This is a genomic window from Sandaracinobacteroides sp. A072, assembly GCF_052616365.1.
The window spans coordinates 335,166-390,738 of the sequence record NZ_JBQXGU010000001.1 but is presented as its reverse complement, the minus strand read 5'-3'; the positions used below and the strand labels follow the sequence as shown (position 1 = coordinate 390,738).

Genomic DNA, 55,573 nt, shown 5'->3' with positions numbered 1-55,573 from the left:
TGCGCGGTCATGGCTACGCAACTCATCGACCGAATCCGCACCCATCTCGCCGAATCCGGCCTGAGCCGTTCCGCCCTTGCAAAGGCGGCGGGTCTCCACCCCAATTCGCTGCGCGCGCTCGACAAGCCGGACTGGAACCCGACGGCCGAAACGCTGACGAAGCTGGACGCCTATCTCACCCAGTCCTCCGCTTCGCCGCTGGTTCCGATCGAGGAGATCATCGCCGAAGCGCGCAATGGCCGCATGTACATTCTGGTCGACGACGAGGACCGCGAGAATGAGGGCGACCTGATCATCCCGGCGCAGATGGCGACGCCTGATGCCGTGAACTTCATGGCCACCCATGGCCGCGGCCTCATCTGCCTTGCCATGACCAAGGCGCGGGTGGACCAGCTCGGCCTGCCGCTCATGTCCCGCTCCAACCAGACCCGGCATGAAACCGCCTTCACCGTCTCGATCGAAGCGAAGGAAGGCGTGACCACGGGCATTTCCGCCGCCGACCGGGCGCGCACCATCGCGGTTGCAACCGATTCGCTGAAGGGCGCCGAAGACATCGTCACGCCCGGCCATGTCTTCCCGCTGGTGGCCCGCAACGGCGGTGTGCTGGTGCGCGCCGGCCACACCGAGGCCGCTGTCGACGTGTCGCGCCTGGCCGGGCTGAACCCCGCCGGCGTGATCTGCGAGATCATGAACGAGGACGGCACCATGGCCCGCCTCGACGATCTCATTCCCTTCGCCCGCAAGCATGGGCTGAAGATCGGCACCATCCGCGACCTGATCGCCTATCGCATGCGGCATGACCATCTGGTGCGCTGCACGGCCGAAGCCAGCTTCGAAAGCGAGCATGGCGGCCATTGGGTTGCCCGCACCTATGTGAACACCGCCGACGGCGGCGAACATATGGTGCTGCAGAAGGGCAAGGTGGAAGCCGGGCAGCCGACACTGGTACGCGTCCATGTCACCAACCTGTTCCAGGATCTCTGCGCCGAGGTCGGAAGCCGCAGCAACCTCATTTCCAAGGCCATGGAGTCGATTGCCGATGAAGGCGCGGGCATCCTCGTCATCATCCGCGATTCCCGCCCCGACGGGCTGACTCAGCAGATGCGCGCCAAGGGCCAGGGCGAGCCCTTCCAGGTGCGCGACTATGGGGTGGGCGCCCAGATCCTTGTCGATCTCGGCGTGACCGACATGGTCCTCCTTGCCGGATCCCGCCGGTCCTATGTCGGCCTCGAAGGCTATGGCCTCAGGGTCGTGGACGAACGCCCCCTCATTTCCTGAACGCACTCCCTGAAAGGCAGCACATGGCCCGCATCCTCATCGTCGGCGCCGGCTTCTACCGGCACATCTATGACCTGCAGTTGAAGGGCGCGCGCGACGCGATCGAGGCCGGCGGCCACCAGCATGAGCTGGTGGAAGTGCCGGGCGCTCTGGAAATCCCCGCCGCCATCGCCATGGCGGCGGAAACCGGGCGCTATGATGCCTATGTCGCAATCGGCTGCGTCATCCGCGGGGAAACCTATCATTTCGAGGTTGTCTCGAACGAAAGCGCGCGTGCTGTCATGGCGCTCACGCTCGACGGCCTTCCCATCGGCAATGGCATATTGACGGTGGAAAACGAGGCGCAGGCCCTGGTCCGCGCCGATCCGGCGCAGAAGAACAAGGCAGGCGAAGCGGTTGTCGCCGCCCTCGCCCTTCTCGAGCTGAAGCTGAAGTTCGCCTGACCCCATCCGGAATCCGGCCTGGCCCTCAGGCTGGCCGGGTAACGGACACGATCTTCAGCGAGCGCTTGCGACCGTCGCGGTCGGGCCAGTCGATGACCTGCCCTTGCGACAGGCCGATCAGCCCGGCCCCGACCGGGGTGAGGACAGAGATGCGCCCGGCCGCGATGTCGGCCTCTGCCGGCCAGACCAGCGTTACGGTGCGCGTGCGGCCGCTGCCTTCATCCTCGAACACGACTTCCGAGCCCATGCGCACGGTGCCCGGCGGGACGCTGCCATCCTTCACGATGCGGGCGCGTTCGATTTCGCCCAGAAGCAGCTCGGCAACTTCAGGCACCCGGTCCTCGGCATCGGTGGCAAGCCCGGCGAGGGAATCGGCCTCGGATTCGGACAGGATAAGGGCAGGCCTCGCGGCCCGGCGGCGGTTTGTCGTCATGATGGTCTCCATGATGGCCATGCAGGCAGGCGCGCAGTTCGTGCGGCGGGCCCGCTGGCATGTGTTCGTCTGTTCGGATTCTATGGTGCGCCGGCCTGGCCGGCAGCGTCAGGCCCCGGTCTTGCCGGGGCGCGCCCGCACGCTGCGGGGGCCTGGCAAGCCGGGGTCAGGAACCGGCGATGATCTGTCCGCCGTGAAGGACACGGTGCAGGCGAAGGGCGCGTTTCATGGCGTGAATATGGGCGCGGCCCGCCCGCTGGTCAATGTCCGGCCAGATCGTGGCTGGTGCCCCCTGCGGCGCAGGGTAGCTTGAAAGCGGCGCGCCCCCCTGCCAAGGGGCGATGATGGCACAAGATCATGCGACGGACATGTCGCGAATCCGCAATTTCTCCATCATCGCCCATATCGACCATGGGAAGTCCACGCTGGCAGACCGGCTGATCCAGGCCTGTGGCGGGCTGACCGACCGCGAAATGTCGGAACAGGTGCTCGACAATATGGATATCGAGCGCGAGCGGGGCATCACCATCAAGGCCCAGACCGTGCGGCTCGACTACAAGGCCAAGGATGGCAAAAGCTACATCCTGAACCTGATGGACACGCCCGGCCATGTGGACTTCGCCTATGAAGTCAGCCGGTCTCTCGCCGCCTGCGAAGGGGCGCTGCTGGTGGTGGATGCAGCGCAGGGCGTGGAAGCCCAGACTCTGGCCAATGTCTACCAGTCGATCGAGCATGACCATGAAATCGTGCCCGTCATCAACAAGGTCGACCTGCCTTCGGCCGAGCCTGAAAAGGTGAAGGCCGAGATCGAGGACATCATCGGCCTCGACGCCTCGAACGCCGTTCTCACCTCCGCCAAGACGGGCCTTGGAATCGGCGATGTGCTGGAGGCCATTGTCGAGCGCGTGCCCCCGCCGAAGGGCGACATCGAGGCCCCCCTGAAGGCCATGCTGGTCGACAGCTGGTATGACCCCTATCTCGGCGTCGTGATCCTGGTGCGCGTGATCGACGGGCGCATCACCAGGGGCCAGATGATCAAGTTCATGGCGACCGGCACGACCCACCTGGTGGATCGCGTGGGCGCCTTCCGCCCCAAGATCGAGCAGCTGCCGCAGCTCGGGCCGGGTGAGATCGGGTTCATCACCGCACAGATCAAGGAAATCGCCCAGGCCCGCGTCGGCGACACCATCACCGACGCCAAGCGCCCGGCGGCAGCGGCGCTGCCCGGTTTCCGCGAAGTGCAGCCGGTGGTCTTCTGCGGCCTGTTCCCGGCCGATGCCGCCGATTTCGAGAAGCTGCGGGAATCGATCCACAAGCTCAGGCTCAACGACGCCAGCTTCTCCTTCGAAATGGAAACGTCGGCGGCGCTGGGCTTCGGCTTCCGCTGCGGCTTCCTCGGCCTGCTCCACCTCGAGATCATCCAGGAGCGGCTGAGCCGCGAATATGACCTCGACCTCATCACCACGGCGCCCTCGGTCGTCTATAAGGTGCACATGACGGACGGCGAGGTGATCGAGCTGCACAACCCGGCCGACATGCCCGACCCGGTCCGCATCGATCATATCGAGGAACCGTGGATCGAAGCGACCATCTATGTCCCCGACGATTATCTCGGCCCCATCCTCAAGCTCTGCCAGGACCGGCGCGGCATCCAGAAGAACCTCACCTATGTCGGCGGGCGGGCGCAGGTCGTCTATGAGCTGCCGCTCAACGAAGTTGTCTTCGATTTCTACGACCGGCTGAAATCGATCAGCCGGGGCTATGCCAGCTTCGATTACCACCAGATCGGCCACCGCGAGGGGGATCTGGTGAAGATGTCGATCCTGGTGAATGCCGAGCAGGTGGACGCCCTGTCGATGATCGTCCACCGCGACGCCGCCGAAACCCGCGGTCGCCACATGTGCGAGCGGCTGAAGGACCTGATTCCGCGGCATCTGTTCAAGATCCCGATCCAGGCCGCGATCGGCGGCCGTGTCGTGGCGCGGGAAACCATCGCGGCGCTGCGCAAGGACGTGACCGCCAAATGCTATGGCGGGGACATCAGCCGGAAACGCAAGCTTCTGGAAAAGCAGAAGGAAGGCAAGAAGAAGATGCGCCAGTACGGCAGTGTCGACATTCCGCAGGAAGCCTTCATCGCCGCCCTCAAGATGGGCGAGGACTGAAGCCGGGCGCAGGCTGATAATGGGCTAGCGCTGAAGCGGCCAGGCCAGCGCTGCCCGGCTGCTTCAGGCCCGCCTCAGATGCGCAGGCTCTGGAAAGCGCGTTCGCCCCTGAGCGCGCCCCACCAGCTGAGCGGGTTCAGGCTTTGCGAGCCGTCTAGGCTGAAGGTCGTGAATTCGGCGCGGCCGACGATATTTTCCCACGGCACCAGCCCCAGCCCGCCCAGTTCGGGCGGAACGCGGCTGTCCATGGAATTGTCGCGATTGTCCCCCAGCAGGAAGAGATGCCCTTGCGGCACCGTGATGGGGCCGAAATTGTCGCGCTCGGTGTCCGCCATGTCGAGCGTCTGATAGGAAACCCCGCCCGGCAGCGTCTCCTCGAATGTGGGGAAGCGGCAGACGGCGCGGCCGGCCTCGTTGGTGGCGCGATATTGCGGCATGTAGGGGCAATCGGTGTTGGGGGTGACGGGCAGCACCGTATCGGGCCGGGCCTCGCGCTTAAGGGGCATGCCGTTCAGCCAGATCGCGCCATCGCGCAGTTCCACAGTATCGCCCGGCAGGCCGATCACGCGCTTGATCCAGTCGGCCCCGTCGGACGGGCTTTTCACCACGACGATCTCGCCGCGCTCGGGCATGCTGCCGAAGATGCGCCCCTCCATGTGCGGCAGGATCGGCAGCGAGGGCGACAGATAGCTGAAGCCATAGGGATATTTGGTGACGATCAGCCTGTCCCCCACCAGCAGGTTCGCCATCATCGATTCCGAGGGAATGTAGAAGGGCTTGGCGAGAAAGCTGTGGATGCCGAGCACGATGAGGATCAGCCAGATCCACTGCCGGATCTCCCGGCTCCAGTTGAAGGGCTCCTTGCCGGGCTGGCTTCCGGGGATCGGTTTCTGGTTCGCGGATGCGTTCATGCGGGGCTCGCGGTTATGAGCACGATGGCCTGTGCCCAGGGGTGATCATCTGTCAGCGTGAGGTGGATGCTGGCCCTATGCCCCGGCGGCGTGATGGCGGCAAGGCGAAGCGCCGCCCCGCCCGTCAGCGCCAGCGTCGGCTGGCCGGTGGGCAGGTTCACCACACCCATGTCACGGAAGAAGACACCCTGCCGGAAACCGGTGCCCAGCGCCTTGGCGCAGGCCTCCTTGGCGGCGAAACGCTTGGCGTAGGTTCCCGTGCGGGTCAGTTGCCGGCGGTTGGCCTTGGCCTGCTCCGTCTCGGTGAAGATCCGGTCGATGAAGCGCTGGCCGAAGCGGGCGATCGAGGCCTCGATGCGCTCGATGTTGCACAGGTCGTTGCCGAAGCCGATCACCAGCATCAGCTGGCGGCGCCCAGCCGCGCCGCCGACATGCGCGCGCGCATTTCATGGATGGCGGCATCGAGACCGCGAAACACCGCTTCCCCGATGAGGAAATGACCGATGTTGAGTTCGGCCAGTTCGGCAATGGCGGCAACGGGGCCGACATTGGCATAGGTGAGGCCATGGCCCGCATGCACCTCCAGCCCGCAGGCCGTGGCATGGCGTGCGGCGTCCAGCAGCCGTTGCAGTTCGGCGCGGCTGTCGCCGGCTTCGCCTGCATGGGCATAGGGGCCGGTGTGCAGCTCGACGACAGGCGCACCCAGCGCCGCTGCCGCTTCGATCTGCCGCACTTCGGGCGCAATGAACAGGGAAACGCGGATTCCGGCATCGGCAAGCCGCGACACGATCGGTTTCAGCCCGGCCAGCGTGCCGGCCGCGTCAAGGCCGCCCTCGGTCGTGCGCTCGGCACGGCGCTCAGGCACGATGCAGGCGGCATGCGGTTTTGTTGCAAGGGCGATGCCGAGCATCTCGGCGGTCGCTGCCATCTCCAGGTTCAGCGGCAGGCTGATCTCGGCGACAAGGCGCAGGATATCGGCGTCGGTCATGTGGCGGCGATCTTCGCGCAGATGCGCGGTGATGCCATCGGCGCCGGCGGCAGCGGCCGCATGGGCGGCACGAAGCGGGCAGGGATGATCGCCGCCACGCGCGTTGCGGATGGTGGCGACATGGTCGATGTTGACCCCCAGCCGCAACAGACCCGTCATGCGGCGCGGCTTCCCGGCTTCACCGCCGGAATGGCGGCAAGTTCCGGCGGCAGCGCATCGGGCTGATAGCTCGGGACCGAAAGGCGGATCAGCGGCGTGAAGGGCACGCCAAGGTCTGCCTGCCCGTTCGAGCGGTCGACAAGGGCGGCGGCATGGATCACGCGACCGCCCGCCGCCTCGACGGCGCGGATCGCTTCGCGGCTGGACAGGCCGGTGGTGACCACATCCTCCATCAGGATCACGGGCGTGCCTGGCTCAAGCCGGAAGCCGCGCCTCAGCTCGAACGTGCCCGTCGGCCGCTCGACGAACATGGATTGCAGCCCGAGGGCGCGCGCCAGTTCATGGCCGCAGATCAGGCCGCCCATGGCCGGTGCGATCACGGCCTTCGCCTCGGCCTTCACTGGCTCCGGTATCTTGCCGGCCAGTGCGCGGGCCAGACGCCCGGCGCGGGCCGGGTCCATCAGCACGCGCGCGCATTGCAGATAGCGGGGCGACCGCAGGCCGGAGGACAGGATGAAATGCCCTTCCAGAAGGGCGTCCGCCGCGCGGAATTCGGCCAGGATCTCGTCGTCAGTCATGCTGTTCTCGCTCATGCCTGCGCACCTAGCGGTTGCACGCCGCCAGTTCCAGAGGCGGGGGCGCCATGCGGCACCGTGAACCCCCATGCCTTCCGGCGGGATGCTCAGAAATCATAGACGAAGGTCACCCGCGTCACGGTGTCGAGCTTTTCGAGACCGGGCGGCGGGCTGTCTTCCCAGGCAAGGTTGAAGGCAAGCCGGGCCGAAAGCGCGCCCATCAGCTTCGATGTAAGCGCCGCTGTGTTGCCGATGGTCGTAGTGCCATCGACAAAGACGGAGGTATCGTTGCTGAAGGCGGTGGTGTCGGAAAGCTGCCAGAGGAAGCGGGAGGCGCCGCGAACGGCAAAGATGTTTTCATCCCTGTCCACAAAGACGGTCTGGCGCAGCGCCGGGCCGGCTTCCAGATCCCATTTCACCGTGTCGGACCGGATCGCATTCCAGCCGAAGCCCGCCGACTCCGAGAAACGCCGGCGGATTCCCGCCTCGCGGTTGCGCTCATATTCCAGCCTGCCCCAGAGGTAGGTCCGGTCGGACATCTTCCAGTCCATCTGGTAGCCGGCGAGATAGCGTTCCTGGTCGGTCGAGCCGCTGCTGCGCTGGAAATCGGCGATGGCGTCGAACCGGTGCCGCCAGTTCACCCCGTCCCGCCGCAGCGAAAGGCCGGCGGTGAAGGTGCGCGTATCGCTGTTGCCCGTGGCAAGGGAGGCGCCAAGCTGGCCCGAGCCGGACCAGTTGTCGAAGACGCCGGCCGAAAGCAGTTCCGCCTCGCGTGCGGCCGCCCGCTCCTCGGCGATGGCGGAGACGATGGTGTCGATCTCGGCAGAAGAGTCCGGGTTGGTTTCCTTGGCCACGCCGACAACGGCATCGATGCGCGCCTTGTCACCCGATCGCGCCGCCGTTTCCACCATCGCGCGAACGGCGGGTGGCAGGCTGCCGGCGGCTGCCGGCGCTGCGGCAAGCAGGGCGAGGCAGATGATGGAATGACGCATGATGAAAACGCTCCGGGATCCGAACAACAAATATCTCTGGGCCATCAATGCCACATATGGGCTTGCCGAAAAAGCGGCAGGCCCGCGCTTTACCCCTGCAGGCGACTTCAGCCCCGCGGACGCCATCAACCCTGCAGACGATCGACGGAGACGACGAGCGCCGGCGCCCGCAGGCCGCGTTCAAGCTCCATCAGATGCTTCAGGTCGTCAACTTCCACATCCATCACATAGATATGATGGGCGCGGTCACGCTCGCGCAGTTGCAGGTTCACGATATTCGCCCCCTGCTGCGCGAGGATCGCGGTCACCTGCGCCAGCGCGCCCGGCTCGTTCATCAGCACGATCTCGATCCGGCCAGTGCCCGAACGGACATCGGGCGACCATTTCAGGTCCACCCAGTCGCCATTTTCGGCAGCGGCCAGGCTCTTGCAATCGATGGTGTGCACCATAAGCCCCTGCCCCGGCACACGAAGGCCGACGATCCGGTCACCCGGCACGGGCATGCAGCAGGGCGCCATTTCCATGACACCGGCATGGGCCTCGCCATCCACCACTATGGCGCTGTCTGGCGTGCTGGGGGCCTGTTTGCGCCGGGCCTTGCGCGGCGCGGACGAGCCGGGGACCAGGGCATCGAGCAGCTGCGCGTCGGTGACGCTCTGGTCGGCCATGGCCACGAACAGGGCGGGCTGGTCCGGCAGTTTCAGACGCTTCAGCGCCTCCGAAAGCGCTTCGGCGCCGATGTCCACCTTCAGCCGCCGGATCGTGTCATGGAACAGCGCCTCACCCGTCTTCAGCTGGGCGGCGCGCAGGCGCTGGCGCTGGTGGCGGCGGACAGCGGAACGGGCCTTGGCCGTCACGACGAACTGGTCCCAGGCGGAATCGGGCGTCTGGGCGGATGAGCGCAATATCTCCACCTGGTCGCCATTCTGCAGCCGGGTGCGAAGCGGCACGACCTTTCCGTTCACGCGCGCGCCGACACAGGTGTCGCCAAGCGTGGTGTGGACCGCATAGGCAAAATCCACCGGGGTCGCGCCACGCGGCAGCTGGATCAGCTCGCCCTTGGGGGTGAAACAGAAGAGATGCTCCTGGAACATCGCGATCCGGGTGTGCTCCAGCACTTCTTCCGGGGACTGGGCATGCTCCAGTATCTCGATCAGGTCAGTCAGCCAGGGATAGTTGACCGATCCGGCGCCCGTCTTCTGCTTGTAGGCCCAGTGGGCCGCCATGCCGAATTCCGCCTGGGCGTGCATGTCGGCATCGCGGATCTGCACCTCGATCCGGATGCGCGCCCGGTCGAGCAGCGTGGTGTGCAGCGAGCGGTAGCCGTTCCGCTTGGGGTTCGAGATATGGTCCTTGAAGCGGCCAGGAACGGCCGGCCAGCGGCGGTGCAGCGCGCCCAGCGCTCTGTAGCAATCCTCCGGGTTGCGGGTGATGACGCGGAAGGCCATCACATCGGACAACTGCTCGAAGCTGACGTGCTTGTCCTGCATCTTGCGCCAGATGGACCATGGGCGTTTTTCACGGCCACGCACATCATCAACCACAATTCCGGCCGTCTCCAGCGTGTGGCGGATTCCGCTCTCGATCCGCTTCACCATGTCGCCGCCATCGGCGCGCAGCGCCTCCAGCCTCTTGGTGACGGACTGGTAGGCCTCCGGCTCAAGCTCCGCGAAGGACAGCTCCTTCAGCTCGTCCATGAAGCCATACATGCCGATCCGCTCGGCAAGCGGGGCATAGATGTCCATCGTCTCGCGGGCGATGCGGCGGCGCTTTTCCGGGTTCTTCAGGAACCTGAGCGTGCGCATGTTGTGCAGCCTGTCGGCCAGCTTCACCAGCAGCACGCGGATATCGTCGGACATGGCAAGCAGGAAGCGCCGCAGGTTTTCCGCCGCGCGCTCGCTTTCCGTCTGCGCCTCGATGCGGCTGAGCTTGGTGACGCCATCCACGAGACGGGCCACATTCTCCCCGAACAGACGCAATATGTCCTCGCGGGTCGCGACCGTATCCTCGATGGTGTCGTGCAATATGCCCGTCACGATCGTCTCGTCATCGAGGTGCAGGTCGGTCAGGATGCCCGCCACCTCGATCGGATGCGAAAAATAGGGATCGCCCGATGCGCGCAGCTGCGACCCGTGCGCCTTCATGGAAAAGACATAAGCACGGTTCAGAAGATCCTCGTCCGCATCCGGATCATAGGCCTTCACACGTTCGACAAGTTCATACTGGCGCAGCATCGCCTGCAACTATGTGGGTGCTGGCGACAAAGGAAAGCGAAAACTGTGCGTGCCGGCGCATGGCCGCCATGCGGATGCCGCCGCAGGAAGCGCTGTGGGCGCAAGTGCTGCGGGCGGAATGGTGCGGGCATGAAAAAGGGCGTGGCAGACTGGCTGCCGCGCCCTTGATCGAGGGAAAGGCCCGCGAGAACGAGCCTCGCAGTCGGGCCTTATTCGTCAGGCCTTATTCGTCAGGGCCGAGATTCTGGTTGCGCGGCGGGGCCGCAGCGGTCTGGCGCAGGGCCTCTGCGGAAGCCGCCAGCGAGCCGATTTCGTCGGCCACATCGTCCTCGTCGATATGCACCTTCTGCATGTCGGAGACGATCCTGTCTTCGAGCGCGGCGGGGGAAATGGTCTCTTCCGCAATCTCGCGCAGGGCGACGACGGGGTTCTTGTCCCGGTCGCGGTCGATCGTCAGGTCCGCGCCGCCGGAAATCTGGCGGGCGCGCTGCCCGGCGAGCAGAACGAGGTCGAAACGGTTCGGCACCTTTTCGATGCAGTCTTCAACAGTGACGCGAGCCATCGGAGCCTCTTGGCGACAGATTATGGGAAAGAAACGCAAGTAGCCGCGCCATGCCTTCAGGTCAAGGCCGCAGTCCCGCGCATACTTGACGATCCGCACGGCCGGCGCTAGGGGCGCGCTTCGCATTCGGCCCCGCATGCCCGGTGAAGCGGCGGCCCGACTCTCCATTCAAGGGGATTCGCGCGGTTCCGGGCAACGGCTGCCCCGCATGGGGCCAGCCACGCCCCATGGCAATCCCGCCGGGGCCAGCGAAGGATGAACATATGTCGAAGCGCACGAGCGCCAAGTACAAACTTGATCGCCGCATGGGCGAGAATGTCTGGGGCCGCCCGAAGTCCCCGGTCAACCGCCGCGAATATGGCCCAGGCCAGCATGGCCAGCGCCGCAAGAGCAAGATGTCGGACTTCGGCCTCCAGCTCCGCGCCAAGCAGAAGCTCAAGGGCTATTACGGCGACGTCACCGAAAAGCAGTTCCGCAAGGTCTATGCCGAAGCCGTCCGCATGAAGGGCGACACCTCGCAGAACCTGATCGGCCTGCTCGAGCGCCGCCTGGGCATCATCGTCTATCGTGCCAAGTGGGCGCCCACCGTGTTCGCCGCCCGCCAGCTGGTCAACCATGGCCATGTGCTGGTGAACGGCCGCAAGTGCAACATTGCCTCGGCGCTCCTGAAGCCGGGCGACGTGATCGAACTCGGCCCCAAGGCGCGTGAAATGGTGCTTGTGCTCGAAGCCGCCCAGTCCTCCGAGCGTGACGTTCCGGAATATGTCACGGTCGACGGTCTCAAGGCCAGCTACGTCCGCGTGCCGACGCTGGACGAAGTGCCCTATCCGGTGAAGATGGAACCGAACCTGGTGGTCGAATTCTACAGCCGCTGAGGCTGAACCGGCCACAGGCTTACGGATTATGGATCAGGGCGGGGTTTTCCCCGCCCTTTTTCATTGGCTCCTGTGCATCGACCGTTAGCCTGCGAAAATCGGCGCAAACTCCCGGATCAGGGCCCGACAAGCGACAGGGGCGCAAGGCAGCCAAGGCGCAAGAGTCGCCGCGCCTTCGCCGCTGCCTCGCTGTCCCGCTCAGTGGATAGAGCGCCATCACCTGCGATGCCCGGGCAGGAAGCGGTGGCGAGCCGGTCGATTCCGGCGCGGCACAGAAGCAGCGAAATCCCGAGGGCCGCACGTTCCGGCAGAGGGCGCGCCCGATCCGGAATCAGAAGCATCGCCTGCGCGCCATCCACGTCCGTCTGCGCGCGCACCAGCGCCTCTCTGCTGACGGCATCCCCCGCATCAACGGCCGCGCGAATGGCATCAGCCGCCACATACAGCCTTTCATCGACAAGGCCTGCAGGTGGAAACGCCACGGCAGGCGGGCCGGCCCCATCCAGCGCAGCACAGCCACCCAGCAACAGGGCGGTGGCGATAACAGCAAATCGCATCGGCTATCTCCCACAAGAAAAGATAACCAATATGGTTTTATTTGCCTGTAGGACAGATTGCCGTCCAGCCGGCTGTATTCGCCGTCAGGCCATAATATGCGGCCTTCGCCGCAGGACTCTGATTTGCGGCCTTCGCCGCAGGACTCTGATTTGCGGCCTTCGCCGCAGGGCTCTAATTTGCGGCCTTCGCCGCCTTGCGGGCATCGGCGATGGCGGCCTTCAGCCCCTCATAGCCGACCGCGCCCGAAAGGATCTGGCTGCCGATCACATAGCTGGGCGTTCCCGTCAGCCCCAGCGCGCGGCCAAGGCCGAGATTCTTTTCGATCTCGTCCTTCAGTTCACGCGACTCCAGGTCGCGCGCGACACGGCTTTCATCCAGCCCGGCAGACCGGATGGTGCGGATCAGCCGCTCCTGCCCAAGCGCCCCCTGCCCCCGGAACACGTCGCGGTAAAAGCGCAAGTAGCGGTTCTGGCGCGCGGCCGAAAGGCTCGCCATGGCATAGCGTTCGCTCTCAGGCCCCAGCACCGGCATGTCGCGGAAGACAACCTTCAGCCCAGGGTCTTCCTCGAGCAGCCGTTCGACATCTGCGGCCGAGCGGCGGCAATAGGGGCAGTTGAAATCGAAGAACTCCACCAGCACCACATCGCCATCCTCCGCGCCCGCCCAGGCGCCGGCAAAGGGGGTTTCAATGGCTTCGCGGTTGCTGGCCAGAAGCTTCTCCACCTCCTTCTGCTGCAGGCGGTTGATGGCTTCCGGTATGATTTCCGGATTTTCCAATATGGTTTCACGGACGATGGCTTCGATCTGCGCGCGCCCCGGCTCGGCCTGGCGGCGCCCTTCGCCCATGAAGTTGATGACGGCCAGCATGGAAAGGCCGCCGACGAAAAGCCCGCCGGCCCACCAGCCCCAATGCGCGGGGCGAATGGACCCCAGGTGCCGCGCCAGGCCCGCGGGCTTCGCCGGCCCGGTTCCAGCTGCCGGCTGTTCGTCCTTGTCCGTCATCGTCTGCGCCTGTCCTTCTGGTCCTCGGCCTGGTTGCGCGCGTGCTGAAGCAGATCCTCGGCATTGCGCCATTCCGGCGTATCGCGCGGAAGACCGGCCGCCGCCTGCGCCGCCGCATTCACGATGGCGCGCGGGTCGCCCCCGGTAAGCATGAGCCGCTCAGCGGTTGCAAGGGCCGTGCGCGGCCTGTCGCCGCGCCGCTCGTAAACCGTGCCGAGCTGCAGCCAGGCGAAGGGGTTCTGGCGGTCACGCTGGAGGGCGGCGCGAAGGACCGATTCGGCCTCGGCCCAGATTTCCGGCCGGCCATCGCGCTCGGCCTGCTGCACCAGCGCATGGCCCAGCATCGAGGCGATGAGCGGCTCGCCATTCGCCATCTCGACGGATTTGCGAAGCGGCGGCAGCGCCTCTTCCACCCGGCCCGATTCCAGCAGCACCTGCCCCTTCATTTCAAGCACATAGGGGTCACGCGGGGCAACCGCCAGAAGCGCGTCCAGCTCGGCCAGCGCCTTGTCCGATTCCGCGCGCTTGTGAAAGGCATAGGCCCGCGCCATGCGCGCAGGCGCGCTCTGGTCTGTCAGCGGATAGGCCCGCAGCGTGTCATCCGGCTCCGAGACATAGCCGATCAGCTTGGCGCGGATGCGCTGGTAGCGCGCCTGCAGCGCCGGGTCCGCGCCCTTTTGCCAGTGGGGGGAGCGTTCGAGCACGTCCTGCAGCTGGGCGATCCGGTCGCCCGAAAGCGGGTGGGTGCGGTTATAGGCATTGTCCTGACGGATCGCGAGGCGATATTCATCGCCCTGCAGCTTGCGGAAGAAGCTGATCATGCCCTGGCCGTCCACCCCGGCCTTTTCCAGATACTGGGCGCCCGCCTGGTCGGTGCGACTTTCCTGCTCGCGGCTGAACGCCAGGAACTTGCCCATCGCGGCCTGCTGCCCGGCCATCATCGCCGCCATGCCGGCATCGCCGGCGCCGGCCGCGATCAGCGCGGCCCCCACCACCAGCGACATCAGCGTGATGTTGGTGGCCGGCCGCGCGCCTTCGTTGAACCGCACGGCATGGCCGCCGGCCACATGGCCCAGTTCATGCGCCAGAACGCCCTGCACCTGCAGCACATCCTCGGCGGCGACGATCAGCCCGGAATGGAAATAGACCTGCTGGCCAAGGGTGGCGAAGGCGTTGATGCTGGAATCGCCCACTAGGCCTATGCCGACCGCCCGCGGATCAAGGCCCGCCGCCTCCATCAGCGGCGTGCCGATATCGCGGAAGAAGGCCTCTGTTTCGGCATCGCGCAGCAGGGATTGCGCGCTGGCGGCAGGCGCAAGGATCTGGGCCACCAGAAGCAGCAGCATCGCCAGTGCGGCGGAAAAGAGGCGGGCGCCAGTCATCGCGGATCGTTCCGTGGGTTGCCGTTCAATGCCCGCCATGTCTAGAGGGTCAGCTTTCCATCGCCTGAACAAGCGAGAGATCGAACCGATGAAACTGATCGCCGGCAACTGGAAGATGAATGGCCTGAAGGCCTCCGTCGCCGAACTCGAGACTCTGGTGGCGGCCAGCGTGCCCGCGGGTGTCGAGCTTCTGCTCTGCCCGCCGGCAACACTGGTGGCGGGCTTTGCCGCAAAGGCCACCGGCTCGGCCGTGCGGATCGGCGCACAGGATTGCCACCGCCTGCCCTCTGGCGCCCACACCGGCGACATTTCCGCCGAGATGCTGGCCGATGCCGGGGCGACCCACATCATCGTCGGCCATTCCGAACGGCGGGCCGACCATGGCGAAACCGACGAGATCGTGCGCCACAAAGCCGAAGCCGCACGCCGCGCCGGCTGTGTCGCAATCCTGTGCGTTGGCGAAACGCTGGCGGAGCGCGAAGCCGGCCGCACGCTGGCGGTGATCGCCGCGCAGCTCGAGGGCTCCGTCCCGCCGGGCGCGAAAGCCGAAACCCTGATCATCGCCTATGAGCCTGTCTGGGCCATCGGCACCGGCCTCACGCCGACGGCCGCACAGGTCGCCGAAGTGCACGCCGCCATCGCCGGCCAGATCGGCAAGGGCATCCGCATTCTTTACGGCGGCTCGGTAAAGCCGGGCAACGCCGCCGAACTCATGGCCATCCCGCATGTCGACGGGGCGCTGGTGGGCGGCGCGAGCCTGAAGGCCGCCGATTTCCTCGCCATTGCCGAAGCGGCTGCGGGAGCCGGGGCGGGGGCATGATCCTCGTCATCGACAATTACGACAGCTTCACCTTCAACCTCGTCCATTTCCTGATGGAACTGGGCGTGGCCGTGGAGGTGCGGCGCAATGACGCGCTGTCGGTCGACGCGGCGATGGCGCTCAGGCCCGAGGCGATTCTCCTCTCGCCCGGCCCCTGCTCGCCAACCGAAGCCGGCATCTGCCTCAATCTCATCAAGGCCGCCGCCGATGCGCGCCTGCCGCTCTTTGGCGTCTGCCTTGGCCATCAGGCGCTGGGCCAGGCCTTTGGCGGCAAGGTGGTGCGCGCGCCGGTGCAGATGCACGGCAAGACCTCGCCCATCCACCATCAGGGCCGCTCGGTCTTCGCCGGGCTTCCCAGCCCCTTCACCGCCACCCGCTACCACAGCCTGATCGTCGAGCGCGAAAGCCTGCCCGAAGCGCTGGAGATCACCGCCGAAACCGCCGATGGCATCATCATGGGCCTTCAGCACCGCACGCTGCCGCTGCATGGCGTGCAATTCCACCCGGAATCGATCGCGACCGAGCATGGCCACCGGCTGCTGGCCAATTTCCTCGACATCGCCGGCATCGCCCACCGCGATCCCGAGGGGCTGCACCCGTGACCGCCCTGCCCGATCCCTCCCGCCCGCTCGACCCCGGCGCCATCGCCGACGCGATCGAAGCGATGCTGGAAGGCACGGTTCCGGATGACCGGATCGCGGCCTTTCTCCTGGCGCTGGCGGAACGCGGGGAAACGCCCGGCGAAATCGCCGCGGCCGCCGGCGTGCTCAGGCGGCACATGCTGCCGGTTTCCGCCCCCGAGGGCGCGATCGACGTGTGCGGCACGGGCGGAGACGGCGCCCACAGCCTCAATATCTCGACAGCGGTCGGTTTCGTGGTGGCGGCCGCGGGCGTTCCGGTCGCCAAGCATGGCAACCGGGCGGCCTCCTCCCGCTCGGGCGCGGCCGATGTGCTGGAAGCGCTGGGCTGGAAGGCGGGGCTTGCGCCCGACCGGCTGGAACGCTGCCTCGACGATGTCGGCATCGTCTTCCTGCATGCCCAGCAGCATCACCCCGCCATGGCCCGTGTCGCCCCCGTGCGCCGCAGCCTTGGCCGGCGCACCATCTTCAACCTGCTCGGCCCGCTCGCCAATCCGGCGGGCGTGAAGCGCCAGATGCTGGGCGTGTTCGCGCCGCACTGGCTGGCCCCCATGGCCGAAGCCGGGGTCCGACTGGGCGCGGACGCGATGCTCACCGTCCATGGCGGCGGCCTCGATGAAATCGCGGTCCATGCGCCAAGCCGGCTGGTGTGGCAGCAGGGCGAACAGCGTACGGACGAGACATTCGAGCCGGACCGCCTCGGCCTCGGCCCCCATGCGGCTGAAGCGCTGGCCGGGGGCACGCCGGAAGAAAATGCCGAGGCCCTGCGGGCACTGTTCGAAGGCCGGGGCCGCCCGGCCTATCACGCCATCGTCGTCGCCAATGCCGCCGCCGCCCTGCGGCTTGCCGGCCGTGCGAAGGGTTGGCCGGAAGCCATCGCCATCGCGACGAAGGCCCTTTCCAGCGGTGCGGCGGCCGACCGCCTCGCCCGTTTTCTCAGCTTTCGCTAGGATCATTCCATGGGAGACCGTCTCGCCCCCATTCTGGATGCCAAGCGCGCGCATGTCGCCGCGCGCAAGGCCATCCGCCCGCCCGAAAGCCTCGACCCCGATGCCAACGGCCCCGTGCGGGGCTTTGCCCGCGCGCTGCTGATGGCCCGCATCGGCGAGCGGGTCGGCCTGATTGCCGAGGTGAAGAAGGCCAGCCCCTCGAAGGGCCTTATCCGGCCGGATTTCAACCCGGCCGCCCTTGCCGCCGCCTATCAGGCCGGCGGGGCCACCTGCCTGTCCGTGCTGACCGACGAACCCTATTTCCAGGGCCATGACAGCTATCTGGCCGAAGCGCGCAACGCCGCGCCCCGGCTTCCGGCCCTGCGCAAGGATTTCATCGTCGATCGCTACCAGATCGCCGAATCCCGCGCACTGGGCGCCGATGCCATTTTGCTGATCGTGGCCGCCCTCGACGATGCGCAACTGCAGGACTTCGAGGCCGAGGCGACCGCCATGGGACTCGACGTGCTGGTGGAAGTGCATGACGAATCCGAGCTGGATCGCGCCCTTGCCCTGAAAACGTCCCTCATCGGCATCAACAACCGCAATCTGAAAACCATGGAAACCAGCCTGTCCGTCACCGAGGCGCTGGCGCCGCGCGTGCCGGCCGACCGCATCCTCGTTTCGGAATCGGGCATTGCGCTGCACGAGGATCTCAACCGGCTGGGCCGGGCGGGCATCACCACCTTCCTGGTGGGCGAATCGCTGATGCGCGAGGATGATGTGGAAGCCGCCACGCGGCGGCTGCTGACCGGCCTGTGAACGCCGGCGCGCCTGTGAAGGGGGGGCTTACCCATCTCGATGCAGCAGGCAATGCCCGCATGGTGGATGTGGGCGAAAAGGCCGCCACCGCCCGCGTCGCCATTGCCGAGGGCCGCATCAGCCTGTCGGCGCAAGCGCTCGACGCCATTGTCAGCGGCGCGACGAAGAAGGGGGATGTGCTGGCCGTCGCCCGTGTGGCGGGCATCATGGCCGCCAAGAAGACGTCGGACATCATCCCGCTGTGCCACCCCTTGCCGCTCAGTTCGGTGACGGTTCAGCTCGAACCGGGCGAAGACCATGTCCGTGTCGTAGCCGAAGCGCGGACCACGGGGCAGACAGGCGTGGAGATGGAGGCGCTGACGGCGGCCTCTGTCGCCCTGCTCACCATCTATGACATGGCGAAGGCGCTCGACCGGGCAATGGTGATCGAGGGCGTCCGCCTGCTGGAAAAACGCGGCGGCAAATCCGGCGACTGGCGTGCCGGCTGACCATCTGATCGAGGCCGACACCGCTCTGGCGCGGCTGCTGGCGCTGGCCCGGCCGACCGCGACCGAGGATGTCGCCATCGCGGAGGCCGGCGGGCGACGCCTTGCCGCCGATGTCACGGCGCGGCTCACCCAGCCGCCTGCCGATCTCAGCGCCATGGATGGCTATGCCCTGCGATTCGAGGATCTGCCCGGCCCGCTGCGGATCGTGGGTGAATCCGCCGCCGGCCATCCCTGGCACGGCGTGCTGCAACCGGGCGAGGCCGTGCGCATCTTCACCGGCGCCCATGTGCCGGCAGGCGCCGACACGGTCGCGGTGCAGGAAGATGCAGAGCGGGTCGCCGACAGTGTCGCCTTTCCGCGGGAAGGCCCGCCGGGGCCGGGCGCCCATATCCGGCGCCGGGGCATCGATTTTGCCGAGGATGCGCCGCTGGCAAGGCGGGGCGACCGCATCGGCCCGGCCCGCCTTGGCCTGCTGGCGGCAGCCGGCCTGCCCACACTGCCCGTCCATCGCCGCCCGCATGTGATGCTGCTGTCCACAGGCGACGAGCTTGTCGCCCCCGGAACGCTGCCGGGGCCGGGGCAGATCGTCGGCTCCAACGGCCTGATGCTGGCGGCCCTGCTGCGCGCCGCAGGGGCGGACGTGACAGACCTGGGGCTGGTTCCCGACAGCCGCGCGGCGCTGGCCGACGCCATCCGCGCCTCGGCTGGCGCCGACATTCTCGTCACCATCGGCGGCGCCTCTGTCGGCGATCATGATCTGGTGAAGCCGGTGCTGGAGGCGCTCGGCGCCCGGATCGATTTCTGGAAGATCGCGATCCGCCCCGGCAAGCCGCTGATGGCGGGAACGCTCGGGGACATGCCGGTGATGGGCCTGCCGGGCAATCCGGTTTCGGCCTATGTCTGCGCCCGCATCTTCCTGTTGCCGCTGCTGCGCCACATGGCGGGCGACCCGTCGCCGGAAGAGCAGCCGCGCATGGCCCGGCTGGAAACCGGCGTTGCCGAGAACGGCCTGCGCCGGGACTATATGCGCGCCATCGTAACGCAGCGCGATGACGGCCTGACCGTCCGCCCCGCAGGCGCGCAGGACAGTTCGCTCCTGTCCGTGCTCGCGCGCGCGAACGCGCTTCTCATCCGCCCCGCGCGTGCGGAGGCGGCCCCGGCCGGCACAAGCGTTCCCGTAATGCTTCTCGAAACGCCCGACTGAGACGCCCTGTTGCCCATGGGCGGAGGCCATGCCACGCCAGCGCTTGACTTGTTTCGAATGGTTCCCCTAATGTTCCACCCATGTTCCGGTGGAGGACCTGATGCTGACAGCAAAGCAACATGAACTTCTTCAGTTCATCCAGTCGCGGCTGGCCGAAACCGGCGTCTCCCCCTCCTTCGAGGAAATGAAGGAAGCGCTCGACCTGAAGTCGAAGTCGGGCGTCCACCGGCTGATCCGCGCCCTGGAAGAGCGGCAGTTCCTGCGCCGCCTGCCCAACCGGGCCCGCGCGCTCGAAGTGCTCCGCATGCCGGGCGATGCCCTGCCCGGCGACAGGCGCGGCGGCGTGACCGACATCGCCTCGGCCCGGGCACGGCGCGCCGCGCGCCAGCCTGCGGCAAGCGCCCCTGCCCTCAGCGTGCCGCTTGTCGGCCGCATCGCGGCCGGCCTGCCGATCGAGGCTGTCGAGGATCACGAACAGCTCGCCGTGCCGACCGCCCTTCTCGGGCCGGGCGAACATTATGCCCTCCAGGTCACGGGCGATTCCATGATCGAGGCAGGCATCTTCGATGGCGACTTCGCCCTCATCCGCCGCTGCGAGGATGCGCAGGATGGCGACATCGTCGTCGCCCTCATCGACAATAATGAGGCAACGCTCAAATATTTTCACCGGGACAAGGGCATGATCCGGCTCGACCCGGCCAACGCCGCCCATGATCCGCAAGTCTATCTGCCCTCGCGCGTGCGCATCCAGGGCCGGCTCGCGGGGCTTCTGCGCCGCTACTGAGCGCAGCCTTCGGGCGCGACGGGGGCGTGCACGACGGGGGCGGGCGCACGGCAGGCCCCGCTGCTCCCGTGCAAGACCGTCAGCGCTGAGGAACCGCCTTCAGTGCCGCCACGAAGGATTCGCGCCAGCTGGTCACATCATCGCGCATCACGCCATCCAGAAGGGCCGAATTGCGCCGTACCCGCTCAGCCCGTTCCATCGCCATCGCCTGCCGCAGCGCATCGGCGATCTCCTCGGAACTATAGGGGTTCACCAGCAGGGCGTCCTTCATCTGCCGGGCAGCGCCGGCAAAGCGGGACAGGATGAGCACGCCCGGATCCTTCGGATCCTGCGCGGCCACATATTCCTTCGCCACCAGGTTCATGCCGTCGCGCATGGGTGTCACCAGCCCGATGCGGGCACTGCGGTAGATGCCGGCAAGGTCGCGCCGCGAATAGCCGCGGTTCACATAGCGGAGCGGCACCCAGTCCACATCGGCATGGGCACCGTTGATACGGCCCGAAAGCTGATCGAGTTTTTCCCGGATTTCCCGGTAGGTGCCGATGGTGTTCCGCGAGGGGGGCGCGATCTGCAGCAGGAACACCCGGTTCAGCAGGTCGGGGTTGTCGGCGAGAAAGCGCTCATAGCCGGTGAAACGCTCTTCGAGGCCCTTGGAATAATCCAGCCTGTCCACACCGATGATCATGTGGCGCCCGGCAATGCTTGCCCGCATGCGTCGCGCCATCGCCCGCGCCTCATTGCTGCGCGCCGCCTTCTGGAAGGCCTCGGCATCGATCCCGATCGGGAAGGCTGCGGCCTTCACGCACTGGCCATAGGCATGGGCAGTCCCGTCCGGCTCCACCCGGCCGCCGGCCTCGCGCAGGCAATAGTCGGTGAAGGCGGACATCCATTCTTCCGTCTGGAAACCGATGAGGTCATAGGCGAACATGGATTCCACCAGCGCCTCATGATGCGGCAAGGTCGCCAGCAGGCGCACCGGTGGCCATGGCGTGTGCAGGAAAAAACCGATCCGGTTCCTGACGCCGCGCGCCCGCAGTTCCCGCGCAAGCGGGATCAGGTGATAGTCATGCACCCAGATGATGTCATCCGTCTCCAGCATGGGGCAGAGCGTGTCGGCGAAACGCCGGTTCACGCGGGCATAGCCGCTGTCGAACTGGCGGTCATATTCGGTGATGTCGATGCGGTAATGGAACAGCGGCCACAGCGTGCGGTTGGCGAAGCCGTTGTAATATTCGTCCACATCGCGTGGCTCGAGGTCGATCGTCGCTGTCGTGACGCCCTGGGCGCGGCGGAAATCAAGCTTGCCGGTGAATTCGGCCACCTGCTCGCCCGACCAGCCGAACCAGATCCCGCGCGACTGGCGCAGCGCCGCAGCCAGCGCGACGGCCAGCCCGCCCTGGCTTCCGGTGCTGTCGATGGCGGGCGGGCTGACCCGGTTCGAGACGACGATGAGCCTGCTCACCGGACGGCCGCCCACGGCCGCGACAGGAGCGCCGCGCAGTTGATGAGACCCACGAGCGAATAGGTCTGCGGAAAATTGCCCCAGAGTTCGCCGGTCACGATGTCACTGTCTTCCGACAGAAGCCCCGAATGGGTGAGCCGGTTCAGCATCGATTCGAACAGTGCCTTCGCCTCATCGGTGCGCCCTGAGAGGTGCATCGCCTCGATCAGCCAGAAGGTGCAGAAGTTGAAGGCGGTCTCTGGGGTGCCGAAATCGTCCGGCTCGATGTAGCGCAGCATGCTGTCCCCCCTTCGCAGGCCGCGCTCCACGGCCGAGAAGGTGGCTGCGAAGCGCGGATCGTCCACGTCGAGGAAGCGCAGGTCCAGCATCTGGAGCAGGCTTGCGTCCACCTCCGCGGTTCCGAAACTGGCCGAGAAGGCGCCAAGGTCCTGGCTCCAGGCGTCCGTCTCGATACGCTTGCGGATGATCCCGGCGCGATCGCGCCAGTGGCTGGCCCGGTGCGGCAGGCCCAGCGCGACGGCGGCGTTCGCCAGCCTGTCGCAGGCGGCCCAGCACATCAGCGCCGAATAGGTGTGGACACGCGCGCGGGTGCGATATTCCCACAGGCCTGCATCGGGCTGGTCATGCAGGGCGAAGGCGCGCTCGCCCACCCGCTCCAGGGCTTCGAAATCGGCCGCGTCTCCGGGGCGGAACAGCCGCTGGTCGAAGAAGGCCTGGACGGAGGACAGGATGACCTGCCCATAGACATCATGCTGCAGATGTTCATGCGCCTGGTTGCCGTAGCGCACCGGCCCCATGGCGCGATAGCCCGGCAGGTCAGGCGCGACATGCTCTGTCAGCGTCTGTTCCATGCCGATGCCGTAAAGTGGCTGGATATGCCCACCGCCGGCCGCGTCCACGATGTTGCGCAGGAAGCCGAGGTAGTTTTCGAGCACGTCGAGCGCGCCCAGCCGGTTGAGGGCCTGCACCGTGTAATAGGCATCCCGGATCCAGCAGTGGCGGTAATCCCAGTTGCGGCCCGAACGCGGCGCCTCGGGGATGGAGGTGGTGAGCGCGGCCATGATCGCACCCGTTTCCTCATAGACACAGAGCTTCAGCGTGATGGCGGCGCGGATCACCACCGTCTGCCAGTCCAGCGGCAGGGCAAGGCCCCGCACCCAGTCCTGCCATTCCGCGACGGTGGCGTCGTGCATGGCGCGCACCGTTTCCCGGAGATCCCCGCTGAAGGGCTCGTCCGGCCCAAGGAACATCACCCGCACCCCTTCCAGCCGGTGCCAGCGCTCGTCCAGGACATGGCCGACGGGAATGTCGGTCGTCAGCCTGAGGGGCAGGCTTTCCAGCAGGTAGCGCACATGGTTGGAGCCTGCCGTGGTGCGCGGGGTCCGCGCGCCATGGCCCATCATGGGCCGCAGGCGCACGCGGATACGGGGCGCGCCCTTCAGCGGCCGCAGCACCCGCACGAAGGCCGTGGGCCGATAGGTGCGCCCCTGGCGGACATGGCGTGGCGCAAAATCCACGACCTCCACCTCGTCCCCCGTTTCCGAGACAAGCACGGTGCGCAGCACCGCCGTGTTGCGGATGTAGGACTGACGCGCGCAGGAAAAGCCATCGAGATCGACCGACCAGTGGCCCGCGACATCCGCATCCGCCGGGTCGCGGCCGCCAAGCAGGGCCGGAAAGAGCGGATCGCCATCGGGGCGCGGCATGCAGGCCCAGACCATGCGGGCCTGCCGGTCGATGAGGGCAGAAACCGTGCAATTGCCGATGGGCGCGAGATCGAGCGTGCCCCAGGGGCCTTTCCCCTCGCCCGAGGGTGCGGCATTCATGGCGCGCCCCCGCTGTCCTGCCCGGCGGCCTTCAGGCTCGAAAGCCAGCGTTCGACAGACCGCACATCGGGCAGCGCGTGGCGCGCGACGGTGCCATGGGGCGCCGGCCCGACACGAATGCCATGACCACCAAGCGCCTGGACGGCGGCGAAGGCGCTTTCGTCCGTGTCGTCATCGCCCACGAAGACGGGATGGGCGCCCCGGAAGGGCGATGCGGCCATGAAGGCCGCGACGGCATCGCCCTTGTCGGCGCCCGGAAGGCGCAACTCGATCACCATCTTGCCGGTCTGTTCCTTCAGCCCCAGTTCCCGCGCCAGCGTGCCTGCCTTTTCGCGGGCAAGACGTTCCAGTTCCGGCGCGCCGCGATAATGCAGGGCCAGCGCCAGCCCCTTGTCTTCGAGCAGCAGGCCGGGCGCGGACTGCGCCAGCGCCGCAAGCCGCAGCCGGGCGGCATCGAGTGCCGGCGCGGCGGCGGGCCGCTCGATGCGGCCGTCCGTGTGGCGGCGCTCCAGCCCGTGCACGCCGGCAAGGGCAAGCCCCTGCACCGGGACGAGCCGGTCAAGCATGGCGATGCTGCGTCCGCTGACAATGGCGAGCCGGCCATCCAGCCCGGCCTGCACCCCTTGCAGGGCACGGGCCATGCCATCTGTCATCCGGGCCGCATCGGGCGTGGGCGCGAGATCTGCGAGCGTGCCGTCGAAGTCGAGAAACAGGGCCGTGCCGCGGCCCAGCGCCGGCGGAGCCAAACCGGGCGCATGTCCGGGCGCAAATCCGGGCCCGGAACCGACCGCACCGGCCGTGCCATTCCTGGCGGAGAGGATTTCCATGTGCCCAAGCTAGGGCGCATGGCGCTGCATTGCAACAAAGGCCCGATACGCACGCCGCCGGCTCGCACGCCCGGCCCGCGCGCGCCCCATGTGCGACGCGGCGCGAAGGTCAGAAGCGGGCGCGCAGGCCCGCCAGCGCCAGCCGGGGCGCACCGGGGCGCGCGCCTGCCGGCGAGAAGGAGGCGGCGTAGCGCTCGTCGAACAGGTTCTGCACCGTGACAAAGGCTTCGAGGCCGGGCGTGATGTCGAAGCCGGCAGCCAGATCCACCAGCAGCCGTTCGTCGACAAGGCCGGTCGCGGGGATCGCCCCCTGCCCGGCTTCGGCGCGGGCTTCCGACACCCAGTTGAGGCCGATGGAAAGCCGTGCACGCTCTGCCTCGATTCCGGCCGTCAGCGCCAGCTGGTGTTCGGGCATATAGGGTAGCCTGTCACCCTTCTGCACCGTGCCCCAGGGCCCGTAGCCGGACGCGAAGCCCGACTGGAACCGGGCGTCGGTGTAAGTGTAGGCGAGGGTCACGGGGAAGGAGAGGCCGCGCCGCTCGTCCTTCAGGCGGATGGCGGCGGATGCCTCGATGCCCTTCACATCCACTTCGCCGCCATCGAACTGTTCGCCGATTTCGCAGCCGCCACCGCTGGAGGCCGTACAGGTGCCGACCAGATTCTCGTAATCGTTGAAGAAGCCGATGATGTCCGCGCGCCAGCCATTCTCGCCAAGGCGCACGCCGGCTTCATAGTTCCAGCTGCTCTCGATTCCGGCCGTGCTGCCGGGGCCAGGCGGCGCGAAGCCCTTGTGCACCCCGCCGATGATGCGGACAGCCGGCGCGACGCGCCATGTGGCCGAAAGGCCGGGGATCAGCACGTCCACCGTCGAACGGGTGCGGGCGGTCACGGTCTGGCGCGCGGGATCGGCGGTGCTCCAACGTGTCTGGATCAGGCGGATCGTCTCGTAGCGCAGGCCGGGCACGAGGGTGAGGTCACCGGCCTCGATCGTGTCGCGCAGGAAGAAGGCCCAGGCCTTGCCCTCGCCCAGCCGGTTGTCCTGGCTGCCCGGCGCGCCGGCGCTGGCCAGAACGGGGCGTCCGTCCACCATGGTGTAGCGGTCGTCGTTCTGGAAACGGTCCTCGCTGTCCTCATGGTAGCGGGCGGAAATTTCCAGCTGATGCGACAGCCCGCCCGTCTCGAAGCTGGCGGCAAGCTGGGTCTGGATGCCGCTGGCCTCATAATCGCGCTTGTTGTTGCGCACGCGCAGGCTTCCGGCGCGGCCGGTGAAACCGTCGCCGCCGACCAGTTCGGTCATCTGCGTGGCATAAGCGGCCGGGTTTTCCAGAATGTCGGTAAGGCCCACCCAGCCCGTATCGGCGCTATTGCGCACATCGTTCAGCTTGTACCATGCGCGGCCGGTGCGGTGATGATAGGCGATCGTCGTCAGTGTCAGGCCAGGGGCCAGTTCCCAGCCATGGCTGAGCTGGAATGTCTCGTGCAGCACATCCATCCGGTCGGCGGCGCTGCCATTGTAGCGGCGGAAGGGATCGGCCCGGAAATCCGCCAGCGTCAGGCCGAGATAGGTTTCGTCGCTGCGTTCATCATAGCGCTGATATTTCAGCTCGACATGCTGGCCGGCATCCGGCGCGCGCAGGGCAAGCTTTGCCACCATGTCCGAAATCTCGAAGCCAGTGGAGCCGCCCGAGTCGATCCGCTTGAACCCGTCGGAGCTTTCATGAAGCCCTTCGATCATGGCGCCGACTTCGAAACCGCCCACCGGCGCCCAGCCGCCCACTATGCCATGGGCGCGCAGGCCGCCATGGTTTCCGGCCAGAAGCTGCGCTTCGCCCGAAACGGGGTTGGGACCATCCGGAATCGGGGCGGATTGCAGGTTGATCGCCCCGCCGATGGTCAGCGGGCCATATTTGATGGCCGCCGGGCCTTTCGCCACCTCGATGCCGCGAATCCGGGTCAGGCGCGGGAAATAATAGGCGGCTGGAGCGGCATAGGGGGCTGGCGCGATCAGGACGCCATCTTCCATCACCGTGATCCGGCCGTTGCGATCGGTGCCGGAACCGCGGATGCCGATGTTGGGCCTGAGGCCGAAGCCCTCTTCTTCCTGCAGGAACACGCCCGGCACGGCCCGGAAGACACGATTGGGGTCCGACTGGTCGAATCGCGCCAGTTCCTCCGAATCCAGCCGGTGAACGGCGCCGCCGATATCCAGCGTGTCGGCCCGGCTTGCAGTGACGAGTATGGCGCTCACCGGGCTGTCCCCGGCTTCCGCCGCCAATTCGCCCCCGGCAAGCGCCGGCGTTCCGCCAAGGATGCCCAGGCCCGACAGGAGCAGGGCGCGCAGGCTGACGGAGGAGGACTTTCGGATGTGGCTTTTCATAGGTCGAGACGCCCTGGCAGAGTTGCAATCCATTCTCATTCGCGCCTAGCTGCGGTTGAGCCCTGCCTCAAGCGCTTTTTTGCAACTGGCTCGCAGAAGCAGCCACCCAGGTCCGCTCTCCAGGTCCGCTCTTGAGGTCCGCCGTCCAGGCCCGCCGGTCAGGCACGATGCGCCACCACCCGCGCGCCACCACCCGCTCCTTGCGCGCACGCATGCGCTGGGCTATGGCCCCGCCCTTCGCAGCTGGCACACCCTGGAGGTGCCGGGCGAATGGCTATTGGAGAAGAACATGTCTGATGTGCTGACGCTTGCCGCCGAGGCACGCGACCGGGCTGGCAAGGGAGCCTCCCGGGCGATGCGGCGGGAAGGCCGGGTTCCGGCGGTGATTTATGGCAACAAGGAAGCAGCGCTTCCGGTCCATGTCGAGGAAAAGCGGCTGATGAAGCTGCTTAACACCGGCCACTTCATGAACTCGGTGATCGAACTCGAGATCGACGGCAAGACGCATCGCACGCTTGCGCGCGACGTCCAGTTCCACCCCGTGACGGATCGTCCGATCCATGTCGATTTCTTCCGCGTGTCGGCTGATTCGCTTGTCACGGTGAACGTGCCCGTCCGCTTCGAGAATGAAGACAAGTCCCCCGGCCTGAAGCGCGGTGGCGTTCTCAACGTCGTGCGCCACGACATCGAGCTGAAGTGCCCGGCCAACGCCATCCCCGATGACGTGGTCGTGGATGTCTCGGGCTTCGACGTGGGCGATTCGATCCACATCTCGGCCGTCACCCTGCCCGCCAATGTCTCGACCGTGATCGACCGCGATTTCACCATCGCCACGATCGCCGCGCCCTCGGGCCTGAAGAGCCAGGAAGCGGCCGCGGAAGAGGCCGCCCAGGAGGGCTGAGACGTGCAGCTGTTCGCCGGGCTGGGCAATCCCGGCCCGGCCTACGCCCTGCACCGCCACAATGTGGGCTTCATGGCCGTGGACGCGATCCAGTCCGTCCACGGCTTCAGCCCGTGGAAGGCCCGTTTCCAGGGCCTGGCGAGCGAAGGCCGCCTTGGCGGCGCAAAGCTGCTGCTGCTGAAACCGGCCACCTTCATGAACGAAAGCGGCCGCTCGGTCGGCGAGGCGCTGCGTTTCTTCAAGCTCGGCCCGGACGCGCTCACCGTATTCTATGACGAGCTCGACCTCGACCCCTTCCGGGTAAAGGTGAAGCATGGCGGCGGGGCAGCGGGCCACAATGGAATCCGCTCCATCATCGCCCATGTCGGTGCAGATTTCCGCCGCGTGCGCATCGGCATCGGCCATCCCGGCCACAAGGACCGGGTGACGCCCCATGTGCTCGGCAATTTCGCAAAAGCCGAGGAAGGCCGCCTGGCGGACATGCTGGGCGACATCGCCGCGCTCGCCCCGCTTCTGGCCGATGGTGACGAGGCGCGGTTCATGAACGATCTGGCGATGCGCCAGCAGGAGGTTTGAAATGGGTTTTCGCTGCGGGATCGTGGGCCTGCCCAATGTGGGCAAATCCACCCTGTTCAACGCGCTCACCGAAACGGCGGCGGCGCAGGCGGCCAACTATCCCTTCTGCACCATCGAGCCGAACGTCGGGAATGTCGGCGTGCCCGACCCGCGCCTTGCCGAAATCGCACGCATTGCCGGTTCGCAGAAGATCATCGAAACGCAGCTCGGCTTTGTCGACATCGCCGGCCTCGTGCGGGGCGCATCGAAGGGCGAGGGGCTTGGCAACCAGTTTCTCGCCAACATCCGCGAGGTGGACGCCATCGTCCATGTGCTGCGCTGTTTCGAGAATGACGACATCACCCATGTCGAGGGCCGGATCGACCCCGTGGCCGATGCCGAAACGGTCGAGACGGAGCTGATGCTCTCCGACCTCGAAAGCCTCGAACGGCGCGTGCCCAACCTGATGAAGAAGGGCCAGGGCGGCGACAAGGACGCGAAGAGCGCGGCTGCCGCCCTGCAGAAGGCGCTCGACCTGCTGCGCGAAGGCAAGCCTGCCCGACTTGCCCAGCCCGCCGACCCGGAAGAAGCCCGGCACCTCGCCCAGGCCCAGCTCCTCACGTCAAAACCCGTCCTTTATGTCTGCAATGTCGAGGAAAGCGCTGCTGCGACCGGCAACGCCCAGTCCGCCCGGGTGGAGGAAATGGCGAAGGCGCAAGGAGCGGGTGTGGTGATCATCTCGGCCGCCATCGAAGCCGAAATCTCGACCATGCCGCCGGAGGAGCGCGGCGACTTCCTCGGCGAACTCGGGCTGACGGAAACCGGCCTCGCACGCATCATCCGCGCCGGCTATGATCTCCTGCATCTCATCACCTTCTTCACCGCCGGCCCGAAGGAAACCCGCGCCTGGACGGTGGAGCGCGGCGCCACGGCGCCGCAGGCGGCAGGTGTCATCCACAGCGATTTCGAAAAGGGCTTCATCCGCGCCGAAACCATCGCCTACGAAGACTATCTGGCCTTCGGCGGCGAAGCGGGCGCGCGCGACCATGGCAAGCTGCGGGCCGAGGGCAAGACCTATGTCGTCCATGATGGCGACGTGATGCACTTCCTGCACAGCAACTGATCTTGCGCCTGCCGGCATGGTGGGCAATCCTCCGCACCTGCACGGCCCGTGCATGAAAGCCGGGCCTCTGGGCGGGGGAAGCGATGGGTTCGGCAGAGCGCGCCATGGCACTGCGGAGCGAGTTCGAGGCGGCACTCCTCAAGCTGTCCGTTCGCGCAACCTTCCTGATTGCCGCCCTCGGCATGGTGTTCGGCGTTTTGTCCGGCTCCGTCGCCATCATCTTCGATGGCCTGTTCAGCCTGATCGATGCCGCCATCACCTGGCTGATGCTGGTGGTGGCGCGCCTTGTCGCGCGGGAATCGAACCAGAAATTCCAATATGGTTACTGGCACCTCGAGCCGCTTGTCCTCGGGCTGAAGGCCGCGGTGCTGCTCATCCTCATTGCCTTCGGCTTCCTCGGCGCACTCGAAAGCCTGCTCTCGGGTGGTTACACGCCCACCCTGGGTGCAGCGATCCAATATGCCGCGATCACCGTCATCATCTGCTTTTCCACATGGTTCTGGATGTGGCGGCAGAATGACCGGCTCGGGTCCGAACTGGTGCGGGTCGATTCCCGCGCCTGGCTGGCATCGGGCTTCATCACGCTTGCCCTGCTCATTGCCTTTGCGCTGGCCGCGCTGATGCAGGGCGGCGACCTTGCGTGGCTGGTTCCCTATGTCGATCCGCTGGTGCTCGCCCTCGTTTCGCTGGCGATCCTGCCGGTGCCGCTGCTGGATGCACGGCGCGCCTTTCGCGACATCTTCGGAATCGTCCCGGCAGACCTCGACGCCCGCGTCCGCTCCGTGATGACGGATTTCGTCGCCCGTCATGGTTTCCTGCGTTTCGAAAGCTATGTCGGCAATGCGGGGCGTGCCCGCTTCATCGAGATTTCGGTGCTCGCCCCGCCACACATGCCACCGCGCGAACTGGGCTGGTACGACGGGCTGCGCAAGGAAATCGGGCAGGCCATCGGCGACGGCGGGCCGGAACGCTGGCTGACGATCAGCTTCACCGCCGACCCTTCGGAACTGTAACGCCCGCCCTGCAGAGACAGCACCCTATAGGGACAGCGCCTGCGCGCCCGGAAAGGGAAGCGGCTGATGGGTTGCCGCCAGCACCAGCCCGCCTGCGGCGCGATGCTGCGCCACAGCCGCCAGCAGCCGCTCTTCCGATGCCGCATCGAGCGCGCTTGTCGGCTCGTCCAGCAGCCAGAGCGCGGCACCGCTGGCAATCGTGCGCGCCAAAGCCACCCGCTGCCGCTGGCCCGACGAAAGCTGGCCGCAGCGGAAGTCCATCAGCGCCGTCACCGCCATTGCGTCGGCAGCCGCCGCCAGCCGCTCGGGCGGCGCACCGTCGAGGCTGGCCCAGAAGCCCAGTTCGCCGCGCACCGTGCGGTCGGGCTTCAGCGCCGTGTCGGCTGCCAGCAGCGCCGTTGAAAAGGGGTTGGAAATCCTGCCCGCCAGCGGCTCCAGCAGGCCCGCCACCAGCCGCAGCAGCGAGGATTTGCCAGCCCCGTTCCGCCCCGTCACCAGCAGCGCCTCGCCTGGCGCAAGGGTGAAGCCCAGCCCCTCGAACAGGAGCCGCCCGCCACGCGCGAGCGCCAGGCCATCGGCTTCCAGCCATTCCGTGCTTGCCATCAGGCCGCCCATTGCCTATGCCGCCGCCCACGTCGGAGCGTAGCGCAGCCTGGTAGCGCATCAGACTGGGGGTCTGGGGGTCGCAGGTTCGAATCCTGTCGCTCCGACCATCTTTCGGGAAACCGCAAGCAGAAACGGCGGGGTCGGCTGGTCCGGTCCCGCCGTTTCCGGTTTCCAGCCCCCGATTCGCTGCCGGAACCTGTCATGGCAGCTGGCTTTGCCGGTGCATCCGGGCCAGTTCCACATAGCCGGCGGCGCCTGCGCGGTTGCGCGCCACCTCCTCGTCGCTCAGGCTTCGCACGAATTTCGCCGGGCGGCCCAGCCACAGTTCCCGGGCCCCGATTCGCTTGCCCGGAGACAGCAGAGCGCCGGCGCCCAGCATGGCGTCAGGCTCCAGCACGCAATGGTCCATCACGATGGCGCCCAGCCCGACGAAGCTGCGGTCCATCAGGGTGCAGCCATGGACGACCGCCATGTGGCCGACAAGCACGTCATCGCCGATGACGGTTGCTGCCTGCCCGTTCGTCACATGCACGATGGAGCCATCCTGGATGTTCGACCGTGCACCGATGCGGATCGGCATGACATCGCCACGCACGACGACATTATACCAGACCGACGAGCCCGCCCCGATCTCGACATCGCCGATGACCTGCGCGCCGGGGGCGACCCAGGCGTCCGGGTCGATGCGGGGTGCGGTTCCGGCAAAGCTGTGCAATGGCATTGGGCTGTCTTCCTTTCTGCTGCTGTTCCGGTGGCGGCCTCACGGGAAGAGCGGCGCGGCCTCCAGCCCCATCGTCTCGGGCAAGCCGAACATCAGGTTCATGTTCTGGATCGCCTGCCCGGACGATCCCTTCACCAGATTGTCGATCGCCGCGATCACCAGCGCGCGGCCGGGCACCCGGTCGGCGAAGACATTGACGACCATGTGGTTCGACCCCCGCACCATCCGGGTTGCCGGCGCAACGCCTTCGGGCAGAAGGTGCACGAAGGGCTCGTCCGCATAGCGTTCGGCCAGCCGCGCGCGCAGGTCGGCGACAGTCCGCCCATCGGCCAGTTCGACGGTGATGGTTTCCAGTTCGCCCCGGTTCATCGGCAAGAGGTGCGGCGTGAAGCTGATGATGACAGGCGCGCCGAAAGCCTTGCCCAGTTCCTGCTCGATTTCCGGCATGTGGCGGTGGCGGCCCACGGCATAGGGGGCGACCGCTTCCGACACTTCCGTGAAGAGGTTGCTCTCCTTCAGGCTGCGCCCGGCGCCCGACACGCCCGAAAGCGCGTTGATGCTGATATTCGAAGGCCGGATCAGCCCGGAATCGGCCAGGGGCAGGAGCGCCAGCAGCGCCGCCGTCGGATAGCAGCCGGGGCAGGCGACGAGGCGGGCATCGGCAAGTTTCGGGCGCGCTTCCTCGGTCAGGCCATAGACCGCTTCACCCAGAAGACCCGGCGCCGGGTGGGTCACTCCATACCATTCGCCATAGACTTCCGGGTCGTTCAGGCGGAAATCGGCCGACAGGTCGATGATCCGCACGCCCTTCAGCGTGGACAGAAGCTCGGCGGACGCCGCATGCGGCAGGCAGCCGAACACCACATCCACGCTTTCCCAGTCGATCGCGTCGGCCTTCACCAGGGCCGGCAGCTGCGGATAGGCGGCGAAATGCGGCCAGATGGCGGCCATGCTCTGCCCGGCCTTCTGGTTGGCGGCAAGCGCCGCGATCTCTATCGCGGGGTGGGTGAGCGCGATGCGGACAAGGTCGGCGCCGGTATAGCCCGAGGCCCCGAGGACGGCGATACGAAGCTTGCGTGTCATGCTGCTCTCCTAGTGGCGCTTCCAGAATGGCTTCAAGACCGGAAGTGCCGATGCGAAGCCATCGGTCCATTCGGGCACGTCCGCGCGCCCTGCAAGCGGGATCCAGTCACCACTGCGGCCGGTGGCCTCGGTGAATCGGTTCATTGCCGCTTCGTCACGGGCCAGCACGATCCAGATGGAAGCATTGTAGGTGAAGCCCTCGGCTGCCCGTTCCGGCTCGGGGATGTAATAAAACTGCCGCGCCGCCAGCCCCTGCCCTTCGGCGATGGCCGCAACCACCGGCTCCAGGTCGAGGAAGCGGTTGGAGACGTGAACGACGAGCAGGCCATCAGGCGAAAGCCGCGTCATGTAGGTCTCGAAGGCTTCGCGGGTGAGAAGATGAAGCGGAATGGCATCGGAGGAAAAGGCATCGACCGCCAGAACGTCGAACCGGCCGGCCGGCTCTTCGGCCAGTTTCAGGCGGGCGTCGCCCACCACGATCCGGGCCTCGGGCTTGCACTGGGCGAGATAGGAAAAGACCCGGGGATCGGTTGCGATGTCCACCATCAGCGGGTCGATCTCGTAGAAGGTCCAGTCCTGCAGGGGGGTGGCGTGGCAGGCGAGCGTTCCCGTGCCGAGGCCCACGACCGCGATGCGGGCGGCCTCGCCGAAGAGATCGGGCGCGGCACGAAGAGCAAGGCCGACGCCGCTTTCGGGGGCATAATAGGTCTGCGGCTCGCGCGAAAGCGCCGGGTCGAGCGACTGGGCGCCATGCAGGGTGGTGCCATGGAGCAGGCGGCGGCTGTTGATGCTCTGCACATTCTCGATGGTGTAGATGCCGAAGAAGCTGCGCTGGCGGGCGCGGTCGATGGTGGAAATGTCGATCTGCTGCCACCCACCCAGCCCCAGCATCAGCATGGCGAGAAGCCAGGCGAACATCAGCGGGCGGCCGATGGCGAGGATGGCAAGCCCCACCATGAACGCCACCACCGCCACCTGCGACGGCGGCGTGGAAACGAGATTGAAGCTTGCACCCAGCCACCAGGAAAGCGCCAGCGCCAGCCCCGGCGTCAGCACCCTGAGAATCCGCGCCACGCCCCCCCTGCCCTGCCACAGGCCGGCGATGCGGCGGGTGAGCGGCCGCGCCGGAAGCAACAGGGCGGCGGCCACAAGCAGGATCGGATGCTCATAGACCCAGTCGAAGATCATCGGCGCGACAAGCGCCGGGAACAGCCCGCCCACGACTCCGCCGGCCGACATCCAGAGGTAGAAATCGGTGAGCTGGGCCGGCGCCGGCCTGTCGGCTGCAAGCGCCCCATGCAGGGCAGTCGCCACAACAAGCAGCATGGCGACGGAGGCAAGCCCGTAAAGGCTTGCCGACTGGCCAACTGAAACCAGTCCGAGACCGCCGAAAAGCAGAAGCGCAAAGGGCGCGAGCCAGGTGGCGTTGCGCGCATGCCAGGCCCCATGCCCGGAAAAGACGAGGATGAAGCTGATGAGATAGGCCGAAAGCGGCAGCACCCACAGCATCGGCATCGCCATGATGTCTGTCGTGATGTGGGTGGTGGTGCTGAGCATCAGCCCCGAGGGCACGGCCGCCAGGAGCAGCCAGTAGAGCCTGCGCCGCCAGGTGACGGGCCGGTGGGCGCGGGCGCCGGCGGTATCGGGCGCGGTGGCGGGCAGGCGGGCGCCAAGCCGCAGGATGACGGCGCCGCCTGCCAGCATCAGCAGCATCAGCAGGCCATAGCCGACAGACCACAACGCCTGCTGCTGCGGCAGGCTGGTGAAGGGCTCCAGCAGGAAGGGATAGGCAAGAAGCCCCAGCAGCGAGCCGGCGTTGGACGCGGCATAGAGGAAGAAGGGGCTGGCCGCCGCCTTGTCGGGTGCGCGCGCGAACCAGGCCTGCATCAGCGGGGCCTGCGCCGATACGCACAGGAACACCGGCCCGATCGACAGGGCCAGAAGCTTCAGCAGCCAGAAGGCGGCGGCGCTTCCGGTATCGGCCGGGCCGATGTCGGCGATGCCGATGGGCAGGGTGATGGCGGCAAGGGCAAAGACGAAGCCATGGGCTGCAAGCTGCGCCTTCAGCGGCAGGCGTTGCAGCGCATGGGCATAAGCATAGCCGAGCAGCAGCACCGCCTGGTAGAACAGCATGGCCGTGTTCCAGACACTGGGGCTTCCGCCCAGCACCGGCAGCACCAGCCGCGCGAACAGTGGCTGGATGAGAAACAGGAGAAAGCTGCCAAGGAACAGGATGGCGATGAAGAGCGGCCGCAAGTGCAGGCGTGTTGCCGTGCGCGCAAAATCCGCAGTCTCGACCCCTGCCGCCACGGGCATCTCCTTCAGATCAGGCTTTCCTGGGCGGGCCGCCAGCCTTCATGCGCCAGCAACCAGCGCTTGCGATGAAGCCCGCCGGCATAGCCCGTCAGGCTTCCGTCCGCTCCGATGACACGATGGCAGGGAATGGCAAGTGCAATCGGGTTCCGGGCATTGGCCCGGCCCACGGCGCGCGCGTTAGGCCCGCGCCCTGTCGCCGCCCCGCCAAGGGCGCGGGCGACATCGGCATAGCTGCGCGTCTCGCCGGGCGGGATGCGGCGAAGCACGGCCCAGACGGCGCGCTCGAAATCGCTTCCGCACGGCGCCACGGCCAGGGCTGCAAGCGCATCCGCCTCGCCCGCGAAATAGCGTGAGAAGGCCTCGATGATCCTCTGCGCCGCCACGTCCGGCTGCGCCGGGCCTTCGATGGCGCGAACACCATCTGCCGATGGCCCGTCTTCGAAGATGGCTTCGTGCAGGACGCCGTCGGTGTCGTGCCGCAGCAGCAGCCGTCCAAGCGGGGTCAGGAGCGTGATTCCGCGGGGCTGCCCCTCAGCCAAGCGGCACGCCATAGAGGTCGAAGGCGTCCGAATCCTCGATCAGCACCGAAACGATGTCCCCCGGATTGAGGTCCGGCGCATCACGCAGCAGCACGCGGCCGTCGATCTCGGGCGCATCGGCCTTGCTGCGGCCAGTGGCCCCGCCATCAGCGTCCGCCTCGTCGATGATCACGTCGAGGGTGCGGCCCACCTTGGCTGCCAGCTTCGCTTCCGAAATGGCGGCGGCCTTTTCCATGAAGCGGTCGCGCCGCGCCTCGCGCACCGCACGCGGCAGGGCGCCGGGCAGGGCATTGGCGGCAGCCCCCTCCACGGGTTCATAGGCAAAGCAGCCCACGCGATCGAGTTGCGCCTCGTCCAGCCAGCCGAGGAGATGCTCGAAATCGGCTTCCGTCTCGCCGGGGAAACCGGCGATGAAGGTCGAGCGGATGGCAAGGTCGGGCACCTGCCGCCGCCATTGTGCGATCCGCTCCAGCACCTTTTCCTCGTTTGCCGGGCGGCGCATCGCCTTCAGCACATCTGGGGCGGCATGCTGGAAGGGAATGTCGAGATAGGGAAGGATCAGCCCCTCGGCCATCAGCGGGATCAGCTCGTCCACATGGGCATAGGGGTAGATATAGTGCAGCCGCACCCATGCCCCCAGCCTGCCCAGTTCGCGGGCAAGGTCGGTGATGTGGGCGCGCAGCTCGCCCTTGCCATAGCGGGCGTGGCGCAGATCCCGGCCATAGGCGGAGGTGTCCTGGCTGATGACCAGAAGCTCCCGCGTGCCGGCCGCCACCAGCTTTTCCGCCTCGCGGAGGATGGCATCCGGCCGGCGGGAGGCGAGATCGCCGCGAATGGAGGGGATGATGCAGAAGGCGCAGCGATGGTTGCAGCCTTCGGAAATCTTCAGATAGCTGTAGTGGCGCGGGGTCAGTTTCAGCCCCGCCTCGGGCACCAGGTCGACGAAGGGCTGGGGCGGCATGGGCGCCGCCGCGCGCACCGCGCCGACCACGGCCTCATATTGCTGCGGCCCGGTGATCGCCAGCACATCGGGGAAACGGGCGCGGATGGCGTCGGCTTCGCCACCCATGCAGCCTGTCACCACCACGCGGCCATTTTCGGCAATCGCCTCGCCGATGGCGTCGAGGCTTTCGGCCTTGGCGCTGTCGAGAAAGCCGCAGGTATTCACGATCACCACATCGGCCCCGGCATAATCGGCCGACATGGCATAGCCCTCGGACCGGAGCGAGGTGAGGATGCGCTCGCTGTCCACCAGGGCCTTGGGGCAGCCGAGCGAAACCATGCCCACCTTGCGGGGCGGAAGAATGCTGCGCTGGTCGGTCATGGGCTTCAGTTCGAACCGATCTTCATCAGCGTCAGCACTTCCTTGCGGCTGCGCTCGTCCTCGCGGAACACGCCCATCATGCGGCTGGTCGTCATGGTCACTCCCGGCGTCAGCACGCCGCGGGCCGACATGCAGGCATGGCTGGCTTCCACCACCACGGCAACGCCGCGCGGCTCCAGCCCTTCCTGGATGGCGTCGGCGATTTCGGCGGTCAGCCGTTCCTGCACCTGCAGCCTGCGGGCATAGCCATGGGCAACGCGGGCAAGCTTGGATATGCCGACGACGCGATCCTTCGGCAGATAGGCGATGTGCACCTTGCCGATGATGGGCGCCATGTGATGCTCGCAGTGGGACTGGAAGGGAATGTCGCGCAGCAGGACGATTTCATCATAGCCGCCGACTTCCTCGAAGGTGCGCGAAAGATGGATTCGCGGGTCTTCGCCATAACCCCGGAAATATTCGCGATAGGCGCGCGCCACACGGCCGGGCGTGTCCAGCAGGCCCTCGCGCGACGGTTCGTCCCCGGCCCAGCGGATCAGGGTGCGCACGGCCTCCAGCACATCGGCCGGGATGCTGGCGTCACGATCCTCGCCTTCCAGCGGCGCATCGTCATCAAGGGTGTGGTAATCCGCCATCCGGCTTCTCCGCAGCGGGGGCATCCCCCCCGAAAAGGCGCGTGGTGCCGGATGCAGGGGTCGAACCCGCGACCTTCGGTTTACAAAACCGCTGCTCTGCCAGCTGAGCTAATCCGGCGCGCCGAGGCCCATCTAGGCGATGGTGTGGCGTTTCGCAATGAACCTGCGGCAGACGAGGCCTTCCGCCGCAGTCTTTTTGGCGCTAGCCCGGGCTTCCCCAGGGGTCGGACCATGGCGGAGAGAATGCGATATGGTCGCCCGTGTGGCAACCCTTGCCTATGTCGGGCTGGAAGCCCGGCCCGTTGACGTGCAGGTGCAGCTGGCCCCGGGCCTTGTCAGCTTCGTGGTGGTGGGCCTTCCCGACAAGGCGGTGAAGGAAAGCCGCGACCGCGTGACGGCCGCCTTCGCTGCCCTCGGGCTTGCCATGCCGGCAAAGCGCATCACCGTGAATCTCGCCCCGGCCGATCTCGAAAAGGCCGGCTCCCACTATGACCTGCCGATCGCCCTCGGGCTGCTGGCGGCGATGGGCGTGGTCGATGCCGAATCGCTCGCCCATTATGTGGCGGTGGGCGAACTGTCGCTCGACGGCCGTATCACCGCTTCGCCCGGTGTGCTGCTGGCAGCGCTCCATGCCGCCGGGGGCGGGCTGGGGCTGATCTGCCCCGGTTCGCAGGGTCCGGAAGCCGCATGGGCGGCAGGCGGCACCGGGATGGAGGTGATTGCAGCCCCCGACCTCCACGCCCTTGTCGCCCATCTGAAGGGCACTTCCCTCATTCCGCCGCCCGACCCTGCGCGACTGGAAGCGCGGCCCTTCACCGGCCCCGACCTTGGCGACGTGAAGGGGCAGGAAGTGCCCAAGCGCGCGCTGGAGATTGCGGCTGCGGGCGGGCACAATCTGCTGATGTGCGGGCCGCCGGGGGCAGGAAAATCGATGATGGCGGCGGCCCTTCCCGGCATCCTGCCCGAACTCACCTCGGCCGAGGCGCTGGAAGTCGCGATGATCGCTTCGCTCGCCGGCTCGCTCGAAGGCGGGCGCATCGCCCGCACACGCCCCTTCCGCAGCCCGCACCATTCCGCTTCCATGCCGGCGCTCGTGGGCGGCGGCCGGCAGGCGCGGCCGGGCGAAGTGAGCCTGGCGCATCTGGGCGTCCTCTTCCTCGACGAGCTGCCGGAATTCCAGCGCGGCACGCTCGATGCGCTGCGCCAGCCGCTGGAGCGTGGCGCCGTGGAAGTGGCGCGCGCCGCCCTGCACGTCACCTATCCGGCGCGCGTGCAGCTGATCGCGGCGATGAACCCCTGCCGCTGCGGCCATCTGGCCGATGCCGCCCTCGCCTGCGCGCGGGCGCCCCGCTGCGCGGCGGATTACCAGTCGAAGATATCCGGCCCCCTTCTCGACCGCATCGACATGTTCGTGGACATCGAGGCGGTGAAGGCGAGCGACCTTGCCCTGCCTTCGCCTGCCGAGCGCAGCGCCGATGTCGCTGCCCGCGTCGCCGCCGCCCGCCGCCTGCAGGAAGCCCGCTACCGGGGCACGCAGGCCCGAACCAACGCGGAAGCCGAAGGCCGGCTGCTGGAAACGGCGGACATGCTGGAAGAACCGGCCCGCCAGTTGCTGACGCGCGCGGCCGAGACGATGCGCCTGTCCGCCCGTGCCTGGACCCGGACGCTGCGCGTCGCCCGCACCATCGCCGACCTCGCCGGCGCGCCGGTGACAGGCCGCATCCATGTGGCGGAGGCGCTGGCCTTCCGCCGGCAGGCGCTGGCCAGCTGAAAGCCGGCAGGGCTGGAATCGGGCGCCGGCACGGGCTAGCCTGCCACCCATGGGCCTGAGCGGGCATCAGGCGCGCCGGGAAAGGAGCGTTGAGGCATGGCGAGGGAAAGGATGACCGGTGCGGCCACGCGGCTGCTTCCATGGGCGATCGCCTTCGCCCTTGTCCTCGTGCTGATCTTCGCGCCCGGCAAGCTCGGGGAACGGCGCGCCCCGCCCGCGCCCTCCACCGGCACCGCCATCGTGACGGAGGCAGCAGATGGCATGCGCAACCTCGCCCTTCCGGATGGCAGCACGCTGATGCTGGACCACGGTCACCCCGCCATCGCCATTGCGGCCTTCCTCGATGGCCCCGATCCGGCGCCGCGCGCCTTTGCGATACCCGATGATCCGGCCGTGCTGTTTCCCGCGCTTTCCGCCCTGATGCGCGCCTATCCGGGCATGGCCATGGAGCTGCGCGGCCCAGCTGACGAACCGCTGGAAGAAGGGGCCGTCATCACCCCCGAAAGCGGAATGGAGGCCCAGGGCGGCGCGCCCGCCAAGGCCCCGCAGCCGGCGCTTCTTGCCCGCGCGGAGGCTGCCGGCATGGATCCGGCGCGCCTTGCCTTTGCCGCCGATGGCGCAACCCGGCCAGTCCTTGTCGTCACTCGCAAATAACAGGCAAAAGGGCCGCCCATGTCGCTGATGTTCGCTCCCCTCCGGCGCTATGCGCAATTTTCCGGCCGGGCGCGGCGGCGCGAATATTGGCTGTTCATTCTGTTCGTGGCGCTTGTTTCGGCCCTGCTTTCAGCATGGATCGCCAGCACCACCGGCGGCCTGCCGATCGCGGACGCCGCCTTCGAGGCGCGGGCCCAGACCGGGCTGGCGCTTATGGCCTTCGGTCTCTTTCACCTGCTCGTCTTCCTGCCGGCCTTCGCCGTGTCCGTCAGGCGCCTGCATGACAGCGGCAAATCCGGCTGGTGGCTGTTGCTGAACCTGCTGCCCGCAGGCGCCCTGGTGCTGATCATCTTCTACCTGCTCGATGGCACGCCCGGCCCCAACCGCTACGGGCCGGACCCGAAGGCCCGGCCCGCGCCGCGTTACGATTGAGTGTTTCAGCCGGGAAAGGCCCGGCTCAGCCGCGCCGCATGATGACAGGCATCTTGCGGAAGCCGTGCACGAAGGAGGAATAGACCCGCTCCGGCTCGCCGGCGAGCTCGACCTTCATCCGGCGCTTCTGCATTTCATCCAGCAGCACCGAGATCTGCAGTTCGGCCAGGCGCGCGCCGACGCAGCGGTGGATGCCGAAGCCGAACGCCAGATGCCGGCGCGCATTCTCACGCTCGGGATCGAACACGTCGCCATCGGGGAAAACGCTTTCATCCCGGTTGGCGGAAAGATACCACATCACCACCTTCTCGCCGGCCCGGATGAGCTTGCCGCCCACCTCGAAATCCTGAAGGGCGGTGCGCCGCATGTGGGCAAGGGGCGTCTGCCAGCGAATGAGCTCGGACACGCCGTTCTGGATCAGGCCGGGGTTGTCCATCAGCTTGCGCCAGCCGGCCGGATGCAGGTTCTGCGCCATCACCGAACCGGACATGGTGTTGCGGGTGGTGTCGTTGCCACCCACGATCAGCAGCACCAGATTGCCCAGATACTCCTGCGGGGTCATGTTCCGCGTCGCCTCGGAATGGATCATCATTGAAATCAGATCCGGGCGCGGCTCCTTCTTGGCGCGCTCGTTCCAGAGGTTGGTGAAATAGGCCACCATCTCGAACAGCACTTCCCAGCGCTGCCTGTTCTTTTCCTCGTCCTCGATGGATTCGAAGTCGGTTGCCGTGTCCGACCATTTGGTCAGCAGCCTGCGATCCTCCCACGGGAAGTCGAACAGGATGGCGAGCATGCCGGTCGTCAGCTCGATGGAAACCCGGTCCACCCAGTCGAAGACTTCGCCGGTGGGCAGGCTGTCGAGCAGTTCGGCGGTGCGGCGGCGGATGTCGCCGGACTGGCGCACCATCTCGGCCGGGGTGAAGGCCGGCGCCACGGTGCGGCGCTGCCCGGTGTGCTGCGGCCGGTCCATCGCGATGAACATCGGCATCTGCGGCTCCTCGTCACGGCCCTCGGGCCGGTCGACGATAGTGATGCCACCCTTCTCCCACGAGGAGGAGAAGATGTCGGGGCGCCCTTCCACTTCCATGATGTGGTGATGCGACACGACGGACCAATAGGGCCCGTACATGGATTGCGGGCAGTAGTGCACTGGGCCATGCCGACGCATTGTCGCAAAGTTTTCAAGGATATGCTTGTATTCCACCCAGAGGTGGGGATTGCCGATGTCGAGCACCTCGAGAGGCAGCCCGGTCTCCCGCGCCAGAGTCGCCATGAATTTTCTCCCTCGCTTTTATGCGGGAAAGCTACCGCATGTTCGGCTCAAGTCAAGAGAGTGCGGAGGGATACTCCGCATTATTGCGGCTCCAGACGGCGCGTCATTTGGGCGCGTCATCTGGGTGCATCGGCGATCTCCGTCTGCGGTGCGTCGCCCTCGCGGGCCTCGCGGTCCATTTCCCACTTGGAAACGACGGCTGCGGCAATGGAATTGCCGATGGCATTGGTGGCCGATCGCCCCATGTCGAGGAAGTGGTCGACGGCGAGGATCAGCACCAGCCCGCCCGCCGGCAGGTCGAAGAAGGTGAGCGTCGCGGCGATGACGACGAGGCTGGCGCGTGGCACGCCGGCGATGCCCTTCGATGTCACCATCAGCAGCGCCATCATCCCCAGTTGCTGGATGAAGGTGAATTCGACTCCATAGGCCTGGGCGATGAACAGCACGGCAAAGACGCAGTACATCATCGAGCCATCGAGATTGAAGCTGTAGCCCAGCGGCAGCACGAAGCTCGAAATGCGGTTGGGAATGCCGTAGCGCTCCAGCGCTTCCAGGATGCGCGGATAGGCGGCCTCTGAACTCGCGGTGGAGAAGGACAGGAGGAAGGCGTCCTTCACCTCGACGATCAGCCGCAGTGCATCGCGCCAGCCGATGACGAAGGCGCAGGCGATGATGTTGAATGCCATGAGCAGCAGCAGGGACACATAGAAGCCGCCCATGAAGAGGCCATAGGTCTTCAGCACGGCGAGGCCCTGGACCGCGATGGTGGCCGCGACCGCCGCGAACACGGCCGGCGGCGCGAAGATCATCACATATTGCGTGACCTTCAGCATCAGCGCCATCAGCGCCTCGGCCCCGTGCAGAAGCGGCTTTCCCTTTTCCCCGATCGCCGCGAGCGCGATGCCGGCGAACACCGAGAAGACAACGATCTGCAGGATCTCGTTGGTGGCCAGCGCCTCGAAGATGGATTTCGGAACGAGGTGGGTGACGAAATTCTTCAGCGTGAACTTGTCCGTCTCAAGCCCGGCCGAGGCATCGACCGGCGGCAGTGGCAGGTTGAGGCCCGCGCCCGGTTCCAGCCACTGGACGACGAAAAGCCCGATGAAGAGCGCGCCCACCGAAGTGGCGAGGAACCAGGCAATGGCCCGCCCCCCGATCCGCCCCAGTGCGGCGACATCGCCGCCCATGTGGCCGATGCCCGATATCAGCGCTGCCAGCACCAGCGGCGCGATGATCATCTTGATGAGGCGCAGGAAGACATCGGTGATGATCGAGAATCCATCGGCCACTGCGCGCGCACCCTCGGCATCCAGCCGTTGGTTGACGACAAAGCCGACGACAAGGCCCGCGACGAGCGCGAACAGGATCCACAGGGTGAGCTTTCTGGCCATAGGCCAGAGGTGCCAGCTTGATTGCGTGCCGGCAAGAGGCGAACCCGTGGTTGCAACATCCAGAAAGCCCGGCCAACAGGGGCAGCAAGGAAAGCAAGGGGAGACATGCGCGTGACAACAGGATTCGAGGCCGTTCTGTGGGACTTCGGCGGTGTGATCACCACATCCCCCTTCGAGGCCTTCAACCGCCACGAAGCCGCGCGCGGCTTGCCGAGGGATAGCATCCGCCGCATCAACGCCACCAACCCGGACAGCAACGCCTGGGCCATGCTGGAACGCAGCGAGATCGACGCGGAAAGCTTCGACAGGCTGTTCGCCGAAGAAGCCGCCGCCCTCGGCCTCGACATACGCGGATCGGAGGTGCTGCCGCTGCTTTCGGGGGATGTGCGGCCGCGCATGGTGGCGGCGCTGGATCGCTGCCGCGAAGCCGGGCTCAGGCTGGGCTGCATCACCAACAACGCCCGCATCGGCCATGGCGCCGGCATGGCAGGAAGCCGCCGCCAGTCGGACGAGATCGCAGCCATCATGGCGCGCTTCGACCATGTGCTCGAAAGTTCGAAGGTCGGCCTGCGCAAGCCCGATCCGCGAATCTACCAGCTGATGTGCGAAACGCTCAGGCTGGACCCGGCCGCCTGCATCTACCTCGATGACCTCGGCATCAACTGCAAGCCGGCAGCCGGCCTCGGGATGACAGCCATCAAGGTCACCGGCGAGGCGCAGGCGCTCGCTGATCTGGGCCGGCTTCTCGGCCTCGATTTCCCGGCTGCCGCCTGAATGGCCGCGCGGCTCAGGCCGCCCAAATGATCGCGCGGCTCAGGCCGCCTGGACGATGGCGCGGCGGCGCCGGTCGAAGCTGGAGGGGATGCCGAGGGCCTCGCGATATTTGGCGACGGTGCGGCGGGCCAGTTCATGGCCCTCGGCCTTCAGCAGGTCGACAAGCCGGTCGTCCGACAGGGGTTTTAGCGGCGGCTCGGCCTCGATCAGGGCCTTGATGCGCTGACGCACGGCTTCGGCCGATGCATCCGCGCCTCCGTTGGTGCCGTGGATGGCCGTGGTGAAGAAATATTTCAGCTCGAAGACGCCACGCTCGCAGGCGAGATATTTGTTGCTCGTCACCCGGCTGACCGTCGATTCATGCATCTCGATCATGTCGGCGATCTGGCGCAGGGTCAGCGGCCGCAGATGCTGCACGCCCTTTTCGAAAAAGGCCTGCTGTTGCTCGACAAGGGCCGTCGCCACCTTGAGGATGGTATTGGCCCGCTGGTCCAGCGCCTTCATGAGCCAGCTGGCCTGCGACAGGCACTGGTCGATGAACTGGCGCTCGGGCCGGCCGGCCGCGCCCTTGCGGCTTCCAGCATGGTCGGAAAGCCGGGCCTGATACTGGCGGTTGACGATGAGGCGCGGCAGGGTTCCGCTGTTGAGATCGACCGCCCAGCCCTTCGCCGTCCGCCGCACGAAGATGTCGGGCACCACCGCCATGGTCCGCGCCCTGCCATGGATCAGGCCGGGCTTCGGATTGTAGCTGCGCAGTTCACGCAGCATGTCGGCCATGTCCTCGGCATCGACGTCGCACAGGCGGCGAAGCTGGGCGAGATCCCCGCGCGCCACCAGGTCGAGGTTGGCGATAAGTTTCTGCATGCACGGGTCGTAACGGTCGGCCTCGATCGCCTGCAGGGCGATGCATTCGGCAAGGTTGCGCGCGCCCACGCCCGTCGGCTCGAAGGTCTGGACGATTCCGAGCACGCGCTCCGCTTCGGCCACGGTGATGCCGAGACGCTCCGCGATCACGTCCAGCGGCTCGGTCAGATAGCCGGCCTCGTCGATCAGCGAGATGATGTGGAGGGCAATGGCCAGATCCAGCCCCTTCAGGCCCATGGTCTGGCGCTCCAGCACTTCGGCCAGCGTCAGTTCCTCGGCCGCCACCTGGTCGAAGCCGAAATCCTCCGGCGGCTCCCCGCCTGGCCCGCTGTCGGCGGCACAGTCATGGTGGAAGCGCTCTTCCACATAATCGACATCGAGATCGGCCGACGGGGCAACCCCTTCAGTCGCACCAAGCTCCCGGTCCAGCCCGCCCTGCGCATCCTCGCCGGCCGCCGGCTCCGCGGCTTCCGGGCCGCTCTCGCCGCCCTCTCCCGGCCCGGCGGAATCGCCGTCCGCGCCAAAACCGTCTTCCGCCATCTCCAGCAGCGGGTTGCGCTCCAGTTCGGCAGACAATTCCGCCAGCAGTTCCATGTTGGACAGGGTGAGAAGCTTGATCGCCGCCTGCAGCTGCGGCGAGACGACGAGCGTCTGGCTGGTGCGCAGGTCAAGGCGGGGACCGAGTGCCATGGGCCGCCCTAGAGCGCGAAATCCTCGCCCAGATAGACCTGGCGGACCGTTTCGTCGCGCACCAGAGCTTCCGGCGTTCCCTCGAAGAGGACCCGTCCATCATAGATGATGCAGGCCCTGTCCACGATCTCCAGTGTCTCGCGGACATTGTGATCGGTGATCAGCACACCGATGTCACGGTCCTTCAGATGGCTGACAAGGGTACGGATGTCGGCGATGGAAATGGGATCGATCCCGGCGAAGGGCTCGTCCAGAAGCATGATGGAGGGCGACGCCGCAAGCGCGCGGGCAATTTCGGCCCGGCGGCGTTCCCCGCCGGAAAGCGCCATGGCGGGTGCGTCGCGCAGGCGGGTGATGTTGAATTCGCCCAGCAGTTCCTCGAGCCGGGCGGCGCGCGCGGCCGGGTCCGGCTCCGACACTTCCAGCACGGCGGAGATATTCTCTTCCACGCTCAGCCCGCGGAAGATGGAGGTTTCCTGCGGCAGATAGCCAAGACCGAGGGCCGCGCGTCGATACATGGGCAGGCGGGTGATATCGACACCATCGAGCAGGATGCGCCCCTGATCCGGCGCGGCGAGGCCCATGATGGAATAAAAGCAGGTCGTCTTGCCGGCGCCGTTCGGGCCGAGCAGGCCGACCACTTCGCCCCGGTTCACCGAAAGCGAGACATCGCGCAGCACGACCCGGCGATCATAGGACTTGCCGATGGAAATCACGGCAAGGCCCGACACCGGTGCAGCGACCGTCTCGTCCCGTTCGGCAAGCATCGTAGCCAGCGCCTGATCCCTTCCATCCGGCCGCCCGTGGGGCGGCGCTTGTTCCAGTGTGCCGCCCGATGGCGGAGATGCCAGTTTGCCGCCCGATGGCGGAGATGATTGGCGCAATTCTTGCTGGCCAACCTTCCGGCCCGGACACTAACTTCAGCACCCGCCGGCTTCAAGGCAAAGAGCGGCGCATTGGTGCCGATTTGGCGGATTTTGACAAATCAGTGGAAAAAAGGCCGCGTCACACGGAAAGGGGCGGGCCCTTCCGCATGGAAAGACCCGCCCCCTGCCTGTGGCGACCCTGGCGGCCGGGGCGTGCGCCCCGGCCAGAAGGGATCAGCCGGAATAATACATGTCGAACTCGGCGGGCGTGGGGGTCATTTCCCAGCGCATCACCTCTTCCATCTTCAGCGCGATATAGCTGTCGATCTGCTCGTCGGTGAACACGCCACCCTTGGTGAAGACGGCGCGGCCCTTGTCGAGCGCGCCGAGCGCCTCGCGGAGCGAGCCGCACACGGTCGGGACCTTCTTCAGTTCCTTCGGTGGCAGGTCGTAGAGGTTCTTGTCCATCGCGTTGCCGGGGTGGATCTTGTTCTCGATCCCGTCGAGGCCCGCCATCATCAGCGCCGCATAGGCGAGATAGGGGTTGGCGAGCGGATCGGGGAAGCGGACTTCCACGCGCTTCGACTTGGCGCCCGTGCCATAGGGAATGCGGCAGGAGGCCGAGCGGTTGCTGCTGGAGTAGGCAAGCAGCACCGGCGCCTCATAGCCCGGGACCAGGCGCTTGTAGCTGTTGGTCGACGGGTTGGTGAAGGCGTTGCAGGCTTTGGCGTGCTTGATGATGCCGCCGATGAAGTAGAGCGCCGTTTCCGACAGGCCGGCATAGCCTTCGCCAGCGAACAGCGGCTTGCCCTTCGCCCAGATGGACAGGTGGACATGCATGCCCGATCCATTGTCCTCCTTGATGGGCTTGGGCATGAACGTCGCCGTCTTGCCATAGGCCTGCGCCACCATGTGGACGACATATTTGTAGATCTGCATGCGGTCGGCGGTTTCGACGAGCGTGCCGAATTCCAGGCCGAGTTCATGCTGGGCGGCCGCCACCTCATGGTGGTGCTTGTCGCACGGCAGGCCCATGTCGAGCAGGGTCTGCACCATTTCCGCGCGGATGTCGGTGGCGCTGTCCACCGGGGCCACGGGGAAATAGCCGCCCTTGGCGCGCGGACGGTGGCCGAGGTTGCCTTCCTCGTAGCTGCGACCGGTGTTGGTGGGCAGTTCGATGTCATCGAAGCTGTAATGGCCGCCCGCATAGGTCTGGCCGAACTTCACGTCGTCGAACATGAAGAACTCGGCCTCGGGGCCGACATAGACGGTGTCGCCGATGCCAGTGCCCTTCAGGTAGGCTTCGGCGCGCTTGGCCGTCGAACGCGGGTCGCGGCCATAGAGTTCGCCGGTCGACGGCTCGACGACGTCGCAGAACAGGACCATCATCGGCGTGGCGCTGAACGGGTCGAAATAGACGGCGTCCAGGTCCGGCTTCAGGATCATGTCGGATTCATTGATCGCCTTCCAGCCGGCGATCGAGGAACCGTCGAACATGAAGCCCTCGGCGAGATTGTCCTCGTCGATGACGCGAGGCGCCATGGTGAGGTGCTGCCACTTGCCCTTCGGGTCGGTGAAGCGGAGATCGACCCACTCGATCTCCTTTTCCTTGATCATCTTCAGAATGTCGCTGGGCGTGTTTGCCATCTTGTCCTCGCTGGGTTGAAACCGTTGTTTATGGGCAGGATCGATGCTGACCCTGATGCTGGTCAGATCGCGTCGAGATCGGTTTCGCCGGTGCGGATGCGGATCGCCCGGTCGATCGTGGAAACGAAGATCTTGCCATCGCCGATGCGCCCGGTGCGGGCGGCGGTCGCAATGGCTTCCACCACACGGTCGACCTGTCCGTCGTCGACAACGACTTCGAGCCGGACCTTGGGGAGGAAATCCACGATATATTCCGCCCCGCGGTAGAGTTCGGTGTGCCCCTTCTGGCGACCGAAGCCCTTGGCTTCGGTCACGGTGATGCCGGAAACGCCGATTTCATGCAGCGCCTCCTTCACTTCATCCAGCTTGAAGGGCTTGATGATGGCTTCGACCTTTTTCATTCGCCTTCACTGCTCCCTGAGCCGGAGCGGGGGCGTGGCACAGGCCACAAGCCGCCGCGCCCCTCCGCTACGCCTGATATGCTGCCAACAACCATGCAAGCGCCATGCCAACTCTGATATCGCATGGCGGCTGGCCTGAGGAAGCAATCAGGCGCAGCCCTGCTGCCCGGTTTTGAGGCAGTGTGCCCGTTAAAAGGGCAGAATGGCCCTGAAAGTCGCGCTGCGGGATGGGATCACGCGCGAATGTCGTCTGCCCGGCCGGCATGCGGGCTCAATCTTCGCGACCTGAAGGCGGTATCTCGCCCAGAGCGGTGTCGGGGCTGTCGGGCTTCCAGTTGTGGCCGGGGCGGAACACCTTTTCGCGCCCGGCCATGATGTCGCCGGATGCGATCTGCAGAGCCAGCCGCTCCTTGTCCCGGCGCACATATTCGTCGGCGATCGCCTCGATCATGTCATGCGGCGTGCCCAGTTGCGCCAGCGCCAGCCGCCCGGCTTCCAGCGCACCGTGGAAGAGTTCGCGAACTGAAAGGTCGAGATCGGCGGCCACCAGTCGCATGTAGTGGCGGCGGTCATGCGCGCGGGCGATGATCTTCAGGTGCGGGAAGGCGCTGCGCACCGGGTCAAGGCGCTTCGGATCCCAGGCGCCGGCTGTCGTCACGATCAGCAGGCTCGCATCATTGGCGCCGGCGGCGCGCAGCACGTCCGGGCGGAAGCCGTCACCATAATAGACCTTCCAGCCGAAGGCGCGGGATTGCTCGATCTGGTCGGGCTTGGTGTCGATCAGCACCACCTCGACACCGCGCGCGTGCAAGAGCTGGGTGACGATCTGGCCGAAGCGGCCATAGCCCAGAACGATCACGGTACCGGGCGGCGCAGCCTCGGGGCCTTCAAGCCCTTCGCCAGATGGCATTGCGCTGCCGGCCCTGACGAACCGGCGATAGAGCGCCAGCGCAAGCAGCGAGACGAGCATGGATAGCGTGACAACCGCCGTGAACAGCGAGGCGGCCTCGGGCAGGATGAGCATGCCGCCGACGGCCGCCGTCAGCAGCACGAACGCAAACTCGCCGCCTTGCGATAGCAGCAGCCCGGACTGGAAGGCCTCGGCCCAGGGGGAGCCGAAGAGCCGCACAAGGGCAGTGATCACCAGCGTCTTCACCAGCAGCAGCGCGATGACGAGCTTCAGAACATGGAGCGGATTGTCGATCACCACGCCGATGTCGAGCGTCATGCCCACGGCAAGGAAGAACAGGCCCAGCAACAGGCCGCGGAACGGCTCGATGTCGGCCTCCAGTTCGTGGCGATAGGGGCTGTCGGCCAGCATCACGCCGGCGATGAAGGCGCCCAGCGCCATGGACAGCCCGAAGCTTGCCATCAGCAGCGAAGCCCCCAGCACGGTGAGCAGGGCGGCAATCACGAAGATGTCGCGGCTGCCCAGCTGCCCGAACATCCTGAGGGCCGGGTTGAGAAGATAATGGCCCGCCAGGACCAGCCCGATGATGGCGGCAAGGCTGTAGACCACAAGCATCACGCCCTCGGGCCCCGTGGATTCCACCGGCGCGCGCGAAAAGGCGCTGACGACAAGAAGCAGCGGCACGATGGCGATGTCCTGCAGAAGCAGGATGGAGAAGCTGCGTTCGCCCATGCGGGTGTTCAGCGCGCCCTTTTCCTGGAGATACTGGATGATGAGCGCCGTGGATGAGAGCGCAAGCGCAAGGCCGACGACCAGCGCCGACTGCCAGCTCAGAGTCGTGAGAAGGCGCAGCATGGCGAAGATCGCCGCGCCCGACAGTATGACCTGCGCCGTGCCAAGACCGAAAATGTCGCGCCGCAAGGCCCACAGCCGCGACGGCTGAAGCTCCAGCCCGATGACGAACAACAGCAGCACGATTCCATATTCGCCGAAGCGCATGATGTCCTCGGTCTCGGTGATGAAGCCGAAAGCATGGGGACCGATGACGATGCCAGCCGTGAGATAGCCCAGCACCGCGCCGAGCTTCAGGCGCAGGAACAGTGGCACGAGAAGGGCGGCGGCGCCCAGGAAGATGACGGCTTCCGTCAGTATGCCGGTGTCGGTTGCAGCCGCCATGCCTCAGCGCCCGCCGGATCGGGTGGCGGGTTCGGCGGCGGCGGGTTCGGCGGCGGCGGGTTCGGCGGCGGCGGGTTCGGCGGCGGCGGGTTCGGCGGCGGCCGCTTCGGCGGCGGCGGCGGCCGCATCGAAGGCAAGGCAGATGGAAGGGTGGCGGGCCGGATGGGCGCGGGCCGGCTCGAACAGGGAAAGCTTCGGAAAACGGGCGGCAAGCGCTTCGGGCAGCGGGCCATCGCCCTTGAGCCAGGCCGCCAGAAGGTCGCGCGCGCCGGCAAGGCTTTCCGCCGTCTCCCCGATGACGGCTTCGCCGAGAATTGCAGCGGATGCCTGCCCGAGGGCGCAGGCCCGCACTTCCTGGCCGAAGGCCGCGATGCGGCCATCTGAACCAAGCGTGACATCCGCCGTGACCCGGCTGCCGCAGATGGGCGAGCTGCGCCGCGCCGTCCCGGCAGCCGCCGGCAGGCGCTCGGCATGGGGAATGCTGGCGGCCAGCCGCAATATTTCCGCATTATAGAGGGGCGTATCCACAAGCGGGTTATAGGAAGCGAAGCCGCAAACGCAAAGCCCGCGCCGGGATCATCGCATCTCGCCCTCAGGCGCGACGCCAGCTCGTCTGGCCGTCCTTTGCGACCGAAATGGCGATCCCGTCGGCCGCGAGCCGATCCCGGATGGCGTCGGCGGCGGCCCAGTCCTTCGCGGCGCGGGCGGCGCGATACAGGGCAAGGTCCGCCTCGATGGCGGCGGCATCGGCATCACCCCGGAACCAGTCGTCCGGCGCCTGCTGCAACAGCCCCAGCACGGCCGCACCATCGGGCAGGGCGGCAAGCGCTTCGGGCGTGTTGAGATCATCGAGCAGCGCCGGTGCCGGATCAGCGGCGCCGGCCTCGCCCTCGGCCTTGCGGCGATAAAGGCGGTCCAGCTTGGCGCGCGACTGTTCGAGAAGCGCATCCGTCCAGCTGAGCGGCTGGCGGTAATGGGCCGAAAGCAGCGCCAGGCGGATCACCTCGCCGGGCCATCCGGCCTCCAGCAGGTCGGCAGGCGTGATGATGTTGCCGAGCGACTTCGACATCTTCGTCTCCCCCATGGTGAGGAAGCCGTTGTGCATCCAGATCCGCGCCAGTTCCGTACCGTCATGGGCGCAGCAGCTCTGCGCGCGCTCATTCTCATGGTGGGGAAACTGCAGGTCCAGCCCGCCGCCGTGGATGTCGATCGTGTCGGTTTCCAGCACCGATCGGATCATGGCCGAGCATTCGATGTGCCAGCCCGGCCGCCCCCGGCCCCAGGGGCTGTCCCAGCCCGGCTGGTCCGGTCGCGAGGGCTTCCAGAGCACGAAATCGCCCGGCGCCCGCTTGTAGGGGGCAACTTCGACCCGCGCTCCGGCGATCATCTCGTCCATCGGTCGTTTCGACAGTGCGCCATAGCCGTCGAACCGCGCCACCTCGAACAGCACATGGCCATCGGCGGCATAGGCAAAGCCCCGCGCCACAAGCGCTTCGATCATGGCGATCATGCCATGCGGGCCTTCCACATGCTCGGTCGCGCGCGGGTTGAAATCCGGCTTCAGGCAGCCCAGCGCCGCCATGTCGGCGAAATAATGCGCCTCAAATTCGGCGGCGACGGCAGCGGGCGGCCGGTTCTCCTCCACCGCTTTGGCCATGATCTTGTCGTCGATGTCGGTGATGTTGCGGGCATAGCGCACATTTTCCGGCCCGTGCAGGTGGCGCAGCAGGCGGTAGAGCGTGTCGAACACCACTGCCGGGCGGGCGTTGCCGATGTGCGCGCGGCCATAGACAGTCGGCCCGCAGACATAGAGCGTGATGGGCTGGCCCGGTTCCGGGGTCCGCAGCGCGACCTTTTCGCGCGACAATGTATCGTAAAGCTTCAGCATCAGATCTCGACCTGCCCGCCTTCCTTCGCGCCCTCTTCCAGCAGGCGGTCGAGCGCGCGCCTGTCCTCGAAGCTGTAGCCGCCCTCTCCCTCGGGGGCCATTTCCGGCTCTACCGGCGGGTGGCCTGGTGGCAGGCCAAAGACCGACGGGCCGCCATCGGGGGCATCGCCTGCGCGCGCGGGCAGATCGCCATCCTCGCGACGAAGTTCATGGACCCAGCCCACCATCGCGCGTGCGCTGAGATCCAGAAGCGGCGCAGACCGGCTGGTCGCCAGCCATTCCGGCAGCTGGCGCTCGGGGTGGAAGGTGGAGGTGGCGAAGGCGATCATCAGGAACAGGACAGACGCCAGGATCACGCCCTTCAGGGCGCCGAAGCCGAAGCCGAGGAAGCGGTCCATCGGCCCGAGCATGCTGCGTCGCGCATAGCCGCCGGCAAGCCCGGCGAGAATGCCGGCAACGAGCACCGTCCCGAAAAACAGCACGAGGAAGGCGATGATCGCCGCCCAGACTTCGCCGCCCGTGTGCGGCGCCAGCCAGCGTGTCACGCCCTCGTGAAAGAAGCGCACGACACTGGCAGCCAGGATCCAGCCGGCAAGGCTCAACGCCTCGTGGGTGAAGCCCCGCATGAGGCCGATGATCGCCAGCAGGGCGACCAGCGAAACAACGACCCAGTCGAAGCCGTTCAGGGATGCCGCCATGTCCATGTCGCCTCGCTAGGGCCTGGCCTTAAGCCGGTCAACGAGGGCGGCGACAGTTGCGACAGGACGGACCTCGAGCCGGCCGACGCCCTTCGTGCCCGGCGGCGCGAGCGCGGCGGCAAAGCCAAGCTTTTCCGCTTCCTTCAGCCGCAGGGCGGCATGGGCGGCCGGCCGCACTTCGCCCGACAGGGCGATTTCGCCAAAGGCCAGCAGGTCAGCCGGCACCGGCGCATCGAGCAGCGCCGAGACAAGCGCCGCCGCAACGGCGAGATCGGCGGCCGGATCGACGACCCGCAGCCCACCGGCGACGTTGAGATAGACTTCCGAATTGCCGAAGCCGAGACCGGCACGCGCTTCGAGCACGGCAAGGATCATGGCAAGGCGCGCACTGTCCCAGCCGACCACCGCCCGGCGCGGCGTGGCGCCCGATGGCAGCCGAACGGTCAGCGCCTGCAATTCAACGAGAACGGGCCGTGTGCCTTCCAGCGCCGGAAAGACAACCGCGCCGGCCACGGGCCGGTCGCGCTGGGTGAGGAACAGGCTGGACGGGTTCAGCACTTCGCCAAGCCCGTCGGCTTCCATGGCGAAGACGCCGATCTCGTCGGTGCCGCCGAAACGGTTCTTCACCGCGCGCAGCACGCGATACTGGTGCCGCCCCTCGCCTTCGAAATAGAGAACCGCATCCACCATATGCTCAAGCACCCGGGGGCCGGCGATCTGGCCGTCCTTGGTCACATGGCCGACAAGGATGAGCGCCGTGCCTGACTGCTTGGCCCAGCCGATGAGCTCGAGCGAGGACGCCCGCACCTGGCTGACCGTGCCCGGCGCGCCTTCCAGCTGGTCGGAATGCATGGTCTGGATGGAATCGATCACCAGCAGCGCGGGCGGCGCTCCATCCGACAGGGTCGTCAGGATATCACGCACCGAAGTGGCCGCCGCCAGCCGGACGGGTGCATCGGCAAGGCCGAGGCGACGGGCGCGCAGGCGCACCTGGTCGGCTGCTTCCTCGCCCGATACATAGGCGACCTGAAGGCCGGCGCGCGCCATGCGCCCGGCCGCCTGCAGCAGCAGGGTGGATTTGCCGATTCCCGGGTCGCCGCCGATCAGCACGGCAGAGCCGGGCACCAGCCCGCCGCCGAGCGCGCGATCCAGCTCCCCGAAGCCGGTGGGCAGGCGGTGTGGCAGCTCAACCTCGTCATCCAGCCGCTGCATGGCGATCTTGCGGCCGCCGCTCTTCAGGCTGTGTTTCTGGGTGAAGGGCGTGGCTGCTGGCGAGGCTTCCTGCTGCAGGCTGTTCCAGGCCCCGCAATCGGCGCATTGCCCCTGCCATTTGGGGCTCACGCTGCCGCAGGACTGGCAGACATAACGAAGCTGGGGGCGGGCCATGGCGGGTATCTAGAGGGCGCGGGCGTTGCGCGAAAGGGGCTCTTCTGCCTCTTTTCAACGCCCGCGCACGCTGCCAAGGGGCTGGCATGAGCGCGAATCCACCCGAAAAGCCGCACGCCGGCGCCCGCCACGCCCCGCCCCCTGAAATGCTGGCCAAGACGGAAGTCCTGGTGGAGGCCCTGCCCTATCTGCAGCGCTACGCCGGCCAGACCTTCGTGGTGAAATATGGCGGCCACGCCATGGGCGACCCGGAACTGGCGCGCGACTTCGCCGAGGACATCGTGCTGCTGAAGCAGGTGGGGATCCGGCCTGTCGTGGTGCATGGCGGCGGCCCGCAGATCGGCTCGATGCTGAAGCGGCTGGGCCATGAAAGCCGTTTCGTCGATGGCCTGCGCGTGACGGATGCGGCCACGGCCGACGTCGCGGAAATGGTGCTGGGGGCAATCAACAAGGAACTGGTGCGCTGGATCAACGAAGCCGGCGGCCGGGCGGTGGGCCTTTCGGGCAAGGATGCCGGGCTCATCCGCGCGGAAAAGGTGAACCGCACCCGTCGAGACCCCGGCAGCGCCATCGAGCAGGTGGTGGACCTGGGCTTCGTGGGCGAGCCGGCGGCGGTTGACCGGCATGTGCTCGACGTGCTGGCCGGTGCGGATTTCATCCCCGTCGTGGCGCCCGTCGGAGTCGGCGCGGACGGCCACACCTACAACATCAACGCCGACACCTGTGCCGGAGCAGTGGCCGCAGCACTCAAGGCCGCCCGCCTCTTCCTGCTGACGGATGTGCCCGGCGTGCTCTCGAAGGAAGGCGCGCTGCTGTCCGACCTGACGCCGGCGTCCATCGCCGGGCTGGTGGAAGATGGCACCATTTCCGGCGGGATGATCCCCAAACTCGAAACCTGCGTGCATGCAGTGGAGGGCGGCGTGGATGCCGCCGTCATCCTTGACGGGCGCGTGCCACATGCCATGCTGCTTGAAATCTTCACGCGGCGCGGCGCGGGCACGCTGGTCCGCAAGGGCTGAGGCCCGCCGCGCGGCAAGCGGAGGCAAGACCGATGGGGATCATTCGCATGACAGGCCACGCTGTGGCTATGGTGGCAGCAGCCCTTCTGCTCGCAGCGCCAGCGGGCGCCAGCGGGCGCGCGCCCTTCGGCGAGATCTGGGCCTATCCCGCCCTCTTCGGGCAGGCGCTGGAGCCACTTGCCCCGC

54 protein-coding genes and 2 tRNA genes (1 of these 56 running past the window's edge) are annotated in these 55,573 nt (G+C 66.9%); 22 read left to right on the top strand and 34 right to left on the bottom strand.

From position 1 onward, the window contains the following. Positions 1–9: 9 nt before the first annotated feature. Together ribB and ribH are read left to right on the top strand one after the other, a co-directional pair. Entirely contained in the window at positions 10–1,278 is a 1,269-nt protein-coding gene (gene ribB, locus ACUJ46_RS01880) for a 3,4-dihydroxy-2-butanone-4-phosphate synthase (protein ID WP_445388755.1), read from the top strand. 23 nt (positions 1,279–1,301) lie between these two features. Next, on the top strand, positions 1,302–1,721 hold the full coding sequence (gene ribH / locus ACUJ46_RS01875; protein WP_445388754.1) for a 6,7-dimethyl-8-ribityllumazine synthase: 420 nt from the start codon (positions 1,302–1,304) through the stop codon (positions 1,719–1,721). Between the two features lie 25 nt (positions 1,722–1,746). Here ribH and rnk read toward each other — a convergent pair whose 3' ends face one another. Further along, the gene (gene rnk, locus ACUJ46_RS01870) at positions 1,747–2,154 is read right to left on the bottom strand and encodes a nucleoside diphosphate kinase regulator (protein ID WP_445388753.1); all 408 of its coding nucleotides are present in this window, start codon (positions 2,152–2,154) and stop codon (positions 1,747–1,749) included. A gap of 344 nt (positions 2,155–2,498) precedes the next feature. Here rnk and lepA point away from each other — a divergent pair, with 344 nt between their 5' ends. Beyond that, positions 2,499–4,316: a translation elongation factor 4 gene (lepA, locus tag ACUJ46_RS01865; RefSeq protein WP_445388752.1), complete on the top strand. Its 1,818-nt coding sequence runs from the start codon at positions 2,499–2,501 to the stop codon at positions 4,314–4,316. Positions 4,317–4,390: 74 nt separating this feature from the next. On the opposite strand, the gene lepB is transcribed toward lepA, so the two are convergent. The 7 genes from lepB to rpoZ form a co-directional block, all read right to left on the bottom strand. After that, a complete protein-coding gene (gene lepB, locus ACUJ46_RS01860; RefSeq protein WP_445388751.1) occupies positions 4,391–5,227 on the bottom strand; it encodes a signal peptidase I in 837 nt (278 codons plus the stop codon). Then, complete coding sequence (gene acpS, locus ACUJ46_RS01855; RefSeq protein WP_445389510.1) at positions 5,224–5,625, bottom strand: holo-ACP synthase; 402 nt, start codon at positions 5,623–5,625, stop codon at positions 5,224–5,226. The genes lepB and acpS overlap by 4 nt, the downstream gene beginning before the upstream one ends. Before the next feature lie 2 nt (positions 5,626–5,627). Further along, complete coding sequence (locus tag ACUJ46_RS01850; protein ID WP_445388750.1) at positions 5,628–6,374, bottom strand: pyridoxine 5'-phosphate synthase; 747 nt, start codon at positions 6,372–6,374, stop codon at positions 5,628–5,630. Then, the gene (pyrE, locus tag ACUJ46_RS01845; protein WP_445389509.1) at positions 6,371–6,952 is read right to left on the bottom strand and encodes an orotate phosphoribosyltransferase; all 582 of its coding nucleotides are present in this window, start codon (positions 6,950–6,952) and stop codon (positions 6,371–6,373) included. The genes ACUJ46_RS01850 and pyrE overlap by 4 nt, the downstream gene beginning before the upstream one ends. A gap of 104 nt (positions 6,953–7,056) precedes the next feature. Further along, positions 7,057–7,941, bottom strand: coding sequence for a DUF481 domain-containing protein (locus ACUJ46_RS01840; RefSeq protein WP_445388749.1), 885 nt, complete (start codon positions 7,939–7,941; stop codon positions 7,057–7,059). A 125-nt stretch (positions 7,942–8,066) separates the two neighbouring features. Further along, positions 8,067–10,175 (bottom strand): RelA/SpoT family protein, encoded by a 2,109-nt coding sequence (locus tag ACUJ46_RS01835; RefSeq protein WP_445388748.1) that lies wholly within the window; start codon positions 10,173–10,175, stop codon positions 8,067–8,069. Between the two features lie 223 nt (positions 10,176–10,398). After that, positions 10,399–10,737 (bottom strand): DNA-directed RNA polymerase subunit omega, encoded by a 339-nt coding sequence (gene rpoZ / locus ACUJ46_RS01830; protein WP_445388747.1) that lies wholly within the window; start codon positions 10,735–10,737, stop codon positions 10,399–10,401. 263 nt (positions 10,738–11,000) lie between these two features. On the opposite strand from rpoZ, the gene rpsD reads away from it, so the two are divergent. Then, entirely contained in the window at positions 11,001–11,612 is a 612-nt protein-coding gene (rpsD, locus tag ACUJ46_RS01825; protein WP_445388746.1) for a 30S ribosomal protein S4, read from the top strand. 116 nt (positions 11,613–11,728) lie between these two features. Here rpsD and ACUJ46_RS01820 read toward each other — a convergent pair whose 3' ends face one another. From ACUJ46_RS01820 to ACUJ46_RS01810, 3 genes are all read right to left on the bottom strand, one after another. Further along, positions 11,729–12,169, bottom strand: coding sequence for a hypothetical protein (locus ACUJ46_RS01820; protein ID WP_445388745.1), 441 nt, complete (start codon positions 12,167–12,169; stop codon positions 11,729–11,731). Between the two features lie 172 nt (positions 12,170–12,341). Next, positions 12,342–13,172, bottom strand: a complete 831-nt coding sequence (locus ACUJ46_RS01815; RefSeq protein ID WP_445388744.1) for a DsbA family protein — start codon at positions 13,170–13,172, stop codon at positions 12,342–12,344. Further along, entirely contained in the window at positions 13,169–14,554 is a 1,386-nt protein-coding gene (locus tag ACUJ46_RS01810) for a M48 family metalloprotease (RefSeq protein WP_445388743.1), read from the bottom strand. The genes ACUJ46_RS01815 and ACUJ46_RS01810 overlap by 4 nt, the downstream gene beginning before the upstream one ends. A 79-nt stretch (positions 14,555–14,633) precedes the next feature. Here ACUJ46_RS01810 and tpiA point away from each other — a divergent pair, with 79 nt between their 5' ends. The 7 genes from tpiA to lexA all read left to right on the top strand — a co-directional run bounded on the left by tpiA (position 14,634) and on the right by lexA (position 20,239). Further along, on the top strand, positions 14,634–15,374 hold the full coding sequence (gene tpiA / locus ACUJ46_RS01805) for a triose-phosphate isomerase (protein WP_445389508.1): 741 nt from the start codon (positions 14,634–14,636) through the stop codon (positions 15,372–15,374). After that, positions 15,371–15,976: an anthranilate synthase component II gene (locus ACUJ46_RS01800; RefSeq protein WP_445388742.1), complete on the top strand. Its 606-nt coding sequence runs from the start codon at positions 15,371–15,373 to the stop codon at positions 15,974–15,976. The genes tpiA and ACUJ46_RS01800 overlap by 4 nt, the downstream gene beginning before the upstream one ends. Further along, a complete protein-coding gene (gene trpD, locus ACUJ46_RS01795; RefSeq protein WP_445388741.1) occupies positions 15,973–16,962 on the top strand; it encodes an anthranilate phosphoribosyltransferase in 990 nt (329 codons plus the stop codon). The genes ACUJ46_RS01800 and trpD overlap by 4 nt, the downstream gene beginning before the upstream one ends. A gap of 9 nt (positions 16,963–16,971) precedes the next feature. Then, positions 16,972–17,763, top strand: a complete 792-nt coding sequence (gene trpC, locus ACUJ46_RS01790; protein ID WP_445388740.1) for an indole-3-glycerol phosphate synthase TrpC — start codon at positions 16,972–16,974, stop codon at positions 17,761–17,763. Continuing rightward, positions 17,760–18,251, top strand: a complete 492-nt coding sequence (gene moaC, locus ACUJ46_RS01785) for a cyclic pyranopterin monophosphate synthase MoaC (RefSeq protein ID WP_445388739.1) — start codon at positions 17,760–17,762, stop codon at positions 18,249–18,251. The genes trpC and moaC overlap by 4 nt, the downstream gene beginning before the upstream one ends. Next, on the top strand, positions 18,241–19,455 hold the full coding sequence (locus ACUJ46_RS01780; protein ID WP_445388738.1) for a molybdopterin molybdotransferase MoeA: 1,215 nt from the start codon (positions 18,241–18,243) through the stop codon (positions 19,453–19,455). The genes moaC and ACUJ46_RS01780 overlap by 11 nt, the downstream gene beginning before the upstream one ends. A gap of 100 nt (positions 19,456–19,555) precedes the next feature. Next, positions 19,556–20,239, top strand: coding sequence for a transcriptional repressor LexA (gene lexA / locus ACUJ46_RS01775; protein WP_445388737.1), 684 nt, complete (start codon positions 19,556–19,558; stop codon positions 20,237–20,239). 79 nt (positions 20,240–20,318) lie between these two features. Here lexA and otsA read toward each other — a convergent pair whose 3' ends face one another. From otsA to ACUJ46_RS01755, 4 genes are all read right to left on the bottom strand, one after another. Beyond that, positions 20,319–21,701 (bottom strand): alpha,alpha-trehalose-phosphate synthase (UDP-forming), encoded by a 1,383-nt coding sequence (otsA, locus tag ACUJ46_RS01770; protein ID WP_445388736.1) that lies wholly within the window; start codon positions 21,699–21,701, stop codon positions 20,319–20,321. Beyond that, positions 21,698–23,527 carry a glycoside hydrolase family 15 protein gene (locus tag ACUJ46_RS01765; protein ID WP_445388735.1) on the bottom strand — a complete coding sequence of 610 codons (1,830 nt, stop codon included), beginning with the start codon at positions 23,525–23,527 and terminating at the stop codon, positions 21,698–21,700. The genes otsA and ACUJ46_RS01765 overlap by 4 nt, the downstream gene beginning before the upstream one ends. Further along, positions 23,524–24,354, bottom strand: coding sequence for a trehalose-phosphatase (otsB, locus tag ACUJ46_RS01760; RefSeq protein ID WP_445388734.1), 831 nt, complete (start codon positions 24,352–24,354; stop codon positions 23,524–23,526). The genes ACUJ46_RS01765 and otsB overlap by 4 nt, the downstream gene beginning before the upstream one ends. A 109-nt stretch (positions 24,355–24,463) precedes the next feature. Continuing rightward, positions 24,464–26,731 carry a TonB-dependent receptor family protein gene (locus ACUJ46_RS01755; protein WP_445388733.1) on the bottom strand — a complete coding sequence of 756 codons (2,268 nt, stop codon included), beginning with the start codon at positions 26,729–26,731 and terminating at the stop codon, positions 24,464–24,466. Between the two features lie 289 nt (positions 26,732–27,020). Between ACUJ46_RS01755 and ACUJ46_RS01750 the strand changes: the two genes are divergently transcribed. The 4 genes from ACUJ46_RS01750 (at position 27,021) to ACUJ46_RS01735 (ending at position 30,323) form a co-directional block, all read left to right on the top strand. After that, complete coding sequence (locus tag ACUJ46_RS01750) at positions 27,021–27,632, top strand: 50S ribosomal protein L25/general stress protein Ctc (RefSeq protein WP_445388732.1); 612 nt, start codon at positions 27,021–27,023, stop codon at positions 27,630–27,632. A gap of 3 nt (positions 27,633–27,635) precedes the next feature. Further along, a complete protein-coding gene (pth, locus tag ACUJ46_RS01745; RefSeq protein WP_445388731.1) occupies positions 27,636–28,208 on the top strand; it encodes an aminoacyl-tRNA hydrolase in 573 nt (190 codons plus the stop codon). Between the two features lies 1 nt (position 28,209). Next, positions 28,210–29,310 carry a redox-regulated ATPase YchF gene (ychF, locus tag ACUJ46_RS01740; protein WP_445388730.1) on the top strand — a complete coding sequence of 367 codons (1,101 nt, stop codon included), beginning with the start codon at positions 28,210–28,212 and terminating at the stop codon, positions 29,308–29,310. Between the two features lie 104 nt (positions 29,311–29,414). Further along, positions 29,415–30,323, top strand: a complete 909-nt coding sequence (locus ACUJ46_RS01735; protein WP_445388729.1) for a cation diffusion facilitator family transporter — start codon at positions 29,415–29,417, stop codon at positions 30,321–30,323. A gap of 24 nt (positions 30,324–30,347) precedes the next feature. Here the strand turns inward: ACUJ46_RS01735 and ccmA are convergent, their stop codons facing one another. Then, complete coding sequence (gene ccmA / locus ACUJ46_RS01730; protein WP_445388728.1) at positions 30,348–30,926, bottom strand: heme ABC exporter ATP-binding protein CcmA; 579 nt, start codon at positions 30,924–30,926, stop codon at positions 30,348–30,350. Between the two features lie 33 nt (positions 30,927–30,959). Here ccmA and ACUJ46_RS01725 point away from each other — a divergent pair. Then, positions 30,960–31,036, top strand: a tRNA-Pro gene (locus ACUJ46_RS01725). 92 nt (positions 31,037–31,128) lie between these two features. Here ACUJ46_RS01725 and ACUJ46_RS01720 read toward each other — a convergent pair. From ACUJ46_RS01720 to ACUJ46_RS01690, 7 genes are all read right to left on the bottom strand, one after another. Continuing rightward, positions 31,129–31,650, bottom strand: coding sequence for a gamma carbonic anhydrase family protein (locus tag ACUJ46_RS01720; RefSeq protein WP_445388727.1), 522 nt, complete (start codon positions 31,648–31,650; stop codon positions 31,129–31,131). Positions 31,651–31,689: 39 nt separating this feature from the next. Then, positions 31,690–32,733 carry an N-acetyl-gamma-glutamyl-phosphate reductase gene (gene argC, locus ACUJ46_RS01715; RefSeq protein WP_445388726.1) on the bottom strand — a complete coding sequence of 348 codons (1,044 nt, stop codon included), beginning with the start codon at positions 32,731–32,733 and terminating at the stop codon, positions 31,690–31,692. A 9-nt stretch (positions 32,734–32,742) separates the two neighbouring features. Next, the gene (locus ACUJ46_RS01710) at positions 32,743–35,043 is read right to left on the bottom strand and encodes a spermidine synthase (RefSeq protein ID WP_445388725.1); all 2,301 of its coding nucleotides are present in this window, start codon (positions 35,041–35,043) and stop codon (positions 32,743–32,745) included. A gap of 11 nt (positions 35,044–35,054) precedes the next feature. Continuing rightward, positions 35,055–35,588, bottom strand: a complete 534-nt coding sequence (locus tag ACUJ46_RS01705) for a methylated-DNA--[protein]-cysteine S-methyltransferase (protein ID WP_445388724.1) — start codon at positions 35,586–35,588, stop codon at positions 35,055–35,057. Next, positions 35,581–36,870, bottom strand: a complete 1,290-nt coding sequence (gene rimO, locus ACUJ46_RS01700; RefSeq protein WP_445389507.1) for a 30S ribosomal protein S12 methylthiotransferase RimO — start codon at positions 36,868–36,870, stop codon at positions 35,581–35,583. The genes ACUJ46_RS01705 and rimO overlap by 8 nt, the downstream gene beginning before the upstream one ends. Before the next feature lie 47 nt (positions 36,871–36,917). Further along, positions 36,918–37,547, bottom strand: a complete 630-nt coding sequence (folE, locus tag ACUJ46_RS01695; RefSeq protein WP_445388723.1) for a GTP cyclohydrolase I FolE — start codon at positions 37,545–37,547, stop codon at positions 36,918–36,920. Positions 37,548–37,589: 42 nt separating this feature from the next. Then, a tRNA-Thr gene (locus tag ACUJ46_RS01690) sits at positions 37,590–37,665 on the bottom strand. A gap of 132 nt (positions 37,666–37,797) precedes the next feature. On the opposite strand from ACUJ46_RS01690, the gene ACUJ46_RS01685 reads away from it, so the two are divergent. From ACUJ46_RS01685 to ACUJ46_RS01675, 3 genes are all read left to right on the top strand, one after another. After that, entirely contained in the window at positions 37,798–39,318 is a 1,521-nt protein-coding gene (locus tag ACUJ46_RS01685) for a YifB family Mg chelatase-like AAA ATPase (protein WP_445388722.1), read from the top strand. Between the two features lie 96 nt (positions 39,319–39,414). Next, the gene (locus ACUJ46_RS01680; protein WP_445388721.1) at positions 39,415–39,972 is read left to right on the top strand and encodes a hypothetical protein; all 558 of its coding nucleotides are present in this window, start codon (positions 39,415–39,417) and stop codon (positions 39,970–39,972) included. A 27-nt stretch (positions 39,973–39,999) separates the two neighbouring features. Then, complete coding sequence (locus ACUJ46_RS01675; protein ID WP_445388720.1) at positions 40,000–40,404, top strand: DUF805 domain-containing protein; 405 nt, start codon at positions 40,000–40,002, stop codon at positions 40,402–40,404. Positions 40,405–40,429: 25 nt separating this feature from the next. On the opposite strand, the gene ACUJ46_RS01670 is transcribed toward ACUJ46_RS01675, so the two are convergent. Continuing rightward, a complete protein-coding gene (locus tag ACUJ46_RS01670) occupies positions 40,430–41,677 on the bottom strand; it encodes a cytochrome P450 (RefSeq protein WP_445388719.1) in 1,248 nt (415 codons plus the stop codon). Positions 41,678–41,793: 116 nt separating this feature from the next. Further along, positions 41,794–43,068 (bottom strand): dicarboxylate/amino acid:cation symporter, encoded by a 1,275-nt coding sequence (locus tag ACUJ46_RS01665; protein WP_445388718.1) that lies wholly within the window; start codon positions 43,066–43,068, stop codon positions 41,794–41,796. Between the two features lie 105 nt (positions 43,069–43,173). Here ACUJ46_RS01665 and ACUJ46_RS01660 point away from each other — a divergent pair, with 105 nt between their 5' ends. Next, positions 43,174–43,842, top strand: coding sequence for an HAD-IA family hydrolase (locus ACUJ46_RS01660; protein ID WP_445388717.1), 669 nt, complete (start codon positions 43,174–43,176; stop codon positions 43,840–43,842). A 39-nt stretch (positions 43,843–43,881) separates the two neighbouring features. On the opposite strand, the gene rpoN is transcribed toward ACUJ46_RS01660, so the two are convergent. The 9 genes from rpoN to radA form a co-directional block, all read right to left on the bottom strand. Beyond that, positions 43,882–45,396: an RNA polymerase factor sigma-54 gene (rpoN, locus tag ACUJ46_RS01655; RefSeq protein ID WP_445388716.1), complete on the bottom strand. Its 1,515-nt coding sequence runs from the start codon at positions 45,394–45,396 to the stop codon at positions 43,882–43,884. Positions 45,397–45,404: 8 nt separating this feature from the next. Next, positions 45,405–46,163 (bottom strand): LPS export ABC transporter ATP-binding protein, encoded by a 759-nt coding sequence (gene lptB, locus ACUJ46_RS01650; protein WP_445388715.1) that lies wholly within the window; start codon positions 46,161–46,163, stop codon positions 45,405–45,407. Between the two features lie 333 nt (positions 46,164–46,496). Beyond that, positions 46,497–47,909, bottom strand: a complete 1,413-nt coding sequence (glnA, locus tag ACUJ46_RS01645) for a type I glutamate--ammonia ligase (protein WP_445388714.1) — start codon at positions 47,907–47,909, stop codon at positions 46,497–46,499. 62 nt (positions 47,910–47,971) lie between these two features. Next, complete coding sequence (locus ACUJ46_RS01640) at positions 47,972–48,310, bottom strand: P-II family nitrogen regulator (protein ID WP_445388713.1); 339 nt, start codon at positions 48,308–48,310, stop codon at positions 47,972–47,974. Positions 48,311–48,581: 271 nt separating this feature from the next. Further along, positions 48,582–50,396, bottom strand: coding sequence for a monovalent cation:proton antiporter-2 (CPA2) family protein (locus tag ACUJ46_RS01635; RefSeq protein ID WP_445388712.1), 1,815 nt, complete (start codon positions 50,394–50,396; stop codon positions 48,582–48,584). A gap of 3 nt (positions 50,397–50,399) precedes the next feature. Then, positions 50,400–50,924, bottom strand: coding sequence for an iron-sulfur cluster assembly scaffold protein (locus tag ACUJ46_RS01630; RefSeq protein WP_445388711.1), 525 nt, complete (start codon positions 50,922–50,924; stop codon positions 50,400–50,402). Positions 50,925–50,988: 64 nt separating this feature from the next. After that, on the bottom strand, positions 50,989–52,284 hold the full coding sequence (cysS, locus tag ACUJ46_RS01625; protein ID WP_445388710.1) for a cysteine--tRNA ligase: 1,296 nt from the start codon (positions 52,282–52,284) through the stop codon (positions 50,989–50,991). Continuing rightward, positions 52,284–52,988, bottom strand: coding sequence for a CvpA family protein (locus tag ACUJ46_RS01620; protein ID WP_445388709.1), 705 nt, complete (start codon positions 52,986–52,988; stop codon positions 52,284–52,286). The genes cysS and ACUJ46_RS01620 overlap by 1 nt, the downstream gene beginning before the upstream one ends. 9 nt (positions 52,989–52,997) lie before the next feature. Continuing rightward, positions 52,998–54,368, bottom strand: a complete 1,371-nt coding sequence (gene radA, locus ACUJ46_RS01615; protein ID WP_445388708.1) for a DNA repair protein RadA — start codon at positions 54,366–54,368, stop codon at positions 52,998–53,000. Between the two features lie 86 nt (positions 54,369–54,454). On the opposite strand from radA, the gene argB reads away from it, so the two are divergent. Continuing rightward, positions 54,455–55,387: an acetylglutamate kinase gene (argB, locus tag ACUJ46_RS01610; protein ID WP_445388707.1), complete on the top strand. Its 933-nt coding sequence runs from the start codon at positions 54,455–54,457 to the stop codon at positions 55,385–55,387. A gap of 47 nt (positions 55,388–55,434) precedes the next feature. Further along, positions 55,435–55,573, top strand: the start of a protein-coding gene (locus ACUJ46_RS01605; RefSeq protein WP_445388706.1) for a hypothetical protein. It continues 290 nt past the right edge of the window; only the first 139 of its 429 coding nucleotides appear in the window; it begins with the start codon at positions 55,435–55,437; the stop codon falls past the right edge of the window.

Coding starts and splice junctions, on each gene's coding strand:
- lepA (WP_445388752.1), top strand. CDS start 2,499: ATGGCACAAGATCATGCGACGGACATGTCGCGAATCCGCAATTTCTCC.
- argC (WP_445388726.1), bottom strand. CDS start 32,733: ATGACACGCAAGCTTCGTATCGCCGTCCTCGGGGCCTCGGGCTATACC.
- ACUJ46_RS01685 (WP_445388722.1), top strand. CDS start 37,798: ATGGTCGCCCGTGTGGCAACCCTTGCCTATGTCGGGCTGGAAGCCCGG.
- ACUJ46_RS01675 (WP_445388720.1), top strand. CDS start 40,000: ATGTTCGCTCCCCTCCGGCGCTATGCGCAATTTTCCGGCCGGGCGCGG.
- ribH (WP_445388754.1), top strand. CDS start 1,302: ATGGCCCGCATCCTCATCGTCGGCGCCGGCTTCTACCGGCACATCTAT.
- ACUJ46_RS01720 (WP_445388727.1), bottom strand. CDS start 31,650: ATGCCATTGCACAGCTTTGCCGGAACCGCACCCCGCATCGACCCGGAC.
- argB (WP_445388707.1), top strand. CDS start 54,455: ATGAGCGCGAATCCACCCGAAAAGCCGCACGCCGGCGCCCGCCACGCC.
- cysS (WP_445388710.1), bottom strand. CDS start 52,284: ATGCTGAAGCTTTACGATACATTGTCGCGCGAAAAGGTCGCGCTGCGG.
- trpC (WP_445388740.1), top strand. CDS start 16,972: ATGGGAGACCGTCTCGCCCCCATTCTGGATGCCAAGCGCGCGCATGTC.
- ACUJ46_RS01735 (WP_445388729.1), top strand. CDS start 29,415: ATGGCACTGCGGAGCGAGTTCGAGGCGGCACTCCTCAAGCTGTCCGTT.
- lptB (WP_445388715.1), bottom strand. CDS start 46,163: ATGCTTGCCGAACGGGACGAGACGGTCGCTGCACCGGTGTCGGGCCTT.
- ACUJ46_RS01680 (WP_445388721.1), top strand. CDS start 39,415: ATGGCGAGGGAAAGGATGACCGGTGCGGCCACGCGGCTGCTTCCATGG.
- ACUJ46_RS01660 (WP_445388717.1), top strand. CDS start 43,174: ATGCGCGTGACAACAGGATTCGAGGCCGTTCTGTGGGACTTCGGCGGT.
- glnA (WP_445388714.1), bottom strand. CDS start 47,909: ATGGCAAACACGCCCAGCGACATTCTGAAGATGATCAAGGAAAAGGAG.
- ACUJ46_RS01750 (WP_445388732.1), top strand. CDS start 27,021: ATGTCTGATGTGCTGACGCTTGCCGCCGAGGCACGCGACCGGGCTGGC.
- ACUJ46_RS01670 (WP_445388719.1), bottom strand. CDS start 41,677: ATGGCGACTCTGGCGCGGGAGACCGGGCTGCCTCTCGAGGTGCTCGAC.
- lepB (WP_445388751.1), bottom strand. CDS start 5,227: ATGAACGCATCCGCGAACCAGAAACCGATCCCCGGAAGCCAGCCCGGC.
- ACUJ46_RS01755 (WP_445388733.1), bottom strand. CDS start 26,731: ATGAAAAGCCACATCCGAAAGTCCTCCTCCGTCAGCCTGCGCGCCCTG.
- ACUJ46_RS01620 (WP_445388709.1), bottom strand. CDS start 52,988: ATGGACATGGCGGCATCCCTGAACGGCTTCGACTGGGTCGTTGTTTCG.
- radA (WP_445388708.1), bottom strand. CDS start 54,368: ATGGCCCGCCCCCAGCTTCGTTATGTCTGCCAGTCCTGCGGCAGCGTG.
- rpoZ (WP_445388747.1), bottom strand. CDS start 10,737: ATGGCTCGCGTCACTGTTGAAGACTGCATCGAAAAGGTGCCGAACCGT.
- ACUJ46_RS01815 (WP_445388744.1), bottom strand. CDS start 13,172: ATGACGGACAAGGACGAACAGCCGGCAGCTGGAACCGGGCCGGCGAAG.
- ychF (WP_445388730.1), top strand. CDS start 28,210: ATGGGTTTTCGCTGCGGGATCGTGGGCCTGCCCAATGTGGGCAAATCC.
- ACUJ46_RS01765 (WP_445388735.1), bottom strand. CDS start 23,527: ATGAATGCCGCACCCTCGGGCGAGGGGAAAGGCCCCTGGGGCACGCTC.
- ACUJ46_RS01820 (WP_445388745.1), bottom strand. CDS start 12,169: ATGCGATTTGCTGTTATCGCCACCGCCCTGTTGCTGGGTGGCTGTGCT.
- ACUJ46_RS01800 (WP_445388742.1), top strand. CDS start 15,371: ATGATCCTCGTCATCGACAATTACGACAGCTTCACCTTCAACCTCGTC.
- ACUJ46_RS01850 (WP_445388750.1), bottom strand. CDS start 6,374: ATGACGGGTCTGTTGCGGCTGGGGGTCAACATCGACCATGTCGCCACC.
- ACUJ46_RS01640 (WP_445388713.1), bottom strand. CDS start 48,310: ATGAAAAAGGTCGAAGCCATCATCAAGCCCTTCAAGCTGGATGAAGTG.
- rpsD (WP_445388746.1), top strand. CDS start 11,001: ATGTCGAAGCGCACGAGCGCCAAGTACAAACTTGATCGCCGCATGGGC.
- otsB (WP_445388734.1), bottom strand. CDS start 24,354: ATGGAAATCCTCTCCGCCAGGAATGGCACGGCCGGTGCGGTCGGTTCC.
- ccmA (WP_445388728.1), bottom strand. CDS start 30,926: ATGGCAAGCACGGAATGGCTGGAAGCCGATGGCCTGGCGCTCGCGCGT.
- ACUJ46_RS01665 (WP_445388718.1), bottom strand. CDS start 43,068: ATGGCCAGAAAGCTCACCCTGTGGATCCTGTTCGCGCTCGTCGCGGGC.
- ACUJ46_RS01810 (WP_445388743.1), bottom strand. CDS start 14,554: ATGACTGGCGCCCGCCTCTTTTCCGCCGCACTGGCGATGCTGCTGCTT.
- ACUJ46_RS01635 (WP_445388712.1), bottom strand. CDS start 50,396: ATGGCGGCTGCAACCGACACCGGCATACTGACGGAAGCCGTCATCTTC.
- ribB (WP_445388755.1), top strand. CDS start 10: ATGGCTACGCAACTCATCGACCGAATCCGCACCCATCTCGCCGAATCC.
- folE (WP_445388723.1), bottom strand. CDS start 37,547: ATGGCGGATTACCACACCCTTGATGACGATGCGCCGCTGGAAGGCGAG.
- pyrE (WP_445389509.1), bottom strand. CDS start 6,952: ATGACTGACGACGAGATCCTGGCCGAATTCCGCGCGGCGGACGCCCTT.
- lexA (WP_445388737.1), top strand. CDS start 19,556: ATGCTGACAGCAAAGCAACATGAACTTCTTCAGTTCATCCAGTCGCGG.
- rpoN (WP_445388716.1), bottom strand. CDS start 45,396: ATGGCACTCGGTCCCCGCCTTGACCTGCGCACCAGCCAGACGCTCGTC.
- rimO (WP_445389507.1), bottom strand. CDS start 36,870: ATGGTTTCGCTCGGCTGCCCCAAGGCCCTGGTGGACAGCGAGCGCATC.
- ACUJ46_RS01835 (WP_445388748.1), bottom strand. CDS start 10,175: ATGCTGCGCCAGTATGAACTTGTCGAACGTGTGAAGGCCTATGATCCG.
- ACUJ46_RS01840 (WP_445388749.1), bottom strand. CDS start 7,941: ATGCGTCATTCCATCATCTGCCTCGCCCTGCTTGCCGCAGCGCCGGCA.
- rnk (WP_445388753.1), bottom strand. CDS start 2,154: ATGACGACAAACCGCCGCCGGGCCGCGAGGCCTGCCCTTATCCTGTCC.